58 protein-coding genes and 1 tRNA gene (2 of these 59 only partly in view) are annotated in these 54,593 nt (G+C 62.6%); 19 read left to right on the forward strand and 40 right to left on the reverse strand.

Going from position 1 to position 54,593, the window contains the following annotated elements; all coding sequences use genetic code 11:
* Positions 1-274, reverse strand: the 5' portion of a protein-coding gene (locus QEH68_RS21400; protein ID WP_280625041.1) for a hypothetical protein. Its footprint begins 458 nt before the window's first position; 274 of the gene's 732 nt are visible here — the first part of the coding sequence; it begins with the start codon at positions 272-274; its stop codon lies off the left edge, out of view.
* A gap of 95 nt (positions 275-369) precedes the next feature.
* Positions 370-1,758, reverse strand: a complete 1,389-nt coding sequence (dnaB, locus tag QEH68_RS21405) for a replicative DNA helicase (protein WP_089597011.1) — start codon at positions 1,756-1,758, stop codon at positions 370-372.
* Positions 1,759-2,352: 594 nt separating this feature from the next.
* Between dnaB and QEH68_RS21410 the strand changes: the two genes are divergently transcribed.
* Both QEH68_RS21410 and QEH68_RS21415 read left to right on the forward strand, forming a co-directional pair.
* The gene (locus tag QEH68_RS21410) at positions 2,353-2,826 is read left to right on the forward strand and encodes a hypothetical protein (protein ID WP_089597012.1); all 474 of its coding nucleotides are present in this window, start codon (positions 2,353-2,355) and stop codon (positions 2,824-2,826) included.
* A 7-nt stretch (positions 2,827-2,833) separates the two neighbouring features.
* Positions 2,834-3,409: a hypothetical protein gene (locus QEH68_RS21415; RefSeq protein WP_207595531.1), complete on the forward strand. Its 576-nt coding sequence runs from the start codon at positions 2,834-2,836 to the stop codon at positions 3,407-3,409.
* 6 nt (positions 3,410-3,415) lie between these two features.
* Here the strand turns inward: QEH68_RS21415 and QEH68_RS21420 are convergent, their stop codons facing one another.
* Positions 3,416-3,772 carry a zf-TFIIB domain-containing protein gene (locus QEH68_RS21420; RefSeq protein WP_242703451.1) on the reverse strand — a complete coding sequence of 119 codons (357 nt, stop codon included), beginning with the start codon at positions 3,770-3,772 and terminating at the stop codon, positions 3,416-3,418.
* Positions 3,773-3,875: 103 nt separating this feature from the next.
* On the opposite strand from QEH68_RS21420, the gene QEH68_RS21425 reads away from it, so the two are divergent.
* Entirely contained in the window at positions 3,876-4,358 is a 483-nt protein-coding gene (locus QEH68_RS21425; RefSeq protein WP_280625043.1) for a MepB family protein, read from the forward strand.
* Here QEH68_RS21425 and QEH68_RS21430 read toward each other — a convergent pair.
* The 4 genes from QEH68_RS21430 to QEH68_RS21445 form a co-directional block, all read right to left on the reverse strand.
* Complete coding sequence (locus QEH68_RS21430; protein ID WP_280628060.1) at positions 4,344-4,970, reverse strand: FMN reductase; 627 nt, start codon at positions 4,968-4,970, stop codon at positions 4,344-4,346. The two genes, QEH68_RS21425 and QEH68_RS21430, sit on opposite strands and share 15 nt — an antisense overlap.
* A gap of 91 nt (positions 4,971-5,061) precedes the next feature.
* On the reverse strand, positions 5,062-6,021 hold the full coding sequence (locus tag QEH68_RS21435) for an alpha/beta hydrolase (protein WP_280625045.1): 960 nt from the start codon (positions 6,019-6,021) through the stop codon (positions 5,062-5,064).
* 56 nt (positions 6,022-6,077) lie between these two features.
* Positions 6,078-7,154 (reverse strand): alpha/beta hydrolase, encoded by a 1,077-nt coding sequence (locus QEH68_RS21440; RefSeq protein ID WP_280625047.1) that lies wholly within the window; start codon positions 7,152-7,154, stop codon positions 6,078-6,080.
* Positions 7,155-7,217: 63 nt separating this feature from the next.
* Positions 7,218-7,730 (reverse strand): GNAT family N-acetyltransferase, encoded by a 513-nt coding sequence (locus QEH68_RS21445; protein ID WP_280625052.1) that lies wholly within the window; start codon positions 7,728-7,730, stop codon positions 7,218-7,220.
* An 86-nt stretch (positions 7,731-7,816) separates the two neighbouring features.
* On the opposite strand from QEH68_RS21445, the gene QEH68_RS21450 reads away from it, so the two are divergent.
* Both QEH68_RS21450 and QEH68_RS21455 read left to right on the forward strand, forming a co-directional pair.
* Positions 7,817-9,067 carry a CaiB/BaiF CoA-transferase family protein gene (locus tag QEH68_RS21450; RefSeq protein ID WP_280625055.1) on the forward strand — a complete coding sequence of 417 codons (1,251 nt, stop codon included), beginning with the start codon at positions 7,817-7,819 and terminating at the stop codon, positions 9,065-9,067.
* Positions 9,064-10,014: a hydroxymethylglutaryl-CoA lyase gene (locus QEH68_RS21455; RefSeq protein ID WP_280625057.1), complete on the forward strand. Its 951-nt coding sequence runs from the start codon at positions 9,064-9,066 to the stop codon at positions 10,012-10,014. The genes QEH68_RS21450 and QEH68_RS21455 overlap by 4 nt, the downstream gene beginning before the upstream one ends.
* Here the strand turns inward: QEH68_RS21455 and QEH68_RS21460 are convergent.
* A complete protein-coding gene (locus tag QEH68_RS21460; protein WP_207595539.1) occupies positions 10,011-10,460 on the reverse strand; it encodes an SRPBCC family protein in 450 nt (149 codons plus the stop codon). The two genes, QEH68_RS21455 and QEH68_RS21460, sit on opposite strands and share 4 nt — an antisense overlap.
* Positions 10,461-10,545: 85 nt before the next feature.
* Positions 10,546-10,839, reverse strand: a complete 294-nt coding sequence (locus tag QEH68_RS21465; RefSeq protein WP_207595540.1) for a DUF4287 domain-containing protein — start codon at positions 10,837-10,839, stop codon at positions 10,546-10,548.
* 210 nt (positions 10,840-11,049) lie between these two features.
* Between QEH68_RS21465 and QEH68_RS21470 the strand changes: the two genes are divergently transcribed.
* Positions 11,050-11,958, forward strand: a complete 909-nt coding sequence (locus QEH68_RS21470) for a hypothetical protein (RefSeq protein WP_280625059.1) — start codon at positions 11,050-11,052, stop codon at positions 11,956-11,958.
* 6 nt (positions 11,959-11,964) lie between these two features.
* On the opposite strand, the gene QEH68_RS21475 is transcribed toward QEH68_RS21470, so the two are convergent.
* Positions 11,965-12,864 (reverse strand): diacylglycerol kinase family protein, encoded by a 900-nt coding sequence (locus QEH68_RS21475; protein ID WP_207597692.1) that lies wholly within the window; start codon positions 12,862-12,864, stop codon positions 11,965-11,967.
* Positions 12,865-13,056: 192 nt separating this feature from the next.
* Here QEH68_RS21475 and QEH68_RS21480 point away from each other — a divergent pair, with 192 nt between their 5' ends.
* Positions 13,057-13,266, forward strand: a complete 210-nt coding sequence (locus tag QEH68_RS21480; RefSeq protein WP_089597024.1) for a hypothetical protein — start codon at positions 13,057-13,059, stop codon at positions 13,264-13,266.
* Between the two features lie 5 nt (positions 13,267-13,271).
* Here the strand turns inward: QEH68_RS21480 and QEH68_RS21485 are convergent, their stop codons facing one another.
* The 3 genes from QEH68_RS21485 to QEH68_RS21495 are packed head-to-tail and all read right to left on the reverse strand — an operon-like array spanning position 13,272 to position 15,229.
* On the reverse strand, positions 13,272-14,054 hold the full coding sequence (locus QEH68_RS21485) for a methyltransferase domain-containing protein (RefSeq protein WP_280625063.1): 783 nt from the start codon (positions 14,052-14,054) through the stop codon (positions 13,272-13,274).
* On the reverse strand, positions 14,054-14,413 hold the full coding sequence (locus QEH68_RS21490; protein WP_207595542.1) for a DUF1801 domain-containing protein: 360 nt from the start codon (positions 14,411-14,413) through the stop codon (positions 14,054-14,056). Before QEH68_RS21490 ends, QEH68_RS21485 begins: the two co-directional genes overlap by 1 nt.
* 24 nt (positions 14,414-14,437) lie before the next feature.
* Complete coding sequence (locus tag QEH68_RS21495; protein WP_280625065.1) at positions 14,438-15,229, reverse strand: IclR family transcriptional regulator; 792 nt, start codon at positions 15,227-15,229, stop codon at positions 14,438-14,440.
* A gap of 58 nt (positions 15,230-15,287) precedes the next feature.
* On the opposite strand from QEH68_RS21495, the gene QEH68_RS21500 reads away from it, so the two are divergent.
* Positions 15,288-15,965: an ABC transporter ATP-binding protein gene (locus tag QEH68_RS21500; protein WP_280625067.1), complete on the forward strand. Its 678-nt coding sequence runs from the start codon at positions 15,288-15,290 to the stop codon at positions 15,963-15,965.
* A gap of 1 nt (position 15,966) precedes the next feature.
* A complete protein-coding gene (locus tag QEH68_RS21505) occupies positions 15,967-17,499 on the forward strand; it encodes a DUF6297 family protein (protein ID WP_280625069.1) in 1,533 nt (510 codons plus the stop codon).
* A gap of 30 nt (positions 17,500-17,529) precedes the next feature.
* Here the strand turns inward: QEH68_RS21505 and QEH68_RS21510 are convergent, their stop codons facing one another.
* Positions 17,530-18,381, reverse strand: coding sequence for a PhzF family phenazine biosynthesis protein (locus tag QEH68_RS21510; RefSeq protein WP_280625071.1), 852 nt, complete (start codon positions 18,379-18,381; stop codon positions 17,530-17,532).
* A gap of 71 nt (positions 18,382-18,452) precedes the next feature.
* Between QEH68_RS21510 and QEH68_RS21515 the strand changes: the two genes are divergently transcribed.
* Positions 18,453-18,875, forward strand: a complete 423-nt coding sequence (locus QEH68_RS21515) for a DUF1801 domain-containing protein (RefSeq protein WP_207595546.1) — start codon at positions 18,453-18,455, stop codon at positions 18,873-18,875.
* An 88-nt stretch (positions 18,876-18,963) separates the two neighbouring features.
* On the opposite strand, the gene rplI is transcribed toward QEH68_RS21515, so the two are convergent.
* From rplI to rpsF, 4 genes are all read right to left on the reverse strand, one after another.
* The gene (rplI, locus tag QEH68_RS21520; RefSeq protein ID WP_024818808.1) at positions 18,964-19,416 is read right to left on the reverse strand and encodes a 50S ribosomal protein L9; all 453 of its coding nucleotides are present in this window, start codon (positions 19,414-19,416) and stop codon (positions 18,964-18,966) included.
* A gap of 18 nt (positions 19,417-19,434) precedes the next feature.
* A complete protein-coding gene (gene rpsR, locus QEH68_RS21525) occupies positions 19,435-19,674 on the reverse strand; it encodes a 30S ribosomal protein S18 (RefSeq protein ID WP_003800144.1) in 240 nt (79 codons plus the stop codon).
* 128 nt (positions 19,675-19,802) lie between these two features.
* Positions 19,803-20,384 carry a single-stranded DNA-binding protein gene (locus QEH68_RS21530; RefSeq protein WP_011776754.1) on the reverse strand — a complete coding sequence of 194 codons (582 nt, stop codon included), beginning with the start codon at positions 20,382-20,384 and terminating at the stop codon, positions 19,803-19,805.
* 50 nt (positions 20,385-20,434) lie between these two features.
* Positions 20,435-20,740, reverse strand: a complete 306-nt coding sequence (rpsF, locus tag QEH68_RS21535) for a 30S ribosomal protein S6 (protein WP_011776755.1) — start codon at positions 20,738-20,740, stop codon at positions 20,435-20,437.
* A gap of 232 nt (positions 20,741-20,972) precedes the next feature.
* On the opposite strand from rpsF, the gene QEH68_RS21540 reads away from it, so the two are divergent.
* Positions 20,973-21,311 (forward strand): YnfA family protein, encoded by a 339-nt coding sequence (locus QEH68_RS21540; protein ID WP_207595547.1) that lies wholly within the window; start codon positions 20,973-20,975, stop codon positions 21,309-21,311.
* 70 nt (positions 21,312-21,381) lie between these two features.
* On the opposite strand, the gene QEH68_RS21545 is transcribed toward QEH68_RS21540, so the two are convergent.
* A tRNA-Leu gene (locus tag QEH68_RS21545) sits at positions 21,382-21,464 on the reverse strand.
* A 120-nt stretch (positions 21,465-21,584) separates the two neighbouring features.
* On the opposite strand from QEH68_RS21545, the gene QEH68_RS21550 reads away from it, so the two are divergent.
* On the forward strand, positions 21,585-21,749 hold the full coding sequence (locus tag QEH68_RS21550; protein ID WP_207595548.1) for a hypothetical protein: 165 nt from the start codon (positions 21,585-21,587) through the stop codon (positions 21,747-21,749).
* 26 nt (positions 21,750-21,775) lie between these two features.
* Positions 21,776-22,435, forward strand: a complete 660-nt coding sequence (locus tag QEH68_RS21555) for a DUF1345 domain-containing protein (protein ID WP_242703455.1) — start codon at positions 21,776-21,778, stop codon at positions 22,433-22,435.
* Between the two features lie 87 nt (positions 22,436-22,522).
* Here QEH68_RS21555 and QEH68_RS21560 read toward each other — a convergent pair whose 3' ends face one another.
* The 3 genes from QEH68_RS21560 to QEH68_RS21570 all read right to left on the reverse strand — a co-directional run bounded on the left by QEH68_RS21560 (position 22,523) and on the right by QEH68_RS21570 (position 26,401).
* On the reverse strand, positions 22,523-23,938 hold the full coding sequence (locus QEH68_RS21560) for an amino acid permease (RefSeq protein WP_280625136.1): 1,416 nt from the start codon (positions 23,936-23,938) through the stop codon (positions 22,523-22,525).
* A gap of 224 nt (positions 23,939-24,162) precedes the next feature.
* Positions 24,163-25,470 (reverse strand): M18 family aminopeptidase, encoded by a 1,308-nt coding sequence (locus tag QEH68_RS21565; RefSeq protein WP_280625140.1) that lies wholly within the window; start codon positions 25,468-25,470, stop codon positions 24,163-24,165.
* A gap of 37 nt (positions 25,471-25,507) precedes the next feature.
* The gene (locus QEH68_RS21570; RefSeq protein ID WP_280625141.1) at positions 25,508-26,401 is read right to left on the reverse strand and encodes an intradiol ring-cleavage dioxygenase; all 894 of its coding nucleotides are present in this window, start codon (positions 26,399-26,401) and stop codon (positions 25,508-25,510) included.
* A 170-nt stretch (positions 26,402-26,571) separates the two neighbouring features.
* Here QEH68_RS21570 and QEH68_RS21575 point away from each other — a divergent pair, with 170 nt between their 5' ends.
* From QEH68_RS21575 to QEH68_RS21585, 3 genes are all read left to right on the forward strand, one after another.
* Complete coding sequence (locus tag QEH68_RS21575) at positions 26,572-27,018, forward strand: hypothetical protein (RefSeq protein WP_207595552.1); 447 nt, start codon at positions 26,572-26,574, stop codon at positions 27,016-27,018.
* Positions 27,015-27,755, forward strand: coding sequence for a cyclase family protein (locus QEH68_RS21580; protein ID WP_280625143.1), 741 nt, complete (start codon positions 27,015-27,017; stop codon positions 27,753-27,755). The genes QEH68_RS21575 and QEH68_RS21580 overlap by 4 nt, the downstream gene beginning before the upstream one ends.
* Positions 27,756-27,831: 76 nt before the next feature.
* Positions 27,832-28,608 carry an IclR family transcriptional regulator gene (locus tag QEH68_RS21585; RefSeq protein ID WP_280625145.1) on the forward strand — a complete coding sequence of 259 codons (777 nt, stop codon included), beginning with the start codon at positions 27,832-27,834 and terminating at the stop codon, positions 28,606-28,608.
* On the opposite strand, the gene QEH68_RS21590 is transcribed toward QEH68_RS21585, so the two are convergent.
* The 9 genes from QEH68_RS21590 to QEH68_RS21630 form a co-directional block, all read right to left on the reverse strand.
* Positions 28,605-29,375, reverse strand: a complete 771-nt coding sequence (locus QEH68_RS21590) for an IclR family transcriptional regulator C-terminal domain-containing protein (RefSeq protein ID WP_280625147.1) — start codon at positions 29,373-29,375, stop codon at positions 28,605-28,607. The genes QEH68_RS21585 and QEH68_RS21590 overlap by 4 nt on opposite strands.
* 35 nt (positions 29,376-29,410) lie before the next feature.
* Positions 29,411-30,565, reverse strand: coding sequence for an alanine racemase (gene alr / locus QEH68_RS21595; protein WP_280625149.1), 1,155 nt, complete (start codon positions 30,563-30,565; stop codon positions 29,411-29,413).
* Positions 30,566-30,634: 69 nt separating this feature from the next.
* Positions 30,635-32,077 (reverse strand): amino acid permease, encoded by a 1,443-nt coding sequence (locus tag QEH68_RS21600; RefSeq protein ID WP_280625151.1) that lies wholly within the window; start codon positions 32,075-32,077, stop codon positions 30,635-30,637.
* A 237-nt stretch (positions 32,078-32,314) separates the two neighbouring features.
* Positions 32,315-32,764, reverse strand: a complete 450-nt coding sequence (locus tag QEH68_RS21605) for an Lrp/AsnC family transcriptional regulator (protein ID WP_207595558.1) — start codon at positions 32,762-32,764, stop codon at positions 32,315-32,317.
* A gap of 103 nt (positions 32,765-32,867) precedes the next feature.
* Positions 32,868-33,560: a response regulator transcription factor gene (locus QEH68_RS21610; protein ID WP_207595559.1), complete on the reverse strand. Its 693-nt coding sequence runs from the start codon at positions 33,558-33,560 to the stop codon at positions 32,868-32,870.
* On the reverse strand, positions 33,557-34,846 hold the full coding sequence (locus tag QEH68_RS21615; protein ID WP_280625157.1) for a histidine kinase: 1,290 nt from the start codon (positions 34,844-34,846) through the stop codon (positions 33,557-33,559). The genes QEH68_RS21610 and QEH68_RS21615 overlap by 4 nt, the downstream gene beginning before the upstream one ends.
* Before the next feature lie 26 nt (positions 34,847-34,872).
* The gene (locus QEH68_RS21620) at positions 34,873-35,724 is read right to left on the reverse strand and encodes an ABC transporter permease subunit (protein WP_089597045.1); all 852 of its coding nucleotides are present in this window, start codon (positions 35,722-35,724) and stop codon (positions 34,873-34,875) included.
* 2 nt (positions 35,725-35,726) lie between these two features.
* Positions 35,727-36,671 (reverse strand): ATP-binding cassette domain-containing protein, encoded by a 945-nt coding sequence (locus QEH68_RS21625; RefSeq protein ID WP_280625159.1) that lies wholly within the window; start codon positions 36,669-36,671, stop codon positions 35,727-35,729.
* A gap of 147 nt (positions 36,672-36,818) precedes the next feature.
* The gene (locus QEH68_RS21630) at positions 36,819-38,321 is read right to left on the reverse strand and encodes a bifunctional phosphatase PAP2/diacylglycerol kinase family protein (protein ID WP_280625161.1); all 1,503 of its coding nucleotides are present in this window, start codon (positions 38,319-38,321) and stop codon (positions 36,819-36,821) included.
* 76 nt (positions 38,322-38,397) lie between these two features.
* Here QEH68_RS21630 and QEH68_RS21635 point away from each other — a divergent pair, with 76 nt between their 5' ends.
* A complete protein-coding gene (locus QEH68_RS21635; RefSeq protein ID WP_280625163.1) occupies positions 38,398-39,102 on the forward strand; it encodes a phosphatase PAP2 family protein in 705 nt (234 codons plus the stop codon).
* On the opposite strand, the gene QEH68_RS21640 is transcribed toward QEH68_RS21635, so the two are convergent.
* The 8 genes from QEH68_RS21640 to QEH68_RS21675 form a co-directional block, all read right to left on the reverse strand.
* On the reverse strand, positions 39,047-40,234 hold the full coding sequence (locus tag QEH68_RS21640; RefSeq protein WP_280625165.1) for an MFS transporter: 1,188 nt from the start codon (positions 40,232-40,234) through the stop codon (positions 39,047-39,049). The genes QEH68_RS21635 and QEH68_RS21640 overlap by 56 nt on opposite strands.
* Entirely contained in the window at positions 40,231-40,998 is a 768-nt protein-coding gene (locus tag QEH68_RS21645) for a DeoR/GlpR family DNA-binding transcription regulator (RefSeq protein ID WP_280625167.1), read from the reverse strand. The genes QEH68_RS21640 and QEH68_RS21645 overlap by 4 nt, the downstream gene beginning before the upstream one ends.
* Positions 40,999-41,142: 144 nt before the next feature.
* Complete coding sequence (locus tag QEH68_RS21650; RefSeq protein WP_089597051.1) at positions 41,143-42,825, reverse strand: ATP-binding cassette domain-containing protein; 1,683 nt, start codon at positions 42,823-42,825, stop codon at positions 41,143-41,145.
* 90 nt (positions 42,826-42,915) lie between these two features.
* Positions 42,916-44,172, reverse strand: coding sequence for an FAD-dependent oxidoreductase (locus QEH68_RS21655; protein WP_280625169.1), 1,257 nt, complete (start codon positions 44,170-44,172; stop codon positions 42,916-42,918).
* A gap of 14 nt (positions 44,173-44,186) precedes the next feature.
* Positions 44,187-46,175 (reverse strand): penicillin-binding transpeptidase domain-containing protein, encoded by a 1,989-nt coding sequence (locus QEH68_RS21660; RefSeq protein WP_280625171.1) that lies wholly within the window; start codon positions 46,173-46,175, stop codon positions 44,187-44,189.
* Positions 46,176-46,280: 105 nt separating this feature from the next.
* Complete coding sequence (locus QEH68_RS21665) at positions 46,281-50,132, reverse strand: NPCBM/NEW2 domain-containing protein (RefSeq protein ID WP_280625174.1); 3,852 nt, start codon at positions 50,130-50,132, stop codon at positions 46,281-46,283.
* Positions 50,133-50,281: 149 nt separating this feature from the next.
* Positions 50,282-50,938, reverse strand: a complete 657-nt coding sequence (locus QEH68_RS21670; RefSeq protein ID WP_280625176.1) for a response regulator transcription factor — start codon at positions 50,936-50,938, stop codon at positions 50,282-50,284.
* Positions 50,935-52,215 (reverse strand): sensor histidine kinase, encoded by a 1,281-nt coding sequence (locus QEH68_RS21675; protein ID WP_207595567.1) that lies wholly within the window; start codon positions 52,213-52,215, stop codon positions 50,935-50,937. The genes QEH68_RS21670 and QEH68_RS21675 overlap by 4 nt, the downstream gene beginning before the upstream one ends.
* A 195-nt stretch (positions 52,216-52,410) precedes the next feature.
* Between QEH68_RS21675 and QEH68_RS21680 the strand changes: the two genes are divergently transcribed.
* Positions 52,411-53,490 carry an ABC transporter permease gene (locus QEH68_RS21680; RefSeq protein WP_280625179.1) on the forward strand — a complete coding sequence of 360 codons (1,080 nt, stop codon included), beginning with the start codon at positions 52,411-52,413 and terminating at the stop codon, positions 53,488-53,490.
* A gap of 24 nt (positions 53,491-53,514) precedes the next feature.
* Positions 53,515-54,216 carry an ABC transporter ATP-binding protein gene (locus QEH68_RS21685; protein WP_280625181.1) on the forward strand — a complete coding sequence of 234 codons (702 nt, stop codon included), beginning with the start codon at positions 53,515-53,517 and terminating at the stop codon, positions 54,214-54,216.
* A gap of 11 nt (positions 54,217-54,227) precedes the next feature.
* Here QEH68_RS21685 and QEH68_RS21690 read toward each other — a convergent pair whose 3' ends face one another.
* On the reverse strand, positions 54,228-54,593 hold the 3' portion of the coding sequence (locus QEH68_RS21690; RefSeq protein WP_207595570.1) for a helix-turn-helix domain-containing protein. It continues 33 nt past the right edge of the window; 366 of the gene's 399 nt are visible here — the last part of the coding sequence; its start codon lies off the right edge, out of view; its stop codon occupies positions 54,228-54,230.

The following is a 54,593-nucleotide window of genomic DNA, read 5'->3' on the forward strand; positions in this document are numbered from 1 at the left end:
CTGCGAATCCCTTAACCATCGAGTCATACTGCGCCAGCAGCTCGTCGCCGGAGAGTACGGCGGGGCTGGTGCCATCCGCCAGTTTGACCTGCCCGACCAATCCGATGAGCTCTTCCTTGGTGTACTGCTTCACGGGCGTCGGCGTCGAAGTAGCAGCCTCGCTGGCCGGGGCCGACGTTGATTCCTGTGCGGCCGTGGTACCACCACCACACGCCGTGAGAGCCAAAATTACCAGTGCCGATGCCCCGAATCCGAGCAGCGAATTTTTCTTCATGTGTTTCCCCAATAATTCTTAGTGATGCGCCCGCAGTCACGGACTCCACTTAGACTACTGGCCCTCATTGGTCGCCCCGGACCATGCCGTGGAGGCTAGAAGCCGCCGCCGCCAGCGCCTGCATCGCCTGCCATATTGGCAAAACGCGAGTAGTGGCCCTGGAAAGCAACAACGATGTCCTTGGTGGGACCGTTACGGTGCTTGGCAATGAGGATGTCCGCTTCGCCGGCGCGGGGCGATTCTTTGTCGTAGACATCTTCACGGTGCAACAGGATGACCATGTCGGCGTCCTGCTCGATGGAGCCGGATTCACGGAGGTCGGACACCATGGGGCGCTTGTCCTGGCGCTGCTCGGAACCACGGTTCAGCTGTGACAGGGCGATGACGGGAACCTGGAGCTCCTTGGCAAGCAGCTTAAGCGCACGCGAGAACTCGGAAACTTCCTGCTGGCGGGATTCCACCTTTTTGCCGGAGCTCATGAGCTGGAGGTAGTCGAGAATCACCAGTTTGAGGTCGTGCTGCTGCTTCAGGCGGCGGCACTTGGCCCGGATCTCCATCAGGGACATGTTGGGGCTGTCATCGATGAACAGCGGAGCATCGTTCATGCGACCCATGGTGGTGGCGATCTTGGACCATTGCTCGTCCTTGATGGTGCCCTTACGGAGGTCTTGCAGACCAATAGTGGCCTCTGCGGACAGAAGACGCATGGCGATCTCGTTCCGGCCCATTTCCAAGGAGAACATGACTGTAGCCAGGTTGTTCTTGATGGCGGCAGAACGGGCGAAGTCCAGCGCGAACGTGGACTTACCCACGGCAGGACGCGCTGCAATGACGATCATCTGGCCGGGGTGGAGCCCGTGAGTCAGTTCGTCCAGCTCGTAGAAGCCAGTGGGAACACCCGTCATGCCTTCGCCGCGGTGACCGGAAGCTTCGATCTCGTCCACGGTGGATTCCATGACGTCCTTCAACGCCACATAGTCCTCTGCAGTGCGCTTTTCCGCCACAGCGTAGACCTCGGCCTGGGCCTGGTTGACAAGGTCTTCCACTTCGCCGTCCTGGCCGTAGCCCATCTGGACGATCTTGGTGCCGGCGTTAACAAGGCGGCGAAGGACAGCACGCTCGGCAACAATCTCGGCGTAGTAGCCAGCGTTTGCCGCGGTGGGCACTGTCTGGATGAGCTCGTGGAGGTAGGCGGGGCCGCCAATCCTGTTGATCTCACCGCGCTTGGTCAGTTCGTCCGAGACGGTGACGGCATCGGCCGGCTCGCCACGACCGTAGAGGTCAATGATGGACTCATAGATGGTCTCGTGGGCCGGACGGTAGAAATCATGCCCACGGACGATCTCGACGACATCCGCGATCGCATCCTTGGACAGCATCATGCCGCCAAGTACCGACTGTTCTGCAGGGATGTCCTGGGGAGGTTTCCGGCTCGAGTCCGAAGCGCGTGTGCCCTCGATTGAGTCCAAGTGCGTAACTGACAAAGCCGTCCTCCATTTGTGTACCGCTGCAGAGATTTACTCCCCGGCGGCCCGTAAAGCGCAGTGTGTGGTGACGAAGTCCGCCGGTGTCTCTGACGATGTCAGGCAGGGCCGACAAAATAGCATTCCGTATCCACAAGTTATCCACAGCCGATTCCCCAAGCCCGCTGCCAATGGTGGTTGGAGCAGCGTCCGGGGAACTCAACAAGGGATATTCGCATCCAAAATGGACACTCCAGACACGTTACAGCAGGCGCCTGACACCCCCTGTGGAAAACCTGTGGAATACCAGCCCCTCGTTGTGCACAGACTGTGCGTTACCCTGTGGATAGAGAAATTCTTTTACAGGAAAATAGCGTTTGACCTGCGGAAACAGTCATCACAAGCTGTGGACTAAAGAAAGATTTGGGGCAATTTCATCCACAGACGCTCCGTCACTCTGAGCCTCATGAAGGGCGGAAAGCACCCCAAACATGCCGCAAATGTGATGCATCTTACAAACCGGCCCTAAATTTGACACCACCGTCTCAGAAGCCTATGCCGGAAGTGGAATGTGCTGTGGATAACCAAGTTCTGGCATAAGCTCTAAGCATGGGGATGAACTTTGGTGACGTGTTGACGCTTGCCCTTCCGCTTCTAGTCCTCGTTGGCCTGTTGTGGGCACTCACGGCGGCCTTCAAACCGCGTGATACCGGCGTCTCGGACGCGGAGAGGTATCAACGTGAACTGGCAGCCCGTTCGGCTGCGCACCAAGCGTCCCAAGTGCAGGAGGCGCTGGCCCTGCGCGCCCGGATTGAAGCCACCACCAAGCCGAGCCAGAATGAGGCAAGCCACCGGGAACAGGCGGAGAACACCAGGTCCGCTATTCAGGCCCAGGCCGCCCGTTCACACGCTGCCGGCCAGACCGGACACCAGCCTGCCGTCCTTCCCAATGGCCAACTGAACCCGCAGCTGGCGCTCGAGCTCCAAAACCTGGTCCGCAGCGGCAAGAAAATCGAGGCCATCAAGGTTCTGCGCCAAGCCACCCACTCGGACCTGCTTACCGCCAAGAACTACGTAGATCGGCTCTGACAACGCCATGGATTCCATCCTCATCCCGCTCCTGATCCTCATTGCGGTCATTGCGGGCGTGCTCCTGCTCATTCGCTCTTTCACCAAGCGTTCTGCTGAAACCTCAGCGGATGTGGCAGCCGCGAACGCCCCGAAGGATCCCGTCGAGCTGGCCAGGGAATCTGCCGCCAAGCTCAACCAGGAGCAGCACCGCCAGCTCTACTCCCTGATCGCCCGAGGACAGGGTATGGCAGCGATCAAGCTCTACTTACAGGCCACTGGCGAAGGCCTGCGTGCCTCGCGTGAAGCGGTTGGCGCCTTGGCGGCCCACCCGCAGCCTTTCACGCCGGAGCCGGCCGCCAAGGACCTGCTGGCTGAGGACGATGACGAGCCCGAGCGCTTTCCTTACCGTTACAGGGCGATCGTCAGCAAAGGCGAGGTGACGCGGGAAGTGAGCAGCAACATGCTCAACGATGAGATCTACGGACGAATCCGGACGCTCGCCAAAAGTGGAGATGTTGAGGGCGCCGCCATCGCGTTGACGCGCCACTCAGACATCACCATCAAACAAGCCCGCGAGTTTATTGAGCTGTTGGACGACTAGGAAAACCTAGAAGTCGAAGAGGTCTCCAAGGAAGCCTTCTTTTTTCTTGCGCTTACGGCCGTACCCGTCGCGATCGTAGCCTTCGCGCCGATCGCCATCCCGTCGGTCGTAGTCGCGCCTGTCCCTGTCGTCATAGCGCGGCTGCTGCGGACGGGACTCAAACGGATTGTAGAGGGGCGGCGGCGCGACGGGGGGCTGGGACGGCGCGGCCGCAGGCCGGGCAGGGGCAGGGATGGTTTCTGCTGCGACGCGATCAATGATCTTGTCCAGCTCCCCACGGTCCAACCACACACCCCTGCATTGCGGGCAGTAGTCAATCTCCACGCCGCTTCGTTCACTCATCACCAGGTCAATGGAATCCACAGGACACTTCATGGTTGCCCCAACGATCAGCCGCGTGAAAAAGTTCGGGCCAACCAAGGGGTGGGATTCACCAAGCACCCAGCACCACGTGCATACTGATCGGATGGTTCATCCCGATGTCCTCCAAGCGCACCGGCTTATGAACCTCCTGGGGAAGACGTGCTCCCTCCCCGTTCCCGAGCCTGACAACTCTGAGTACGGCGCCGCAACGTCCACCTGTGGGCCTGCAGTGATCCGTTTCAGGGTGGGCAAGGTTACGCCGACCAAGGTGGGACTCTTCGTTGCGGTGTGGCGGCGGTCAGCTGCCGGAGGTACGGAACCGTTCCCGGCCGACCACCCGGATGCCAACGACGCCGACACTTTGGTGATCTCCGTCCGGGAAGGGGAAAACACCGGTCACTTCGTCTTTCCCCGGTCCGCCGTGGTCACTCACGGCATCAGTTCCCTCAGCGGAAGAGGCGGGAAGCGCGGGTTCCGTGTCTATCCTCCGTGGTCCGTCACTATCAACCCCCAGGCACGGAAGACCCAGGCGTGGCAGGTCGGGTACTTCCACTACTCCTCTGATGGCGGGCTACCGACCCGCTGAAATACCTGCCAACAGCTGTTCGAACGGCAGTGATTCAAGGGCGTCGGGCTTGCGGTTCGGCTGCGGGCCGCTGAGCAACTGCACCAGTTCTCCCGCAGCGCGGTCCACGCGCACCGAAAGGGGCGAGCCGCCGTCGTCGGTGTTTCCCCAGTCCTGGGGTCCCGCGAACACGCCCGTAGCGGCAATCCTGGTGCGCAGGTAGGTGAACAGTGGGCGCATAGCGTAATCGAGGACCATCTGGTGGCGATCGGTGCCACCTGTGGCGCCGAGCAGAACAGCCTTGCCATCCAGCGACTTCGGGTCCAGCACGTCGATGAACGACTTGAACAAACCACTGTAGGAGGCGCTGAAGACGGGGCTGACGGCGATGATGGCGTCGGAATCATCGACGCCGGCAATCACCTCAGCGAGGCGTGGCGCGGCATAGCCGGTGACGAAGTTGTTGGCGATATCCACGGCAAGGTCACGCAGTTCAACGGTGTCGATCTTCACGTCATACCCTGCAGCCCGCAACTGTCGCTCGGCGGAGGCGGCCAGCTGATCGGCCAGCAGGCGGCTCGACGACGGGACACCGAGTCCGGCGGAAAGGACGGTGATGCGGCGGGTTTCCATGGCATTCTCCTGTTGCTTGTTCATCCAGCTTACATGCGTTTGCATCTAAATCAATGAACAGGCGCATGCCCGAAACTATTCCCGGGAGGCCCTAGCCGCCCTCGATCCCCGTCAGGAACGCAACCGTGGCCGCCGTAATCTGCCCCTGGGCAACGTCGCGACCCACGCCGGGTTCGCCGTCGCCGGGCTGCGGCCCGTAGTCCCCGAAGAACGCATGGTTACCGCCCTGGACTTCCACAAAGGCGGCGTCACGGGGCAGCAGCTCGCGGGAGGCGTCGATCTTCCCAGGCGTACTGAGTCCGTCTTCGGAGCCCGAGATGGACAGGACCCTCAGCCCCGTGCGGTCGCGCATGGAGTCCAGCGGGTAGGAGGCGTACAGCAGCAGGCCGTCCACGTCCCGGTTGGACAGGGCAAATGAACCCGCGCTGACCCCGCCCAGCGAATGACCTCCAACAGTCCACGTGGAGATTTCCGGATGGGCAACCATGGCGCCACGGGCCTGGTTTCCGTCCAACAAGCTGAGATTGAGGGGCGTCTTGAGGATCACCACCAGGACCCCGGCATCCACTGCCGGCTTGAGGATGTCCACATACGCCCGAGCCTCTACGCGGGCGCCGGGGTAAAAGACGAGCCCCTTGGTTGCCGGCGCCCCTTCGGGCCTCATGACAATCGCGGTCAGCTCTTCAGCCACCGAGGCCTTGGGAGACGTTCCCGTCGCCACGGCGCCCTGCTGGTAGGCGAAGGGATTCAGCCAAACGAGCATGGCCACCAAGGCCAGCACAGCCACGCGCCCGGCCCACGCGCCTGCAGCCCTTAGTGCCGAACGCTTGCGGGACGCGCGGCGGCGGCGCCACAGCAGAACAGCCCAAAGAAGTCCGACGACGACGGCAGTCACCAACAGCGCGGGCAGCAACGGGTGTCCGCGCAGGACAGCGGGATTCCCGAGCAACATCCACAGGGGCACCAAAACCAAGGCGCCAACACACAGGACAGAGGCCCAAAAGAGCGCCGGCCTGCGGGTGGCGGGTGGGACTTTAAGGGAGGTGGTCATACTCCAATAATAGTTCCATCATGGAGATACTTTGAACTTTTCCAGGAACCGGATGATCAGCGCCGCGGGGCATGGGTGGACAGGAAAGCGAACGTCTTGTCCCGCGCCTCCCTCGCCTCATCGAAGTTCAGGTGGAACTGGTATTCATGCGGCAGCTCCGGCTCATGGGTGGCTGGCCAGAACAGCTCGGTCACCGGAACGCCGGCATCTTTGAGGCGGTTGCTGTAGGGCACGGACTGGAGCCATGTGAGCCCGTCACCGTTGCCCCCGCTGATGAACGTAGGCGGGAAGTCGTCGGTGACAAAGTCGATAGTGGACATGGTGGCCCCGGCGTAGGTCGCGGACCAGTCCTTGGTGCCTGTGTAGGCCCAAAGGGAGGTCTTGAACCCCCAGGCAACGATGCCGTTGAGGTCAGCCATGGCCCGGAGATCGTACACACCGCAATGGAGGATGGTGGCGGCCAACTCCGACTTCTGGAGGGCAGGTTGGATCCCCATCAGATTGGCGTACTCGGGGTTTACGGTGAGCGTGGTCATCTGGCTGGCAAGCTGGGCCCCGGCAGAGTCACCGGCGAGCACAATGCGGCTGGTGTCCACATTCAGTTCGGCCGCATGGGCCTTGATGTAGGCGAGGGCGTCGTTGATGTCACGCACGGCAGTGGGATAGGTGGCTTCGGGAGCGATCGGATAGCTCATGCCGATGGTGGTGTAACCCTCGGCGGCGATGATCTGGAGATACGGATTCACGTCGCGCTGCGCTCCGGAAATCCAGGCACCCCCATGAATCCACACCACGGTCGGCAGCGGCGCGGTGGTCCCTTCCGGGCTGAAAACATCAAAAGTGGACCCGGGCTTGTACACCACGCCGGCCTGGGATTGCAGAGGCGTATCCGGCACGTAAGGGGTCATCTCATCAATGGTCGCCTGCGCCCCACGCTCAAAAACACTGCGGATCAGCATCGCGGACGGCCACGGGGTAGCCGACAGTGCCAGAAGGACGATCAGGACCAGCAGAATCGCAACGTCCAGCTTCTTCAGCCGCGATGACCGTACCCGCGGAGGCCGCGACAGTGGTCCCGCTCCTGCTGATCGGCTCTCATCTGTACTTCTTTGGATCGATTCCAACGGTCCCATCACACACTCCCCCGGTCGGTGCACCTGTGGACCATGCTAAGGCCGCCGCGGCGTTTGCCGACGTCAGCCCTGCGGCCGTGCCGCCGACAGCAGCACTCCTTCGCCGCCGTCGAACGCTACGGTGTGAAAACGGGCGCCCCGCGCGACCTCCCAAAATCCCCATCTTCGGTGCAACGCCAGAGACGCCTCATTGCGCGCATTGACCACATACCAGGCGAACTCCGCCCGCTCCCACATCCAGTGGAGACGGGCCTCAGTCAGCTGCGCCGCCAGGCCCATCCGCCGGAATTCAGGCCGCACGGTGACGCCCCCCAGGTAATGCCCGGCCGGCGCGGGGCCGTCCGCGTAGTCCCAGTAATGCGTTTTCGCCCAACCCACGACGCCGGACCCACCTTCCGCGGTGGTGTCATCACGCGCTTCGGCCACCACGACGAGACGGGTGGGGTCTGCGACCGCGGCGCTGATGCCATCAGCGAATCGCTCAGCCTCACTGAAAGATGTCCGCCCAGCTGCAATGTCCGCGGCGAGGATGCCATGTACATCGGCTGGGCGGGCAGTCCGGATAGTGAAGTACACCGGCTTAGTCTATTTGAGCAAAAGACTTTCATTATGAGTTGCAGCCCATAATATGGGATAGGCGACGCCCCGCACTAAGGAAGCCCATGACACATCACACCATCGCACCACTGGACGGCGTCCGGGTCCTTGAACTCGGCAACTACATTGCCGCACCCACGGCAGGCCGGCTGCTGGCCGACTTCGGAGCTGAGGTCATCAAGGTGGAGCGGCCCGGCACCGGCGACGAGCTGCGTAACTGGCGCCTGCACAAGGGCACCACGTCCATGCTCTACCGCACACTGAACCGCAACAAGAAGTCCGTGGTCCTGGATCTCCGCACCGACGCGGGCAAGCAGGCCGTGCTGGAGCTGGTGGCCAAGTGCGACATTCTCCTGGAAAACTTCCGGCCCGGCACCTTGGAAAAGTGGGGCCTGGGACCGGAGGTCCTCAACCAGGCCAACCCGGAGCTGATCGTCACGCGCATTTCTGCCTTCGGGCAGACGGGGCCGCTGTCCGAGCGGCCCGGTTTTGCCGCCGTCGCCGAAGCGTACGGCGGGTTCCGCAACCTGGTGGGCGACCCGGACCGCGCTCCCGTTCGTGTTGGTGTCTCGATCGGCGACTCGATCGCGGGCCTGTACGCCGCCTTCGGCTCCGTGATGAGCCTGTACCAGCGTGAAGCACGACGCCGGGACTCGGCCGGTGGCGTTCCGCTCACCGAGCGCATCATCGACGTTGCGCTGAATGAGGCAATGTTCTCGATGATGGAATCGTTGATCCCTGACTATCAGGCTTACGGCGTGGACCGTCAGCGTGTGGGCGGCCGGATGGAGGGCATTGCTCCCTCCAACGCGTACGTGTGCAAGGACGGCGCGAGCATTGTGGTGGCAGGCAACGGTGACTCCATTTTTCAGCGGTATATGCAGACCATCGGTCGCCCTGATCTCGCCGAAGACCCTTCGCTGCAAACAAATGCCGGGCGCTGGGCCCAGCGAGAGGAGCTTGACCAGGCCATCGGCGAGTGGGCAGCTGCGCTTTCCGGTGCTGAGGCGCTGGCGGCCCTCGAGGCCGCAGGAGTTCCGGCCGGACCGATCTATACCGCCGCGGACATCAGCACGGACACCCAGTATGCGGCCCGCAACATGATCCAGAAGTTCGACGTGTCCACCGGCGAGGAAATTCTTCCGGGGGTGGGCTTCCCGGGCATCGTTCCGGTGATCGGGGACCAGTCCCTGCCCATCAGAAACCTCGGCCCGGACCTGGGCGAAAACACACAGGAAATCCTTGGTGGACTCCTGAAAATGGATGCCGCGCAGATCAGTGCGGCCTCCGGCCGCGAGGAGGCCCTCCGACCATGAACAACTTCGAAAGCCCCCTGGCCACCACGCTGGGCAACGCCATTCTTCGGGACGTCACGCTGCGCGACGGGCTCCAGCTTACCGGGAAGATCCTGCCCACCGAACGGAAGATCGAGACGGTGCGTGAACTGCTGCGGCTGGGAGTGCCCGCCATTGAGCTGGGTTCCATGGCACGCGCAGATTTGGTCCCCACCATGGCCAACACACTTGACGTGGTCCGGGCCCTCACCCCCGAGGAACTGGAGAAGTGCTGGATCTGGGTGGCCACCCCCGGTCACGTCGCTAAAGCATCAGCCGCCGGAGCAAGGAACTTCCAGTACTGCTTGTCGGCCTCCGACTCGCATAACAAGGCCAATATTGGGCGGACCACTGATGAGAGTTTGGCCGCCCTTCCCGAAGCCATTGAGTACGCGCGGGCGGTGGCTGGCCAGATCCAACTGTGCATTGCCACCTCCTTCACCTGCCCGTTCGAGGGTTACGTTCCCGAAGAGCGCGTTCTCTCCATCGCCAATGATCCGCGGGCTGAAGGCACCACGGACATCGTCATCTGCGACACCTTGGGGCAAGCCGTGCCCGCGCAGGTCTCCCGGCTCATCACCCGGGTTCGGGACGAGTCACCTGCACGCAGGATCGTCTATCACGGCCACGACACCTGGGGCTTGGGTGTAGCAAACACGCTTGCCGCTCTTCAGGCCGGAGCCGCCATGGTGGACGGCGCCCTTGGTGGACTGGGCGGCTGCCCTTTCGCACCCGGCGCCAGTGGCAATACGTCCAGTGAAGACATTCTCTTTGCGACCCGCCCTGAGTGGTTGGGTCCGGACGTCTTCGGGGAACTTGTGGTGCTTTCGGAGAAACTCCTAGCCGAGTTGGGTGAACCGAACCGCTCCAAGGCAGCCCAGGGAGCGCGGTCCAAGGCTGAGGCTTTTGACTGGGTCAGGCCGGCCTAGCTCTTCTTGCCCGCTCCGCCCGCAGCCATAAGTTCCAGACGCTTGAGCGTCTCGCGGTTCCGCACTCCTATCACGGGGTCCCGCAGTGCCTTGGGTATCAATTTTCCCGGGCCGCGGACGGCGTCTTCTGCAATGGACACCCGGCACTGGGAACCGCCAAGGTCTTCCAAGGTGATCAGGATTCTGGCTTCGCCCAGAGGCCATCCTCTCGCGAGGATTTCCAGCTTTCTGCCAGGTTCCACAGCAGTGACCCTGCTGCTGTCATCGATGAGGAAGGGCCAAGACCCAACGGAATGATGCAGCTTGGAACCCACCTGCGGCCACTGATCGTCGACGGCGCGGATCCGTGAAGCACCCACCACCCAGCCGGGATAGAGCCACCCGTCCTCGATGACGTCCCAGACGTCGGCGGCGGGGGATCTGAACAACTGCGTCACGGTGGACATATGGACCCTTTCTCAGCAGATACGGCCACGGCAATGACACTAAGCTAAGCATGCTTATGGATTGGCCGCCATAGGCCGCTCCCGGTCACGGCTGTGGCTTGCTGGCCTTGCCGTCCAGCCAGAGCATGTCCGACTCGTCCCGGTGCGTGCCGTCCGAACCCACATGCTTGCTGTCGATCTGTGGGCCCTTCTTAATGACGTGTACCAGCGCCATTCCATGGCCGCGGCCAAGATCATAATCAGCCTTGAGCCATTCGAGGATGGTCCCGGCCTTCACCGAAGGGTCACTGAATCCCTTGGATTCGGCGATTTCAACGAGCTTCCTCGGAGTGAGGCCGGTCTTGTCTTCAATGGCGTCGAGATAAGCCTGGAATGACATCGGCGTGGCCTTTCGTTCTAGATTTCAGGGACGTTACTGCGAAGTCTGCGTGAGCCATAGCGTACCGCCACCAGGGCGTGCCGAAATCCCAGCGCGGCCGGATCCATAAGAACCCGCCGTCCACGAATCAGAGCCAGACCAATTCAGCGGCGGGCCCCGCGGTTCCTGCGAGGGTACCGCGCTGCTTGGCGGCGCCCCTACACTGATCGCATGATGAGCCGAGGGTGGCGTTCCCTTGCGGCGGGTCTGGGCTTCGCCGCGACACTGCCGCTTGTGGGCGCGTGCGACTCCGGCGGAACTGGTGGCGGCGGCTCCGTTTCGGAACCCTCCAGCGGAAGCCCAGGACCCATCTACGTTGAGGTCAACCAGTCCCGGGACCAATACGGCAAGCAGGCCATCATGCTGCAGCTCACCAACACCACGGACGCTCCCCTGACGGTGACCGCCGCCCGGCTGCGATCCACGCTTTTTGACGGTGACATTTCCTGGGAACCATTGGGAGGCAGCTTGGAGCTGCCGCCCCGTCAGCCCAAAAGCCTTCCTGCTGCTTTGCCGGGGGCCGCCTGCGAAGCATCCGGCACAGCGTCACCGGAACTCAACGCCAGGATCACCTACGCAGCAACGGGCAAAGAACCCGTGGACGGGATCACTGACGCTTCCGATCCCTTTAACGTCCTCGCCAGAAACGCCGGCGAACTGTGCCTCGCAGCAGAAGCTGCCGCCGTCGTCTCAATGGTCCTGGACCCCGCACTTGAGGTGGCAGCGGACGGCCGCACCGCCGTCGTGCGCCTTGTCATGACGCCGGCCACGCCGGGTGGATCCGCGAAAAGCCTCACCATTGAATCGATCGACGGAACCACCCTTCTGGCGGAGACACCCTCTGATCCCTGGCCGCGGAACGTCACCATAGCACCCGGTGACGCCACACGCGTTTTGGCCTTGCACATGAGACCTGCGCGCTGCGACCCACATGCCGTCGCCGAGGACAAGGTGGGGACACTCTTGCCACTAAGGGTCACAGTGGATGAACGTCAGGGGTTGGTGAAGATCGCGGCGTCCAATGAACTCCGCGGCCGGATCTACGACTTCGTCACCGCCGCATGCGCCACTGCGGGCTAAGCGTGCCTAGCCGAGAGTGGCCAGGGCGCGGGGAGCGCACTCCACCGTGACCTTGACGTTCGCTTCAACGCTCTTCACCTCGCCATCCATTTGATACGGCAGGGGCTTGAGCGTGGTGAATTCATACTTGCTCATGCTCGGTTGGTCACCCAAGCCCTGCGTGGTGGCCTTGAGCGCAGTCAGGAGAACGCGCCACTTGGGCATATGCGGGAAAGTGATGACCTCAAACTTCCCGTCGGATGGGTGGTTTGCGGCTTCACTGAGCGTGGCGTACTTGGCCATTTCATTGATATTGGCGAAGACGAGGCTGTCGAATTTCCGGCGCTTCCCGTCAGCCAAGCGAATGCCAAACGGCTCGAACTTGGAAAACGTCTGGATCACGGTGACCATTTCCGTCAACGCACCTTTACTGCCCTTTTCGAGTTCGGTGGCCACCACAGGGGTCAAGCCGAATCCGATGTAGGAATGCGCATATTCGAGGGGCTCATTCTCGTTTTGGCCCGTGTGGATGCGGAGAAGGTCAATGTGGTGAACATGGCCTTCGGCAATGGCCTCTTCCAACGGTTTCGTCGACATGATCCTGCTGTGGTCGTTGGCGTTTCCGGCAGCCCTGACTGCACAAACAGCCTTGGGGTTCCCGGCCTGCATCACACCATTAACCACCTCGTTGTAGCCGCCATCGCCGCTGACGGACACCACCAGGACATCGCCGCCCTTGCTGGCCGCTTCCCTCGCCAGATCGACGGCGTGTCCGGCGTGTTCGGTGGGCTGGAGGGTGATCTCAGGCTGATAGGAGAGGAGCTCCTTCAGCCGGTCATGCAGCTGCTGCGCCAACTCAGGCGCATCCCCCGTGCTGTTGGGGTTAAAAATGATGACGATCGACTCAAAGGTCCGGGCAGAATCCACAGTGTGCTCCTGATTCATTGCGAGGTCCCTCTTCAGGCGGTAGTTTCCCTCGGAAGTTCCCATAGTATTCCCAAAGCCGCTGGGGTTTCGGATGGGCCCTGAACGTGCAAGCATGAAAATGCACCTTAAGAAGCAAGATCACGTCAATCAGCCTGATGCGGTTAGTGCCGTGTCAGGAGTCGGGAAAGGTTCATGGAAGACTCACGCCAGACGGCCCGGTCGCTGGTCATGGAGCATGAGATCACCCTGGACGATTTATGGGCTTGGTATTGGGCCAACGGCGGAAACGCCAGGCCGTGGGATTTCGACGCCTACCTCTTTGGCATCCAAGAGCGGGATCCCTTCGACCTGAAGATCCTCACGTGGGCCATGGAAGATCTTGAGGCGCGTTCACTGCTCTGATTCCCCTAGGGCATTGCTGCATGGGCCGGCTGCTTACGCTCTTTCCGGGCCTCTATCAGATGCCGTGTTGAGTGGGCAACGAACGGGCGCCCGGACCTCATCTGCTCATCCAATTCCCTCAGTCTGCCCAGATAGCGTTCTGCTGAAAAATCGGGAACCCACCACACACATTTGCGCAGGATCCACACCACGGCGCCCACGTCGAAGAACTCCATCCGGCACCGGGCGGTGCGGAGGTCCGTGATGGTGAGGCCGGAGGCTTCGGCAGCCGCTGCCTCGGCCTGGGGGTCCCGCCCCTTACGCTGTTCCGGTAAAGGCCCCAGAAAGTGTTCAATCAGTTCAAAGGCCGACGCCGGTCCCACATGCTGGGCGAAATAGCAGCCACCGGGGATCAGGACGCGGTGAATTTCTTTCCAGTCGGGCCTGACCGGGTGGCGTGCGGTCACGAGCTCGAAGGAACTGTCAGGGAAAGGCAGGCCGGAACCGGCTGTCGTCTCCAGGATGTCTACTCCGCGCGGCCCCAGTAACCCACGGGCGCGTTGGGCGTTGGGCGGCCAGCCCTCGGTGGCAGCCATCAGTTCAGGAAACTGGGTGGCCTCTGAGAGCACCTCGCCGCCACCAGTGTCCAGGTCCAAGGCACTCCGGACAGCGGCAAGGCGGCCCGCCAGCAACTTCGCATATCCCCACGGCGGACGTTCTTCGGTTGCCCGCCCGTCCAGCCAGGCGAATCCCCAGCCGTTCACGTCGGCTTCCCCGGCCTCCGCCACCAAAGTCTCAAAATCACGCATCAGTGTTTCCGTCGTCTTTCCGCCGCGAGCTGGCCAGCAACCCTGCTGATCAATTGGTACGGGATTGGCTTGGATAAAGGAAACTTCAAGGTTCCTTTCCCGGACAGATACTGCTCCAACTCGTTATTCAACGTTTCGTCTCCCCGAGGGACCGGATACACCGAAATGTGGTGTGCCCAGGCAGCGAAATACACCACATAGTGCCCATCGATGGTGACTGTGGGAATGTCATAACTGATCATCTCGCCGGCATCGGGAACTGCTGCGTGAATGCTCCTGCGGATCTCCTTGAGGATCAGCTGGGTAGCCTCAGGCTGGGCTGCGATGTAGGCGTCCACTGTGGAGTGTTTCCCGGCCATCGTCATTCTCCCTTACGTTGTTAATCAGCTCTCGCCGGGGAAACGTCCACCGATCAGCCTGGTCATGTGCTCAGCGGCAACCAGCAGGGGCTCCACCCAAGCCTCGCATCTCTCCCGCGGCATCCGAAGGGTTGGCCCGCTGATAGTGACGGCGCCCACCAAGCCGGCGGCCGAATCGAAAACCGGCGCGGATAGCCCTGATGCGCCGTCTTCCCGCTCACCCACAGTGATGGCGAACCCGTCAGCGTGGGTCTTCTTCACCGCCGCTTCGAGCTCCTCGGAACTGGTGATGGTGTGATCCGTGATGGACTCCAACGGATCCCGCAGCACGGCTTCCATCAATTCCGGCGACCAGGCCAGGAGCACCCTGCCTGCCGACCCTGCGTGAAGCGGCACAATCTTTCCCAAGTGCATCTCCCGGCGGAGTGCGTGATGCGTTTCTGCCATGGCCACGCAGACCCGGTAGTGCTGTTCTGCTTTGAAGAAGCACGCAGTCTCGCCGGTGGTGTCCCGAAGGGACTTGAGCAGCGGACCCAGGATGTCCACCACGTCCATACCGCGGGTTGCCGGCGCCGCCCAGTAGGCCATCCGCATGCCGATGCGGTACGCATCGCCTTCCCGGTCCAGGAAGCCCTGCGACGTGAGGTTCGTGACCAGTCGCTGCACCGTCGACGTGGGCATGCCGGTGGATTGGCGGATGTCTGCCAACTGCAGTACCGGCTTGGACAACGAGAAAGCATCCAGGATGGAGGTGATCTTGCCCAGGACAAGCAAAGGGTTGCCGTTGGCCTTCACGGAAGCATCGGATGCGGACATAAGACTCACGCTAAACGCTCCGGCAAGGTCGCGCCAATCCCGCCGGTAGGGTTGCATCATGGGGACAGTTTTGGAAGCCGAAGGCTTGCTGGTTGGGTACGCCGGGGCTCCGGTGTGCGGGGAAGTTTCTGCATCCGTGGATCCGGGTGAAGTCTTGGGAATCGTGGGTGTCAACGGCGCCGGGAAGTCCACGGTAGCCCGTACTCTTGCGGGACGGCAGGCGTCCTTGGCCGGCGACGTGAAAGTCCACGGCCTTCTCATCGACCCTGACGCCGTTCCCTTCCGCCGGCAAGTTTCGGCAGTGTTTGACGACGACCTCTTCTTCCCGTCCCTCACAGTTCGGGAGCACCTCCTCCTCATCGCCCGCGGCCATTCATTGGAGGACCCCGAAGCGCGTGTTGAGGAAGAGCTGGATTTCTTCGGGCTCCAGGGAAGGTCGCACGCCATCCCTGACGCCCTCTCTTCGGGCCAGCGGCGCCGGCTGCTGCTGGCAGCGGGGCTGATCCGTCCGTCGTCGCTCCTGATCCTTGATGAGCCGGAGCAACGGCTCGATCCGCGGATGCGGGTGGCCCTAGGTGAGCGCATCGCCGCCCACGCCAAAGAGGGTGGCGCAGTGGTTCTGGTGACCCATGATCCCCAGCTCCTGCTCGCTACCGCCTCATCCTGTTTGGTTATTGACGAGGAAGTCCAGGTATTCGATCCGGAACAGGGGGCCTCGATCATTGCCAGCTCCTGACATGATCACGCTTGAACCGTCCGGCCGGAACAGGGAGCTGGCTGCTGACATCGTCCGGTTTACCCGCAAGTCCGCCCGACGCTACAAACGCAGTCGGATCTCGTGGAGCGACAGGTTCGTCGATGCCTACAGTTGGGGCCTCGGCATCGGCGTGTCCCTGACCATCGCAGCCTCGTTCGTTCTCGCGCTGCGCAACGAAATCGCGGACCGCGCTTCCACCACCGGCAGCGTCATTGGCGAGCAATGGCTTGTTTTGCCGGAACCCGTGTTGTGGACGTCCGTGACCTTCGCGGTCCTTCTGTCCATCAGCAACCTGGCACGCAAGTTCGGACCCATGGCAGTGAGTGGCGCGGAGAGCACCTGGTGGCTGACTCTACCGGTGGATCGGCGCCCCATGGTCCTGCCGCCGTTCCTCGGCAAAGTCGCGCTTACCGCAGCCGGTTCGGCCATCATCTACCTTCCCTTCAGCATGGTGATCGCCATTGACCGCGCCCCCGTTGAACACGTTTTCGCTGCACTCACTTTTGGCGGTGCCGGCGCCATTGCGGTGGTTCTGGCGGCCGTGCAACAGCTCGGTCTACTGGGACCCCGGCTGGGTAAGGCGACCACTGCGGCGGCGACTTTGGGGTGCTCGTTCCTTCCCGCGCTGTCGTGGTCTCCGTGGCCAACAGCGCTGGTGGGCCTTGCCGCTGTCGGATTATTGGCGCTGGTTGTGCCGCGGTCCGGACGCGTGCGGGGTGAAGAGCTGGTTCGCGGCGGAGCCGTGGCCGGTCATGCCGGGGCTTCGCTGTTCATGATGGACGCCAATGAGGTGCTGCGCGCCTTGAGCGGCGGCCGTCAAAGGGTCGACGGCGGCAGGGCGGCCCGCTTTTACGCCCGGCACACGCACGGCCCCCTCAGGGCGCTGATCCGTGCTGATGCAGTTGCCTTCTTCAGACTCAATCCTCCGCTGATGCCACCCCTCCTGTGGCTTGTTGCCTGCATCGCCATGCTTTCGGTGGAAGGCGGGCTGCCGGAGTTCGTGCAGCTGGCGGTCATCGTGATCGCGGGGTGTGCCACGGCTTCCGGGATGGGAACCGTGGCCCGGAAGACCGCCCTGGTTCCTGAGCTCGACGCCATGCTTCCACTGCATCCGGCACTGGTCAGGACCAGTCGCGCACTCATGCCTTGCCTTGCCATGTCCCTGTGGATGGCGGTGCTCAGTGGGCTGTTGGTTCTCCTCGGCGCAGCGGATCCGTGGTTGATACTGGTCGGTGCCCTGGCAGGCGTGGGCATGGGCGCGGGAACTCTCCGCGCGGCCACCAGAACGCCACCGGACTGGACCGCCCCGCCGGTTGAGACTCCGTTTGGTCCTGTTCCCCGAGCGCAGCTGGGCTCCCTGCTGCGGGGGCTGGACGTGACCATTTTGGCGACCATCCCGCTGCTCGTGGCACTCTATCTGGGGTACGTCCCATCGACCGTCCTGATGGTGCAGGCCGTGTTCAGTTCAGGGATCTTCCTGGTGGTGGTGCTGTCGAGGCCCAAGCGCACGTGACAGCCGTGCGGGCAGTGCCGTGGGAAGCCTTTAGAGCAGCACCGTTCCTTCGATGCACGTGGCCGACGCTCCACCAACCCAAATCTCGCCGTCCTCCGCTGTGATATGGACCCTGCCTGCCCTGCCCAGCACGGTGCCCTGGGCTGCAATGTACTCTTCAGGCGCCCGGCCACTACCGATCAACCACTGCGCCGCGCCGGCATTGAAACTGCCCGTGACCGGGTCTTCCACCATGGCGTCGCCAGGAATGAACGTACGGACTTCAAAGTCGACGCCGGTACCCGGTTGATGCGGTCCGATCACACCGACCTTGAGGTCACCCATGGCAGCGAAATCCGGTTCGATGGCCAAAACTTGTTCCGCGGAACCGAGGAGCACACCGATCCATGTGGGTCCGTTGACCAGCCATGAGGCGTCCAACAGAGCTTCGTCCGGAAGACGCAGGCCGGCAGCGAGCTGGACCCTGATACTGTCATCAACCGGGCCAAAGCGCGTCAGCGGCGGCGCGGCGAAAGCCAACCGACCGGCGTCGTGCTTCACCCTCACCAAACCGGCGCCGCACTCCTGGACCAGGACGCCGTCAGCCTTGGGCACTCCCCCGGCCTGAAGCCAGGTGTGTGCTGAACCCAGCGTCGGATGCCCTGCGAAGGGGAACTCCTCGCTGCCTGTGAAGATCCGCACCTTGTAATCCGCCAGTGGGTCCGTGGGAGGCAGGAGGAACGTGGTCTCGGAAAGGTTGGTCCAGTTGGCGAAGTGCTGCATTGTGCCTGTGCTGAGGCCTTCAGCATCGACCACCACGGCAAGCGGGTTGCCTCGGTAAGGCTGGTCGGAGAAGACGTCCACCTGGTGGAACGGGCGGCTGCGCAGGGCTTCTGAAGTCACCGCTGCAGGCTATCACCGGTTGCTGGCCGGTTTTGCTGACGCACGTGCCCCGGGTCTGCAAAACTACCCCTATGGCAGAGAACAAGACCCAGCCCACGGACGTGTCCGTGGAAGAATTCCTGGCCGCCGTGGAGCACCCGACCCGGCGTGCGGACGGTTTCGAACTGCTGGAGATGATGCGTGACATCACCGGCAAGGAAGCCGTCATGTGGGGGCCGTCGATCGTTGGCTTCGGCAGCTATCACTACAAGTACGACAGCGGCCGCGAAGGCGACGCCGCCGCCGTCGGATTCTCACCGCGCAAGAGCAGCCTGGTGCTCTACGGCCTCACCGAAGGTCCCGACGCAGACCGGCTGCTTCCGGAACTCGGAAAGCACAAGACCAGTGCCGCGTGCCTGTATGTGAACAAACTGGACGACGTGGACCGGGACACCCTGGCCGAGATGATCCGCACCGGGTACAAGCACGTGATGGAGGAGATCCACACTCCCTGATTCCCCGCAAAAAGACCCCCACCACCGGAATCCGGTGGTGGGGGTCTTGGATGCAGTCAAAGACTACTTTGCGCTGCGTAACACTGCGTTACTTGCTTGCAACGACCTCGAGGTCGATGACAGCGGAAACGTCCTCGTGCAGGCGAACGTTGGCCGTGTACGAACCGACAGACTTGATGTGGTTCGGCAGTTCAACGTTGCGCTTGTCGATAGCGCCGAGGCCAGCGGCCTCAACAGCAGCAGCGACGTCAGCAGGCTTGACGGTGCCAAAGAGACGACCGGACTCGCCGGCCTTCACCTCGAGCTTGACCTTCTTGGAGGACAGAGCCTGGGCCTGGGCCTGTGCAGCTTCAACAGAAGCGTGCGCACGAGCGGCGCGGGCAGCCTTGATGGACTCAACCTGCTTCTCGCCACCCTTCGACCAGGTCAGAGCGAAGCCGCGGGGCAGCAGGAAGTTACGTGCGTAACCGTCCTTGACCTCCACAACGTCGCCAGCAGCACCGAGACCGGTTACTTCGTGGGTCAGAATGAGCTTTGCCATGTTAGTTAATCCCTTCCCTTAGCCGCGGCCAGCGCCGGAGTAAGGCAGCAGAGCAACTTCGCGGGCGTTCTTGATTGCCTGGGCGATCTTGCGCTGTTCCTGAACGGTAACGCCAGTAACGCGACGAGCACGGATCTTTCCGCGGTCGGAGATGAACTTGCGCAGCAGTGCTACGTCCTTGTAGTCGATGACAGTGATGTCAGCGGCCTTCAAGGGGTTGGACTTTGGTTTGGGCTTACGGAGTTCAGCCTTAGCCATCGTGGAGCTCCTTTTCTATGGAGCCCGTGGATATTGATCCACGGGATGGTGGTGTTCGACGGCGGTTGCCACCAAGGTGCCTCGCGGCAGTCCGGGTGAGCGTCCGGCGTCGGACGTTTATGTTTTGTTTAGAAGGGAGGTTCGGAATCCGGGCCGTTGCCCCAGCCGCCGGCATTGCTGACACCGGGCGTAGCCCAAGGATCATCCTGCTGCTGTGCGGGCTGGTTGCCGCCCCAGGTTCCACCGGAGTTGCCGCCGCCCTGGTTTCCACCAGGAGCGCCACCTCCAAAGCCACCGGAATTACCGGCGTTACCGCCACCGAAGCCGCCCTGCCCGCCGCCGGAGCGCTGGGTACGGTTGACCTTGGCGTTTGCGTAACGCAGGCTGGGGCCGATTTCGTCGACCTCAAGCTCGATAACGGTGCGCTTTTCGCCTTCTTTTGTTTCGTAGGAACGGCTCTTCAAACGGCCGGAAACGATGACGCGCATGCCCTTTGTGAGGGACTCGGCCACGTTCTCGGCTGCTTCGCGCCATACAGATGCGCGGAGGAACAGGGTTTCCCCGTCCTTCCACTCATTGGACTGGCGGTCAAAGGTCCGGGGAGTAGAAGCGATGGTGAAGTTCGCTACTGCTGAGCCAGACGGGGTGAACCGCAGCTCGGGGTCATTGGTGAGATTACCGATGACCGTAATAGTGGTTTCGCCTGCCATCTACTGCCTCCTTGTTCGTTCCTGCGGGATAAAGATCTGGAAGGGGCTGATTACTCAGCAACGACCTTCTGGTCTTCAGGACGGATGATCTTGGTGCGCATGATCGTCTCGTTAAGAGACAGCTGGCGATCAAGTTCCTTGGCGGTAGCCGGTGCTGCGGTGAAGTTCACCACGGCGTAGATACCTTCGGACTTCTTCTTGATGTCGTACGCCAGACGGCGACGGCCCCAGATGTCAACCTTCTCGATGGTTCCACCATCGGTGGTGATGACATTGAGGAACTTCTGAAGCGACGACTCTACGGTACGCTCTTCGACCTCGGGGTCGATGATTACCATCAATTCGTAAGGACGCATATGTGAACCCACCTCCTTTGGGCTAAGCGGTTACGGTATTTCCGTAACAGGAGGTTCATTTGCGATGCCGTGTACCCGCTCCCCCGCCGAAGACTCGGAAGGAGGGCGCAACACAGACTTCAATATCTTAGTGCATCTCCTGCACCCAAAGCTATTCGAGCGGATCCGTCGCCGGAACCGGTCACTTGGCATATGTGGATAACCCGGACAGCCAGCAGGGAATACTGGAGCAATGACCGCCCTGAAGTCCATCATTCTCTTCGTCCTGGCCGCCGTTGCAGAGATCGGCGGTGCGTGGCTGATCTGGCAGGCCGTCCGGGAGGGCAAGGCCTGGTGGTGGGCCGGCCTCGGCGTCGTCGCACTGGGCATCTACGGCTTCTTCGCAGCGTTTCAGCCCGACGCGCACTTCGGCAGGGTCCTGGCCGCCTACGGGGGCGTCTTCATCGCCGGCTCGCTGGCCTGGGGAATGCTGGTGGACGGCTTCCGCCCTGATCGCTGGGACGTGGTCGGGGCTGCAATCTGCATAGTGGGCGTGGGCGTCATCATGTTCGCACCCCGCCCGGGAGCGTAGGCCCGAACACGAGAGCCCCGGCCCAAACGCTGCAAAACCCCCGGAAGGCAACCTTCCGGGGGTTTCTTTGTGCGCGGAGGGGGACTTGAACCCCCACCCCCTTTCGAGGACTAGCACCTCAAGCTAGCGCGTCTGCCATTCCGCCACCCGCGCAAGGTGATCAGGAGAAACAATGTTTCGTTTTTCTCCTCGACAGCGACAAAGACAGTAACACGAACAGGGCCGATCCGTAGATTCCTGAGGTCTTGATGGAGCCTCGCTAGGGTGGTGGCCATGGATGCCACACCCCTGAATGCCTTGGTCCTGACTGTCGTCTTCGCCGGGATCGGACTCTACGCCCTGTACTTCGTGATCCGCTCAGGCGTCCGCGACGGCATCCTTCAGGCCGACAAGAAGCGCAGCGAGCAAACGGAGCCGTCAAGCCCAACCGACTTTTGAGCTCCCCCACTGGTTAGGGTGGGCACATGGATAACGTCAGGGTGAGGCGGAGCCGGCTGCGCTTTGTGGTCATGGTCCTGGCGGGCACAGCCGCGTTCGTCGCTTCCGGCATCTCAGGCAGCTGGGTGGATGCGCCCGCGGTTGGCTGGGCCGTGGCCGCCTTGGTCTACGTTGTCTGGGTTTGGCTGGTGATCGCACGGCTCGATCCTGCAGAAACGCAGCACCATGCAACGTCCGAGGACCCGTCGCGGGGAGTCACCGACCTGCTGATACTCGTGGCCAACCTGGCCAGCCTTGCTGCTGTGGCCGCCGTGATCGTCAATTCGCACACTGAGGGAACCGGCTCCCGCCTATCTTCTGCGGCACTCGCCCTGGCGTGTGTGGGACTGTCCTGGATGCTGGTCCAAACGCTTTTCACGCTGCGGTACGCCGAGCTGTATTACAGCCAGGACGCCCACGCCGGCGGTGCAGTGGGTGGCATCAGCTTCAACCAGGACCGGCCGCCGCAGTACACGGACTTCGCTTATCTGGCCACGAGCCTGGGCATGACGTACCAGGTATCGGACACCAATCTCGGCAACCACTCGATCCGGCTGGAGGCGCTGAAGCACAGCCTGCTGTCCTACCTGTTTGGAACAGTCATCCTTGCCGTCACCATCAACCTCGTCATCGGCCTGGCCCAGTAGCCACGAGGCCTACGGCGGTGACCTTAAAGCGAAACGGGGCAGCCGTCGTCGAACGCTGACGCTGGCTGCCCCGCTGCCGAAGGACGCTTACGACGCCGGTCCCCCACCGACCGTCGCCTGCTCGGCGTCCGCGGTGGTCGCCTCGGGTGAAGCGGCGCCACGCTTGCGGTAGCGCCAAATGCCGATGCCCACCACGATTGCGGCCAACGCCAGCGACAGGAAGAGCGACTCACGGGTGGATTCGATGATCACCATCCCAATAATGAGGGCCACGATGGCGCCGATGGCGATCCACGTGAGGTACGGGAAGAACCACATCTTGAGGTCGAGGTCCTTGGCTGCAGCCCCCATGCGTTTGCGCAGGATGAGTTGCGAGGCCGCAATGACCAGCCACACAAAGAGCGCGATGGCACCGGACGTGTTCACGAGGAACAGGAACACCGTGTCCGGGGCGATGTAGTTCAGGCCAACGGTAATGAACCCCACCACCGTGGAGGCCAGCACTGCTGCTGCCGGGACGCCACGCTTGGAGATCTTCATCCAGGACTTGGGGGCGTCTCCCCGCTGGGAGAGCGAGAAGAGCATGCGGCTGGCGGTGTAGAGGCCGGAGTTCAAGCAGGACAGCACCGAGGTGAGGACAACGATATCCATGATGGTGCCTGCGCCCGGGATTCCGTACAGCTCGATCACGGCAACGTACGGGCTCTTGGCAACGGAGGCGTCGTTCCACGGCAGAAGCGTGACAACAATGGCGATGGATCCGATGTAGAAGATCAGGATGCGCCACACGGTGGACTTCACAGCCTTCTTGACGGCGTCTACGGGGTTTTCCGATTCGCCGGCCGCGATGGTGGCGATTTCGGCGCCGAAGAACGAGAAGACCACCACGAGGATGCCCGCCAGGACTGCGCCCGGACCGTTCGGCATGAAGCCGCCCTGATCCAGGAGGTTGGCGACGCCCGGGGCGGAGACGCCCGGCATGAGGCCCAGGATGGCAGCGATGCCCGCGAGCAGGAAGATGACAATTGCGGCCACCTTGATGGACGCGAACCAGAACTCGAACTCGCCGTAGGACTTCACGGAACCCAGGTTGGTCAGCGTCAGGAGCACCATCAAGATCAGCGCCCAGATCCACTGGTCCACACCGGGAACCCAGCGGTGCATGATGGCGGCGCCCGCCGTTGCCTCGATGCCGAGGACGATGATCCAGAACCAAGCGTAGAGCCAGCCGATACTGAAGCCGGCCCACCGGCCAAGGGCCTTGTCAGCGTAGGTGGAGAACGAGCCGGTCTCCGGATTGGCCGCAGCCATCTCGCCCAGCATGCGCATGACCAGGATAACCACCAGGCCGGCAGCCAAGTACGCCACGAGGATGCCGGGACCGGCTTGCTGGATAGCAGCGCCGGACCCTACGAACAAGCCTGCGCCAATAACGCCGGCGATGGCGATCATGGAGAGGTGCCGGGGCTTCAAGGATTTTGAAAGTTGTTGGTCAGCGTGCATGGATCTGCGCCGTCCTTTAGGTTTTTGCGGGGTGGCCGGAGTGGTGTGCCACGGGCCACATGACTCAGTAACGCTAGCTTGCTGCACCATCGCACTACCTGTGCAGCTGAACATTTTGACGCCCCCAAAAAGGGGAGTCTGCACAAAATGTACACCTTGAGGCATCCAATGTTTCGTATTGAAAACTTTTGTAATGCCCCTGAAATGAGTGTTTGAGGCTTCCGTCAGACGAAGGTGCGGAAGAACAACTCAACAACAGTTGCCAGGTACCGTGGATCCTTAACGCCGCAGAGCTCGCGCGCGGAGTGCATGGACAACAGGGGAATGCCCACATCCACGGTCCGGATACCAAGGCGCGTAGCAGTCAGGGGTCCAATGGTGGATCCACACGGGAGATCGTTGTTGGACACATATTCCTGGTAGGGAACGCCGGATTCGTCGCACAACCGGGCCCAGAACGCAGCACCTGTGGCATCCGTGGCGTAACGCTGGTTGGCGTTGATCTTCAGCAGCGGCCCACCGTTCAGCACTGGCTTGTTGGCGGGATCATGCTTTTCCGCATAGTTCGGGTGTACAGCATGGCCGGCATCGGCGGAAACACAGAACGACGCCGCCAGCGCCTGCCGCCGCTGGCTCACCGAGGCGCCGAGGCCGTCCGAGATGCGGACCAGGATGTCTTCGAGGATGGGGCCGCACGCTCCGGAGCGCGAGTTGGAGCCGATCTCCTCGTGATCGAATGCGGCCAGGACGGCGATCGGACCCCCAACCCGAGCTGACGCCGCGTGACTGATCAGTGCCACCAGGCCCGCGTGGGTTGAGGAGAGGTTATCCATGCGGCCTGACGCGAAAAACTCGCTGTTGGCCCCGAAAACCGCGGGGGCCTGCGTGTCTGCCACCACGACGTCGTACCCGCCGATGTCCGCAGCATTAACAGCGGTGCCCTCCACGCGATCGGCGAGCAAGCCCAAAAGATCCTCACCCGCGGGGTCGCCTTGGCCGAAGACGGGGTTCATATGCTGCTGCTTGGAAAGGTGGAGGCCGTTGTCATTAACACCCCGGTCCAGGTGGATCGCCAACTGGGGGAAGCGCAGAAGAGGGCCCGTGGCTGTCAGATGCTGGGTGCCGTCACGCATGACCAAACGGCCCGCCAACTGCAGTTCCCGGTCCAGCCAGGAATTCAACAGGGGTCCGCCGTACACCTCAACGCCGGCCTGCAGCCAGCCGAATTTGCCCGTAGTGGGCTTCGGCTTGAGTTTGAAGGACGGCGAATCGGTGTGTGCACCGAGGATATTGAAGCCCGTGGTGGGGCCGGCATTTTCGGGCGTTACCCACGCAATCAGGGCGCCGTCGCGGATCACGTAGAACTTGCCCGCTCCGCCATCCCACGGCTTCAGTTCATCGAGTGCCGTGAAGCCTGCGGCATCCAGTCTGCGGGCGGCCTCGTGGACTGCATGGAAGCTCGACGGTGACGCAGAAACGTAGGCGCCGAGATCCTGGATGTGGTCAACTGCTACGGAAGCATTCGAAGGCATGACCCCGAGTCTAGCCGCGCTTTCGCCGCCGGCCGGGCTAAACGGTGACGTTCAGCGCGGCCGTATAACCGCCCGCAACCGAGCCGGATATAGTCGCGAGTTGGTATATACCCCCATCGTCGCCAAAGACATTGTCCGAGGTCAGCGTGGTGTTGGGGAAGTTTCGGGCGCTGGACTCGTAGCCCGCGGTTGCGTAGACCGTCTTGCACGCCGCCTCTGTGAGGGCGATCTGGGAGACAGCCAACACCTGCCCCGCAGCAGTGGTGTTGCTCATCGATTCGAATACCTCAAAGTGAATATGTGGCCAGCGGCCGTTGTACGCGCCTGGGTAGATGGTGCTGAAGGTCAACTGGCCGTTGGCGTCAGCCTCCTGTACACCCCTCAGATAGTTCTGGTTCTCCAAGCCCGAATCGTACAGGGAGTACTTGCCGTTCCGATCACAATGCCAGACGTACACTGCAGCACCAGCCAGCGGCGAGCAGCCATTGGCGTTGTCCAGGAGCGTCAGTGTCACCGTGAGGGGAACGCCCTCAGCTGTTGTGGTGGACGTTCCGAAACTGGACCTGATGTCCCGGCGGACCACCCCGGAGGCCTCCAGTACGTTGGGGCCATTGGAGCCATCTCCCGGGTAGGGCCCGAGCGTCTCCTCAGGGATCTCGACGCCGCATTCAGCAAATGCCCGGGTCACCGTACTGGTGGCGGACGCTGTTGGCGATGCGGCCGCCGTCGCACCTTCCGTGGCCGTTGCTGCGGCCGTGGCGCTGGAAGTGCTCGACGACGATGTGCCGCTGACATCCGAACCGGGCGTGCAGGCTGCGAGGGCGGCCGCAGTCCCGGCGCCGAGGAGCACACCCAAAGTGCGTCGCCGGCTCAGGAGTGTGGAGAGGTCGAATTCGAGTCCGCGATCGTGGTTGGGATGGGGAGTAGTCATGTCTCCATGTAACGCGTGCGTCCTGTGCCTTGTACATGGGAAGGCTGTGGGGGGACTGTGCAAATCCGACTTAGTGTGCAGTATAAACATTTCCATATGCTTGTAATGCCCGTCACATCGTGACACGATGGCTCAACGGACACACACATAATGACGGAAGGTCACTCGCTATGAACATTGAATTGAAACCAGTGCGAAAGCTTCGAATTCACTGGCCCATTCCCGTGGAAACCATGAAGCAAATGGCCGCTGGCGACCTTGGCGCCCTCGATTCCGATGAAGGCATTGCCTCCCTGCTGAACGAACTGCAATCGGCCCCCGAACTGGGCGGCTTCGGCAACTACCACCACGTCTTCGAGTCCTCCGCGGGTTTCGAGGGATTCACGGTAGCTGAGGGGGCCAAGCCCACTCTCGGCGCTGTAGGCCAGCGGACCATCTCGCCTACTTTTGTGTTCACCACCTACTTCGACGATTCCCTCGACTACCGGACTGTCCAGGAGTTGGTGCAACGGATTGTCGACATCCACCCGTGGGAAGTCCCTGTCATCGAGGTCTCGGGTCCGCTCAGTGTCTCCAGCAGCTCCGCCGTCCACGCCGAAGCGCGGGTGGCATCATGAGCTCGCCCCTTTGGCAGGAACTGGCACCCCTTCTCCGAAACAGGACATTTACGGACCTGACACACGCCTTTCATCGCGGCCAGCCGCATTTTCCGGCCTTTCCCGACGAAGACAGGGAAACCCTCTTCGATCTGGAAAAGGGAGACGGGTTTACAGCCCACAGATACTCGATTGTGGGCCAGTGGGGCACGCACGTTGATCCGCCGTCGCATTTTGTCCTGGGCGGCCGGACGCTCGACCAACTGCCCGTGGAGGACATGATCCTGCCGTTGGTTGTCCTGGACATCAGCGACCGCGTCGCGGCCGATCCGGATGCTACCCCCACTGTGGAGGACGTGCTGGGCTGGGAGGCGCGGAACGGGGACATCCCTGCCGGGTCGTTCGTGGCCCTGCGCACGGGCTGGAGCCGCCGCTGGCCGGACAGTACAGCCATGGCGAACGTCGACGAAGCCGGGGTCAGCCATACTCCCGGATGGTCGCGGGAAGTTTTGGAGTACCTGGTCGAAAAACGAGCCGTCAGCGCAATCGGCCATGAACAGACAGACACCGACCCCGGCATGGCCACGTCGCGGCAGGATTTCAGCCTGGAAACTTACATCCTGGCCCAGGACAAGTGGCAGATAGAGCTTCTTGCCGCCCTGGACCACCTTCCGGAGGCCGGTGCAGCCTTGGTGGCTACGTGGGCAAAGCCGCTCGAGGGCAGTGGTTTCCCGGCCAGGGTCTTCTCCATCCACTGACTCCGGCCGTCCTGTGATGCCGGCTGTGACGCCGGGCTGTAATGCCGACGCAAACCACGGTAGCTAGAATCGATCCATGTCAAAGACCTCCAGCATGGGCCGCGGCATGATGGCCCTTCTTGCGGTGGGGGCGCGTCATGCGGAAGGTTTCGACGGCGGTACGGTAGCCGACGTCGCAGCCCGCCTCGGCAAAGACCGCAGCCAGGTATCACGAAGCCTTAAGGGTGCGCAGCAGGAAGGCTTCCTGACACGTTCGGACCAACGCGAGTACAGCCTGGATTGGTCCATCCTGACGGACGCCCAACTTGTCACAGAACAACGGCTGAAGACCGATGGCCTCACGGCCTTGGAAGGATTGGCCACCGAAACCAACGAGGCCTGCTTTTTGGGCGTACTGAGTGGAAACAGTACGGTCACCATCGGCGAGCAAGTTCCCGAGAGCGCAAACCTTGTGGGCTCCTGGTTGGGCCGCCCCTACCCTGCCTACTGCAGTGACGCCGGCCAGGCGCTCCTGTGGGATGCCCCGGACACGGAAATCCGGAAAATCTTCAGCACAGTGGAGTTCGTGAGGCATGGCCCCAACACTCCGGTTTCCGTGGATGATTTCCTGGAACGGCTCAACAAAGCCCGTGTCCGCGGATACTCGATTGTTGATGAAGAAGCCGAACCCGGCCTCTACTCATTGTCTGCGCCCATCCGCGACTTCAAGGGAGATGTTGCCGCGGCCCTGCAAATCGTTGGGCCAAAACATCGCGTGGAGCCCCAGCGGGAAGCCTTCGCCGTGGCTCTCGGTTCCTGGCGGACATGGCTCGAGTCCAGGGTTGGCGGAGGCGTACGCCAGTTCGACGCCTAAGGTTCCAGGACCGGCCTGCCGCTGAGCCGTTGGGCGCTGGAGTGAAGGACAGCGGCGATCTCCGGGGCGGCGGACTCCACGGTGGACTGGCTTCCCAGCACGCTGAGGGCCGCGATGATCCGGCCATCCACAGTCCGAACGGGGACGGCGAGCTCCCAAACGCCATGTTCAAATTCTTCAGCAGCGAGAACAAAGCCCCGTGGCCTGTCGCGTTCCATCAACTCGGCGACCTCGGGGGCGGTGTGCGCGGCGGCGGGTCCGCCTACGCCGATGAAGTTAACATCCCTGAGTAGGACTCCGATGTCCTTGGGCGAGTGGTCCCACAGCAAGGCCCGCCCCGAACCCGTGCACCACACCGGGGTGACCATGCCGGGTTTGGCGAACCCACCAAGGACAGAGTTGTTGGTGGACGAACGCAGCAAAAGAACACGGACACCTTCCCGAACGGACAGCCGGGACCGCAGTCCGAACGCGGACACCAGTTCTTCAAGTTCCGCAGGTGACTTCTGAACCCACGTACTGTTCAGGGAGGCTGCGAGGCTGAAGAACCGCGGTCCTGTGCGGAAGGGGCCACGGTCCACCCGTTCCAGCAGTCCAAGATCACACAATTCCTGGGCCAGTCGGGAGACCCGGCTTTGCTCCATGTCCAGTCCGGCAGCCAGCTGCGAGACACCCAAAAGTTGGCGTCCCTGCTTTTCGCGGTCCGTGACCATACGGACAAGGCGAAGACCCTGGCCCAGGGATGACGCCTCCGGTGACACCTCCACGAATCCGCTCCTTCCACCAAGCGTTCACGCCATTCTCACACGGTGGCGTCCGCTGCAAGGACACGGGCCCTGTTGGCCCACACAGTGTAGAGGTCAGCGAGTATCGCGGCATTCGCCGCTTCAAGTTCCCCGACCGTGATTTTTCCGCCGTCCTGCCCACCGAAGAGGACCACCTCGTCCCCTGGCCGGACATCCCTCACCGAGGAGACGTCCACAACCATGGAGTTCATGGAGATGATGTCCACCACCGGCACCCGCTGTCCACGGACCAGCACATTTCCCCTCCGGCCAAGTGAGCGTCGATACCCATCGCCGTAGCCCACGGTGACTGTGGCGAGGCGCGAATCCGTGGCAAGAGTATGGGTGAGCCCGTATCCCACGCCGCTTCCAGCCGGGTAGCCGTTGACGGACCCGATCCTGGCTTTGAAGGTCATGCACCGTTGGAACATGGCGTGCCCAGGATCCGAATCACCGTAGAGTGCAGCACCTGTGCGCACCATGTCCAACCAGGCCGTGGGGACGTTCAGGGCCGCAAAGGAGTTGGCGGCATGCAGCAGGACATCGCGCCGGGGTATCCCCGCCTCGTGAAGGATTGCATGCGATTCGGATTTGAAGCGGCTCAGGGCGTGCTTCACATGGTCAACGTCGTCTTGTGGAAAGTGCGTCATGATGCCAGCGAGCTCCAACTGCGGATGACTGACGATTCCCACTGCGGAGGCCCGTCCCAATGGTGAGGACACATCGAGGCTGTGACGGCTGATTCCCGAGGAATTGATGTCCAAATGCACACGCAGCGTCCGCTCCTCCGCTGCGGCGATCCTGCTCATTTCCCACGCACTCTGTGGATCGGCAACAAGTTCCTCGATCCCGTGGGCCAGGCCGGCCCTGATCTCCTGCGGTGCCGCGGCCCGGACCCGTAACAGCCTCCCGTTGAACCCATGAGCCCGGGCAAGCCCTGCTTCTGCGTTGGTGCCAATCCCTATGTACGGAACTCCGGACGCCACCAGGAACGGCAGCAACAAGTCCGCACCGTGCCCGTAGGCGTCGGATTTGATCACGGCGCACAACAGAGCCTTGCCTTGGAGCATGGCCAGCATGGACCGGACATTTGCGTCGAAGGTGGTGCCGTCAATCTCAAGCCAACTGGATAGATTGTCCGTCGCAGCAGAAAGTTCTTCATTCGCGGTCATTGTGTTTCCCCCGGAAATGGCGACACGGCCGGGCATGAAGCCCAGCCGTGACGCATGGCCAACCTCGAATCAGACCAAACGCTTCGCCTTGGCCTTCGGGCCGTAGCGGAAGTGGAAGAACAGGTAGCACGCCGCAACGAACGGAACCCCAAAATACAGCGCAGCGATCTGGGTGGGGTCGAAGGCTATGCCAATCAGGGATACCACGCAGAGGGTGAAAGCCAGGATGGGCAGGACCGGGAAGAAGGGGGCTTTGTAGGCCAGATCAGCCACCTTTCCGCCATTCCGGATGAATGCCCTCCGGTGGAAGAAATGTGAGGCAGTGATGGACATCCAGACTCCCACCACCGCGAATCCGGCAATGGACACCAGGGCCAGGTAGACGGTCTCCGGTGCAGCCACACTGCTGACCAGGGACGCCAGCCCGCCCACCATGCTGACGGAAAGGGCGACCAGGGGTATTCCGCGACGGGTCAGCTTCTTGAGTGCCCTGGGGCCATGTCCTTCATCGGCCAGTGAATAGAGCATTCGTGCACAGGAGAACAATCCGCTGTTCCCCGCTGACAACAGCGCGGTGATGATGACAAAGTTCATGATGTCCGCCGCGAACGGGATGCCCACAGAGGAGAAAACCGTGACGAACGGGCTTTCATCCAAACCAACTTGCTCGTAGGGGACAGTCGCAGCGATGACGGCAATGGCGCCCACAAAGAAGATCAGGAGTCGGATGACCGTGCTGCGCATGGCCTTGGGGATGTTCTTTGCAGGGTCCTTGGTCTCTCCAGCTGCAACGCCGATCAGTTCCGAGCCGGAGAAGGCATAGAAGACGGCCAGGGCGGTGACCAGGACCCCGGTGAAACCGTTGGGGAAGAGGCCACCCGAGGTATTGAAGTTCTCAAAGAGGAAAGGGTGGTTGCCGGACTCTGCGAGGGGATGGAAGCCGAACAGTGCAGCCCCGCCGAAGACGATCAACGCGATGATCGCCCCCACTTTGACGATGGAGAACCAGAACTCGGATTCCCCGAAGAACTTGGAGGAGAAAGCGTTGAAGCCGAAGAGGATGGCAGCGAAGACGAGGCACCACACCCAGACCTCAACATCGGGGAACCATCGCTGCATGAGCAAGCCTGAGGCTGTGAACTCAGATCCGATGGCCACGGCCCACCAAAGCCAGTACAGCCAGGCCGTAGCAAAGCCGGTTGCCGGGCCGATCGAGCGGGACGCGTAGATGTGGAAGGCGCCGGAGACGGGGTAGGCAATGGCGAGTTCGCCAAGGCAGGCCATCACCAAATAGACCACGAACGCGCCCACCAAGTAGGCGATCACGGCCCCCAGCGGGCCCGCTTGCGAGATGGTGTAGCCCGAACTCAGGAAGAGACCTGAACCGATCACACCTCCCATCGCGATCATGATCAGGTGCCGTGGTCCCATGGAGCGGCGCAACCCGGGTTCCGGCGAAGCCAAGGGTGCATCGGCTGGATGATCCAGTTTCAGGGGTGTAGAAGATTCCATGTCTGTCTCCGTTAAGTGACAGGTGCGAACGATACGCCGAGGACTTCCGGGGCGGGGAGCCGTGGGGGCGCTTGTAGTGACGAAGGTAACACAGATCGTGTGACTTTAGTCATTAAAAACATTTGTGAATGCGAATAACGCACACTTTGCACCATAGGCATGACGATGTGACCGTTTACTGGTCAGAATGCCCCACCAAGGAGACAGCGCTTGAAACCCGCCGGAACCAGGTGATCCCTACTGCGAAGCCCGTCGGATGACGTTGGACAAGGTCATTGCCGTCACGGTGTCGCTTACTCCGGGGAGGGCAGCGATCTGCTCCCAGATCTCCTGGACGCGGCCGAGGGATCGCGCTTCGACACGGACGATGAGGTCAAAGTCGCCACTGAGAACATCGCACAGGACTACTTCCGGAATCGATCGGAGTTCGTTCAGGACGTCGGCCCCCCGCATCCTGTCCTTGCGGTAAACCATCAGGAAGGCCGAAACCAAGGATTCGGCATCCACTCCCGCTACCACTGTGTAGCCCTGGATATAGCCCTGCCGTTCCATGCGGTCGATCCGCTGCCGCACCGCATTCCTGGACAGAAGTACCTTGCCGGCGAGTTCGGCGTGAGGGACGCGGGCATTCTTGGTCAGTTCCGCGAGGATCCTTTGATCGATGCCGTCCAGACCAGCCCGCTCCATGCGTCCCTTTCCACCTACCCTGCAGGGACACCAGCCCCTGCCTCGGCCGAAAGGCCACGAAGGAAATGATACTTCCACAAGTCCCCGAGGCGTTTGCCCGCGCTCAGTAATCAGGGTTGCTCGGCACCACAAGCCCGGTCTCGTAGGCGTAAACCACCACCTGCACCCGGTCCCGCAACTGGAGCTTGCTCAGGATCCGGCGGACGTGGGTCTTGACGGTTGCCTCGGAGAGGAAAAACTTATGGGCGATCTCCGCGTTGGACAGGCCCTCGGCAATGGTGGTGAGAATCTCGGTTTCGCGTGGCGTGAGATCGTCGAGCAACGGGTCCCGGTGGGGAGTTGGAGTCTGCCCGGGGAGCGCGCCTCCACGAACATACGTTTCCAGGAGCCGTTGTGTCACTCGCGGAGCAACCACAGCATCGCCGCTGGCCACGAGGCGCACGGCGTGGACCAATTCCGAGGGTGCAACGTCCTTGAGCAGGAAGGCGGAGGCACCGGCCTGCAAACCGGTGAAGGCATACTCATCGAGGTCGAAGGTAGTAAGGATGATGACCCGCGCCTCCGACCCGGAGTCCGAGATTCGACGCGTTGCCTCAATCCCGTCCATGGCGGGCATCCGCACGTCCATCAGGATCACATCCGGCGCGAGTGCTTCTACTTGGCGCACGGCTTCGATGCCATCGGACGCCTCACCAACTACGTTGAAGTCGTCCTCGCCTTCCAGAATGAGCCGGAAGCCCATCCGAAGCAGTGGTTGATCATCCACGAGCAGCACTTTGATGATGTCTTCTGTCATGATTCCCCCTTGTCGCCGGCCCAGCGGAGCTCGGCGTGAACTGCCCAGCCTCCCCTTTTACTGGGCCCGGCAGTAACGATTCCAGCATAAATTCCGGCGCGTTCATTCATCCCCGCGATGCCTTGCCCGGTGCCCAGGCTGCCCACGGGTTCGCTGCCGCCCTCCACGGTTCCGCGGCCGTCGTCGTGCACGTCAATGGTGACCAGATCGGCGTCCCGCGCCACCTGGACGTCAACGCGGCTCAGTGAGCGGCCGTACCGCAGGACGTTGGTCAGCGACTCCTGCACAATCCGGTAGACGGTGAGTTCAAAGGCGGGATCGGCCGGTAATCCAGGGCCTGTGTGCGCATAATGCAGCGGCAGACCCGCGGTCCGGAAACCATCCAGGAGCTTCGAGAGGTTGTGCCCGGATTCCAGGGGCGTGAGCGGTGCCGGCCGCCCCGAGTCGTCGCGAAGGACGCCCAGCACGCGGCGCATGTCGGCCAAGGCCGTCCTGCCAGTCCGGGACAATTCGCCCAGGACCTCAGCGGCGCGCTCCGGATTCTTCCTGACCACCACGGCAGCGCCGTCCGACAGACTGACCATCACCGTCAGGGAGTGTGCCACGACGTCATGCATCTCGCGGGCGATCCTGTTCCGTTCGGTCACCTTGCCCAGATGGGTGGTGCGGGCTGCCCAGGCAGCGATCTCGGCCTCATGCTCCCGCCGCTGGCGTACGGAAATACCAATGCCGGTCGCCAAGAGGTTGGACAACATGATGGTCACCGCGGTGGCGATGTTGTTGATCAGGTGGAAGTTCTCCGGGACTTCCTGCAGGGTGTCCATGCCGCTGGGAATCGTCCACATGAACAGATAAAGCAGGCTCAGGGGCAGGCTCGCGGCAACAAACACCACCAAAGCGAGGCTGCGCTTCCTGATGGATGCCACGGCGTACAGCGCAAACCAAAGGCCCGCTGAGACGTTGGAACCCCACGGGTTCAAGATGGCGGCGGCAACCTCCAGAAGGACGACGGCGGCCACCACTTGAAGCGGGTACCGGCGCCTGAACATCAGTACGGCCGCGATCATCAGCAGCAGGGCCACCACCAGCCACTTGCCCTCGGCGATGGAAGTGATGATGGTGGGCAGGGCCAGGAGCACGTAGCAGAGGACCACCACGGCATCCATGGCGCGGGGGCGCTCGTAGAAGTAGCGCCGGATGCGGCCCCTGCGGCGCTGGGTGATTTCAGCGAAGGACGCGTCCACCGTAACGGTGGACGCGTCCTTCACCTGTGGAGCTTCAGTCATGGATTGAGCCTAGACGGCAACCCGCCCTAGACGTCCCGCTTCTTCAGCAGGAGCATGGCCAGCGCAACCGGTACAACAACCCAGGCACCCAGGACCAGCGCGGCCTGCCACGCTTCCAGCGTTTCAGGAACATGCTCGACGGCGGTCATCGGGGTGATGGTGCTGGTAGGGAGGTACTTGTTGGCTTCCTTGAAGAAATCACCGGGGATGAGCTGGAAGGCAATCGGCGCAACGAACAGCAGCCCCACCAGGCTCATGATGCCGCCGGCAGAGTTCCGGACGATGGTTCCAAGCGCCATGCCGATGGCTGCTACTGCTGCCACGTAAAGGCTGTTGACCAAGAGGAGCTTGACGGACTGCGAGCTGCCCAGGTCCAGCTTGAGGTCGTAGTTGTCCACGATCGGGAGGGACACCAGGCCGGCAATGTAGATGGACACGGCCGTCAGCAGGAAGGCGCTGACCATGACCACGATGAGCTTGGCCAGGAACGGTGAAAGCCTCTTGGGGACGGCGGCAAATGTGGAGCGTGCCATGCCGGTGGTGAATTCCGAGCTCATCAGCAGGACACCCAAGGAGCCGAGGATGAGCTGGGCGAATGAGATGCCGGAAGTCGGAATGCTGACGGCCAGGTCCCCACCCTGGGCGGCCATGGCAGCCGCGGCTTCGGGATCGTTGGCAACCTGCTCAGCAAACTGCCCGGTTCCCCAAGCCGAGAGGGCGGCGAAACCCACCATCACCAAGGCTGTGGATGCCAGGAGGATCAAGGTGGACATCAGCGTGCGGAACTTGATGAATTCCGAGTTCAGCACGCGGTGGAATGCCGGTCCCGGACCGACGGAGTTGCGGATGGACTTACGGTCCATAGTGGTGGTGCTCATGTCTATTTCCCTCCGGCCTGGGCGGGAACCGAAGCCCCGGTGGTGATGTGCGAGTGGTATTCCACCTCGTCCTTGGTCAGTTCCATGTACGCCTCTTCCAGGCTTGCCTGGAGCGGAGTGAGCTCGTACACCATGACCTGGTTTTCAAGGGCGGTCCTGGCGATGCCCCGGGGGTCCAGTCCGGACACCTCGAGGAGTTCACGCTCGTGGACTTCCACGGAAACGCCGGTTCCGGCCAGGAGCTGCATGAGGCGTTCCGGCTGGTCGGTGCGGACACGGGTCCGCGCCTGGCCTTTACCGGTAATGATCTCGGCGATTGGCGCATCGGCAATGATCCTGCCGCGGCCGATCACGATCAGGTGGTCTGCCGTCAGCGCCATCTCGCTCATGAGGTGGCTCGAAAGGAAGACTGTGCGGCCCTCGGAGGCCAGGTACTTCACGAGGTTGCGGACCCACACCACGCCTTCAGGGTCCAGACCGTTGACGGGCTCGTCCAGGATGATGGTTTGCGGATCACCCAACAGCGCGGCGGCAATGCCGAGGCGCTGGCCCATTCCGAGCGAGAATCCCTTGACCTTCTTCTTCGCTACATCGCCCAGTCCGGTCATTTCAATGACTTCGCGGACCCTGCTCTTGGGGATGCTGTGCGTCGCTGCCATGGCGAGCAGGTGGTTGTAGGCGGTGCGGCTCGTGTGGACTGCCTTGGCGTCCAGGAGGGCGCCGATTTCGCGGAGCGGTGCTTTGTGCTGGGCGAACGGTTCACCGTTCACTGTCACAGAGCCCGACGACGGAGCGTCCAGCCCCATGATCATGCGCATGGTGGTGGACTTGCCGGCACCGTTCGGACCCAGGAAGCCGGTCACCCGTCCAGCCTGGACAGTGAAACTGACACCGCCGACGGCGGTCTTCTCGCCGTAGACCTTGGTCAGGCCTTTTGCTTCGATCATGGAAGCGTTCCCTCCTCGGAGCACATGAGTGTGCGGATGAGTTTTGAATGTACTCACCACGCTACTCATGGAGGGAACGAAAATCGCCGGTCTCAGGGATGATTCAGGGTTCAGTCAGGGTAGTCCTCGCGGATGACCCGCGCCGCTTCAGCCGACCGGGAGCGGCGAGTACACGCGCAGCTCGCGCGGTTTCACGGTGAAGGTGGCACTGCGAACCCCGGGCTTCGGTTCGCCGTCCACCGCCAGGACCAGCGGCTGCCCGATCGCCTCCACGGTGATGGTGGTGGCCTCGGTCAAATGGGTGACTTTGGAGGCGGCCACCGTGCCGGTCACTACCGCCCACAACAGACGTGCACGGGCGAACGGCTCATCCGCTGTGATCATCCGCAGATCGAAAACACCGTCGTCCAGCACAGGCCGGCGAAGCGGTGCGTGGTCGCTGGGATAGAACCTTCCCCGTCCCATATATAGGATCCAGAGCTTGTGCTTAACCCCGTCCACGGTAAGCGTGGTGGGCGAATTCACTCCGAAGGTGCGCAGCGATGCCACCACGCTGGCCAGCGGCTTACCCATAGCCGGCTGCAGACGTTCCCGGCGACGAACCAGGTTCGGATACACGCCTACGCTGGCGGTGTTCAACATGGCCAGCTCCGTAGTTTCCGGGGCCTCGGGCAGGCCACGCTGCACCACTACATGCCCCAGGTCAACCGCGGCTGCCTGCCCCTTGGTTACCGCCTCGATGGCGTCGTCGATCGAGCTGGTGCCGAGGTCGCGGGCAAAGTGGTTGAGGGTTCCGCCGGGCAGCACAAGCAGCGGCAGTGAATATTCGACGGCGGCCGCGGCGGCGGTGCCAACGGTTCCGTCTCCACCCCACACGCCCAAGGCAACGGTGCCAGGCCGCGTGGCTGCGGCGTCAATTTCCGCGGCGACGTCGTCCCCCTCCGCGATTTCCCGTATATACGCTTTAGGGAATATAACCCTGAGAAGCTCCCCGGTTTCGGGGGAGTAGGACCCTCCAAGTACGTTGACCGCAATACTCAGCCCCTCGCCGTCGGCGATGGCGGGCGCCTCCGCAGGCGTTCGGCGGGGTGTTGGTTCTGCGGGCTTGGCAGGCCACCACCTGCGCGTCAGGAGCGCCGCGCCTGCTCCGAGGGCCGAACCGAAGACCACATCGGAAGGCCAATGGGCTCCCGTGTGAACACGGGAATAGGCCACACCTGCGGCCAGGGGCGCCAGCACTGCGCCGAGAGCCGGGGAAACCATCCCGGCACCCACTGCGAAAGCTACCGCAGAGGCAGAATGCCCGGAGGGCATCGAAGAGCTGGTTGGCTGCGGGTTCACGAAGCGAAACAGCGGCAGGTGCTCAGGAAGCGGGCGACGCCGGGGGAGTAAGCGCTTAAAGATGACGTTGGTGACGCCCGAAGCAACACCCAAGGCCAACACGCCATGAAGGGCCGCCCTGCGCGGCGTTCCCGGAAACGCGGACATGATTCCCGCAATCCCGAACCACAGCTTTCCCTTGGTGGCCGCGGACGAAAGCCTCCTGAAGAAGACATCGTGGTCACCTTGGGGCTGCCTGGAGACAGCCCTGACCAGAAAGTGGTCGAATCCTGCAACTCGTCTGGGGGCCTTGCCCACGAAGCCTCGCATTACTTCACAGTATCGCCTGCACACCCCCACCGGAGGGCTGCCCATGCCATCCGCCTGCCGTGGCTACGATGAATGGATGATTCGTGTCCTGCTTCCCCGTCAACAGCCCGGGTGGCAATTGGTTGTCCCGGCCGTGCTGCTTCTCTGTGCCTTCATGGTCCCGGGCATCATGATCCTGGCAGGACAGGGCGAGCCTGCATTCAATGGCGTTGACACCACGTGGCAGGCCTTCACCTTTACTCTGCAGTCACCCTTCTGGGACGGTGTGAACGCGGTGCTCAACTGGGCGGGTTACGCCGGGATCCTGGTGTTCCACGTGGTGCTCGCCCTTTCGCTCCTTGTCTGGCAACGCCCCATGGGGGCAGTCTTTGCCGCCACCTCCGGCATTACCGCACTGGCCCTCACCCAGCTGGCCAAAGCGGTGGTGGGTCGGGACAGGCCCCAGGGCGCCCAGGTCCTCACGGATACCGGTTCATACCCCTCAGGGCATGTATCGACCACCACCACGTTCCTTATGGTGCTGGCCATCCTCGTGGGCCGCTGGTGGATGACCTTGCTGGCGGCCATGGGTGTCATCGCCATGATGGTCAGCCGCACGTACCTCTCGGCACATTGGCTCAGCGATGTCCTTGGCGGCGCCTGCCTTGCGGCCGGCGTCGTCCTCATTATGTGGTGGCGCTTCAGGGAAATATGCGTCAAAGAGAATGAACTGGCAGATGGCCGGACTATTTGGGCGGCAAAGGCTTCGCGACGCCGGCAAGCAGGAGAGCGACCAGAATAGGCGCTCCGATGGCCAGCAATGCCAAGTGGATTCCGGTGTGGTCGCCCAAGTAACCCAAGAGGGGTGGACCAGCCAGGAAGGCGACATAGCCGATGGTGGAAACCACGGAAACCCGTGCAGCGGCATGCTTGGGGTCGTCCGCAGCGGCTGACATGCCCATGGGGAAGGCCAGCGCCGCACCGATGCCCCACAAAGCCGCACCAACGCCGGCCAGGATGACGTTGCCGGCGAAGACAAACAGCGCCAGGCCCACGGCCGCTGCCGCCATGCTGGCCCGCAGGACGCTCACGCGGCCAAACGTGTCGATCGCTTTGCCACCGAAGAACCGCATGATGGTCATCGCCAGGACGAAGAGTGCGAACAGCAGCGCACCCGTGGATTCCGAAGCACCAAGCCCGTCCACGGCAGCCTTCGCGATCCAGTCGTTGCCCGCGCCTTCGGTCAAGGTGGCACCCAGGACTACGACGCCGATCAGCAGCGTCCTGCCATCCCGCCAAGCCGAAGGTCCCTTCGCAACTGGACCGCCGTCGTCGTGAACTTCTGCGGCTTCATGCGGAAGGAAGTACTTAGGGACCGTCAGCGCCAAGGCAACGGCAATGGCTGCGATAACCAGCAGGTGTTGGGGGAGACCGACGCCAAGCTGTGAGAGGCCAGCGCCAATCAGTGCGCCAAGGAAAGCACCGCCGGAGAAGGCAGCGTGGAACTGGGGCATGATGGTGCGCTTGAGCCGGTGCTCAACGTCGGCGCCTTCAATGTTCTGGGCAACGTCCCACAAACCGATGCCGATACCGAAGAAGAACAGGGCAATTGCCGTGGCCGGCACTGAGGCGGCCATCAGGGAGAAAGCAATTCCTGCGCCCGCAGCTCCCGCCACGATGCCCGCCACACGAACCGTATTCGCCGTGCCGATCCTGCCCACAACCCAGCCGGCCGACGGCAGCGCCAGCAAGGATCCGACGGCGGTGCAGAGCAGCAGGGTGCCCATCTGGCCGGACGTCAGGCTGAGCGCCTCCGTCACTGCCGGAATGCGTGCAGCCCAGCTGGCAAATACCAACCCGTTCATGCCGAAGATCAGGAACGTCGCCACCGCCGCGGCATTGACGTTGGTGCTGCTTCTGGTGTTGGTGGTCATGCAATCACAACTTCCACGGAGAGTTTATTGAGCCGGGCGAGATCTTCTGGGGAGGGTTTTTGGTCGGTCACGATCACGTCCACGGCGTCCATGGCTGCGACCAAAGCTACTGCACTGGCATTCCATTTGCTGCCTGCGGAGGCCACGATCACGCGCGCTGCGGATTCAAGGCCGGCGCGTTTCACGGCCGCATCATCAAGGTCGTGGGCCAGCAGTCCGTCCTTGAGGTTGAGGGCACACGGGGTCACGACGGCGGTGTCGAACCTGAGCGAGCGGATGTTGGCTTCGGCCATGGGTCCCCGGAAAGACTGCTCGCCCGGGATCAGGCTGCCGCCGGGAAGGATGAGCTGCGGCGTCCGGCCGGAATGGGGCCCTGTCATGGCCTCGACGCCGTGGAGGGACATGGGCATCACCGTCAGTTCCCGCTTGCCCAACCGGCGCGCGATCTCCGTGGCAGTGGATCCACTGTCCAGCCACACATGCTCGCGGTCGTTGATGAGTCCGTCAACAGCCTCAGCAATGCGCGTCTTGGCTTGGTGGTCTTCCAATTCACGTTGGCCGTAGCCGGGGTTGTCTCCGCGTGCCAGCAAGCTGCGGGCGCCACCGTGGATGCGTTTCAGCACTCCGTTGGCAGCAAGGATCTCCAGGTCACGGCGGATCGTGGCGCCCGATGCTCCCGTGGCGTCCACGAGCTCATCCACGGTGGCTTGTTCGCGCGTGCGCAGCAGCTCGCCAATGAGCCGGTGGCGGTCAGCAGTTCCCATGCTTCAACGGTAGCAATGATTGCTCACTTAATCATCATTGCTGATCATTTGCTCACCGACGCTCTCTCACATCCCATGGCTGAAAGCGGAACGCTCCTGCAGCAAGTGCAAGAGCGTTCGCATAAAACAGGCGGCAGGTGAGAGTTACCGGGCGCGCTCCACGCGCTTCTCATCCCAGACGGGTTCTTCGGATTCGTAGACCTTTCCATCGGACCCAAAGATCATGAACCGGTCAAAGGACTTGGCGAACCAGCGGTCGTGCGTGACCGCAAGGACGGTGCCTTCGAAAGAGTCGATGGCACGCTCCAAGGCCTCACCGGAGTGCAGGTCAAGGTTGTCGGTGGGCTCGTCCAGCAACAACAGGGTGGCGCCGGAAAGCTGCAGAAGCAGAATCTGGAAGCGTGCCTGTTGGCCACCGGACAAGGATTCGTACTTCTGCTCAGACTGGCCAGCCAAGCCGTACGAATCCAGGGCGCCGGCCGCGGCCTCGCGGGCGAGTCCGGAACGGTGCTCGTCACCACGGTGCAGGATCTCCAGCAAGGTGCGCCCCAGGAGATCCGGACGAACATGTGTCTGTGCAAAGAATCCGGGGCGGATGCGGGCGCCCAGCTTCACGGTTCCTTCGTGCGGCACTTCCGCAATCACGACGTCGGACACCGGCAGGTGCTCACGCTCCGGATCGGTGCCGCCGGTGGCAAGGAGCCGCAGGAAGTGGCTCTTGCCGGAACCGTTGGAGCCGAGCACGCCCACACGGTCACCGAACCAGATCTCCGTGGAAAACGGCTTCATGAGTCCGGTCAGTTCGAGCTTCTCAGCTACTACGGCACGCTTGGCCGTTCGCCCACCTTTGAGGCGCATCTTGACGTTCTGCTCGATCGGCAAGGCCTCGGGGGGCCCGGCTTCCAGGAACTTTGCGAGGCGGGTTTGCGCAGCTTGGTATCGGTTGGCCATGTCGGAGCGGAAAGCGGCCTTGTTCTTGTACATGTTGACGAGTTCTTTGAGCTTCACGTGCTCCTCGTCCCAGCGTTTGCGGAGTTCCTCGAACCGGGCGTTACGGTCCGCACGTGCCTCCACGTAGGATCCGAAACCGCCGCCGTGGATCCACGCCGAGGCACCGTTGATGCCCGGCTCGAGCGTCACGATGCGACCTGCCGCATTATTCAGCAGTTCACGGTCGTGGCTGATGAACAGCACGGTCTTCTTGGACTCATTGAGCTTGCCCTCCAGCCAACGCTTGCCGGGCACATCCAAGTAGTTGTCCGGTTCGTCGAGGAGCAGCAGCTCATCCGGGCCGGCAAACAGGGCTTCGAGCACCAAACGCTTCTGCTCGCCACCCGAGAGCGTCGAGGCGCGGCGGAACTGCGCCTTGTCGAAGGAAATCCCCAACGCAGCCATGCACACTTCATCCCAGACGGTCTCTACGTCGTACCCACCGGCATCTCCCCAGTCCACTATCGCCTGGGCGTACTTCATCTGGGTGGGCTCGTCGTCGTGCTCCATCATGGCCAGCTCGGCGTCCTCAACCGCCTTGGCAGCAGCTGCGAGGCCAGCCTGGGCAGTGGAGACGAGGAGGTCGCGAACTGTAGATTCGTCACGGACCTGGCCCACGAACTGCCGCATGATTCCCATGTTGCCTGACCGGCCCACAACACCTTCGTCCGGCGTGAGGTCGCCGGAGATGATCTTGAACAGCGTCGTCTTGCCGGTTCCGTTGGGTCCGATCAGGGCAGTCTTGGTGCCGTCGGGGACCTTGAAGGTCACCCCGTTGAGCAGCTGGGTGCCGTCGGAGAGGAAGTAGTCGATGCCGGAAACGTCAATATGGGCCACGTTTCAATCCTCCCACGGCACGGTATTAACGCTCGACGGCGACAGTGGGCAATGCTCGATGACGGCAGTTGGGCGGGTCGAGCCACCCGGCTAGGGCTTCCGCCGGGCAAACTCCGGCGCATGCTCGGGGCGCGGACCGAAGGCGATCATCCGAGCGGGCAGCTTCCCGAACCCCGGGAAATTCCGCGCAACAAAGAGCAACGGTTTGGGAGGCTTCGGCTGCTTACCGGCCATGACCTGCGCGAACACCACACGATGCAGCACCCTCTGGAAGGACTGGATCACGACCGTGGGAAGCCAACGCCGCTTCTGGACGGCGGCGAGGTGGCCGTCGTCGAGCGTTTCCCTCAGCAACGGCGCGGCGAGCACACGCGCGGCTGCCACAGCGTCCTGCACTGCGAGGTTGATGCCCACTCCGCCGGCGGGCGACATCGCATGGGCGGCATCCCCAATCAGCAACAACCCAGGCTTGTGCCACCGGGACAGCTTGTTGAGTTTTACGTCCAGGAGGTGGAGGTCGTCCATGGAGGCAATGGTGTCCACACGGTCCGCAAGGTCCGGTCGCAAACTGGCTATCTTAGAGCGGAAAGCCTCCACGCCTTCAGCCCTCAACTGAGGATCCGAGCCCTTGGCCGCCAAGTACGCTATCTGGTGATAATCCTTGCGGGTCAGGGTCAGCAGGACAGCTGAACTGCCAAAGCGCGGCGCAATGGAGGCCACCGGCTGGTCCTCGTTTGCGGTTCGCGGGAGCCGGAACCACCAGGTATCAAACGGCACCGGAAATTCGCGGGGGACCAGTCCGGCCTTCTTCCGGAGAATCGAGCCGCGGCCATCACAGGCCACCGTCAAAGGAGCCCGTAGTTCGCCGCTCCCCACAACAGAACCAGTCCGCGGATCACGGGTTCCGTACGTCACTCCGACCACAGTGCCCGAAGCGTCAGTCAGCAGGTCCGTCGCCTCCGTATTCATCAGCAGCGTAAAGGTGGGTTCCTGCCGGGCCGCTTCCACCAGGAAGTTCAGAAAATCCCATTGCGGGACCATGGCCACGTAGTTGTAGGGGTCCTTAAGTCGTTCGAAATCCGCGAGGACCACGGAATCACCGGATCCTGCGGGTAGCCGGAAATTGCCCAGTCTACTTTGGGGGAGGGCCCGGAAGCCCTCACCGAGCCCCAGCTCGTCCAAGAGCCGGATCGTCGAGGCGTGCACCGTATCGCCCCTGAAATCACGCAGGAAATCGGCGTGTTTCTCAAGCACAGTCACCTTCACGCCGGCGCGGGCAAGCAGCAGTCCCAGCACGATTCCGGCCGGCCCTCCGCCCGCCACCACACACTGGGTTTCTGCTGCCATGATCAGCCTCCGGTTCAGCCCGCCGCGGTCAGGAACGACTTCAACAACGGCCCGCTGGTGGTGGCACCCAGCCCGCCGTCTTCAACAAAAACTGAGACGGCCAGGTCCCCGTGAGTCGCCACGATCCAGGCGTGGGTCTTGGGCGGGTTGTCGTTGCCGAATTCCGCGGTTCCGGTCTTTGCTCCCACGGGCGCGCCGGGCACCTCGGCCAGGAACCCAGCGTGCCCGGACGTGACCACGGCGCGCATCATGTCGGCCAGGGACGCGGCCTCTTCCTTGGTAATCGGCTGGGTGGATGCCGGTGCAGCGCTTGCCGCAGCGGAAGCGGACGACGTCGGGGCGGAGCCGCCTTCCGTGGGGGCAGGAGTGGCGCCGGGGTCCTGCGCGGCGTCGGCATTCAGCACGAGCTGAGGTGAAACCGGGGCCCCGTTGGCGACGGAAGCGGCCATAACAGCGGCCGAAAGTGGCGAGAAGAGGACCTTGCCCTGGCCGATCATGGAGGCGGCGTGCTCGGTTCCTTCTGCAGCCCCGGGCACCGAGCCAAGGAAGGCATCCGCGCCCAGCTTGGGAGCTTCAACGGCCACGCCCAAAGCCTGGGCAGCCGATTCAAGTTGACCTTGGCTGACGGTTTCCCGGGCGTTGATGAACGCAGTGTTGCAGGAGTGCGCAAACGCGTCCCTGAGGGCGACCGAGCCCAGTGATGTTTCGGGGTAGCCCTCAGCGTTCTTGAAGGTGCGGCCGTCGACAACCAGCGTTGAGGGGCACTCCACCTTGGAATCCGGGGTGGCACCATTCCGGAACATCGCCAGCGAATCAACCATCTTGAAGGTGGATCCGGGTGCGTACTGTCCCAGGAGCGCAGTGTTGTAGCCGTTGCTGCCCGGACCGGAGGCCGCGGCAAGAACGGCTCCTGTGGAGGGCCTGATGGCCACGATGGCGGAAGCCGGTTCGATTCCTGCCAACGTTGCTTCAGCCAACTGCTGAAGCTTCAGGTCCAGGGTGGTCTTGAGAGAAGTGCCCGGCGCAGGAAGGGACGAGAAGAACACCTTGGTGCCGGGGGTCTCGCCGTCGGTCTTCTCAGCCGGGGTGGCCACCACTTCCACGCCATCCTTGCCGCGCAACAGGGAGTCGTACTTTTGCTGCAGGCCACCCGTCCCCGTGGTGTCTCCGGCGCGCAGTGCGCCATTGGATTTCTCGATCTGCTCTGCGTTGGCTTGGCCTACGCTCCCCAACAGGGCTCGGGCAAAGGTGCGTGTGGGTGCCAGCGCCATGGAGTCCAGGATGCTGACGCCCCCGGGTATCGCCTCGATTTTGGCCTCGGTAATGTCTGCTGTGTACGCACGGAGGACGAGGCCCTCCACGAAAGCCTGTGGCCCGGAGGCAGCAACCTGCTTGGCATACTCTTCGGCATCCAGGCCGAGCAGCGCCGCCATGGCACGGGCCGATGCGTCGGCCTGCTCAGCAGGAACCTTGGTCTTGTCGATGCCCACCCGGAAAACCGGGCGGTCCTCAACAATCGGAGCGTCCCCAGCGCCAAGGATCTGCCCGCGCTGGGCGGCAACGGTCTTGACCGACAACGTCTCGCCCTCGGAGAGTTGCGGCGCCAGCAGGGCCGGGCTCCACTGAACCGCCCATTTGTCGCCGGACTTCTTCAGCGTGGCATCGGAGGTGTACTCCCATTGTGCCGAGCCAATGTTCCAACTGTAGTTAAGGGGGAAGGTTGCGGTGTCACCGTCGAGCTTGACGTCGCCGGAAGCAACCGAGGGCTTAGCGCCCAAGCCCTCAAAGACGGCTTTAAGTTCATCGTTGGCCGTGGCAGAGTCCTTGCCCTCCACGGCGAGCGAGCCGACGTCGAGCGCCGCCAACGAGGACGCGAGCTGCTTGGCTGCTCCCTCAGCGCCGGCGCGGCCATCGTCACAGGCCGTCAATGAACCAACCATCACGAGCGTTGCGAGACCAAGGACAAAACCCTGCTGCATTTTCAGTTTCCCCATTTGGCACATTATGCCCCGTTCCCCTGACAGTTTCTTGTTGTGCCCGGGAAGCGGACAGCCGCCGCCTGCCAGCCCTGGAAAGAGCGGCAAGCGACGGCTGCCTGGAACATCCAACTACGGAGCACAGGTGAACTTGGCATCACCCCAGACACCGTGCGCACCGTTGATGGAGCCGGACGGGTCCACCACGAGTTCCACGTACGCCACTCCTGTCAGGTCAACAGACACCGATTCCGGAGCGAATCCGGGAGTGTAGGTGCGCGACTGGTACTTGTTCACGCCGTCGGCATTGACCTTGAAGATGATGTTGCCACCGAAGCCGCTCTCGAGCCCCACCTGCGAGGTAAACGAGGTGCACTTGCCGCCAAGGTAATACGTGATCTTCGAGGCAGCGTGGACCCCAAGACCCTTGGTGAACACGGGCTGCTGCCCGGTTGCGGGGTCGGTGTAGTTGATGGCCAGCGGTTTGTCCGGGGAGGATGCCGAGTCCTTGTTGGCCACGTTCTTGCCGATCACGCCGTAACCGTTCAAGGCCTGCACCCACGGGGTTTCGGAGGCGTAAACGGAGCCCACCGGAACAGCCGGCAAGGGCTGTGTGGTCACCTTCCAGTCGAAGAACTTCACCCGGGTGTCTGTCGGCAACGTGACAGATGCCAGCTCTTTGGTGGGGTTCAAGCGGACGGTATTGGAGAACGCCTGATACTTGTACTGCGTGTACTCCGGCGAGGGACCGTTGGCGTTGTTGCGACCCTGTTCGGACACTGCCAGGACAGCCCCGTTGAGGACCGACGGCTGCAGCCAGTTGGGGAAGAAGATGGATTGCTTTTCCATGCTCCCATCGGCATATTTCAGGGTCAGAGTTGGGCTGGTGCCGTTGCCCACCGCGGCGGATCCGAGGACGGCCAAGTGCGTTCCCTTGCCCTTGACGGCGATCGTCTGTGCGGACAGCGCCACCGAGTTGGGGACGTCCGGTCCGACTGCGGGCCAGGTGTAGTCGACCTGGGTCGGCTTTCCGGCATCCACCGTTACTGTGCTCCCCGGACGGACGCCACCCGCAGGAACCGTCGCGGCCGCCAGCTGCTCGGCAGCGAAGGTGGCCCCGCCGCCGTCGAAGTTTCCGAGCGCCTTGCCCGCAACGGTGGTGACCGAAACGGTGTTGTACGCGGCGGCAAGCGATCCGTACGCGACGTAGATTTGGTTGCCGCCCGTCACCGTTTGCGTGCTGGAGTCAGAAGCAGCGTACGACGCCGACACCCGCACGGTCTGTTGGCCCGCCTTGGCGCTGGAGCCGGGTTTGATGACGAACGTTGCCGTGGTTGTCGCGCCACCTTCGACCTTGGCGGCAGTGGCACCGGAGGAAGAGACCACGGTCCAACCTTCCGGGAGCACCGGCGTCAGGACCACATTGGTCTTGGCCTTGGTTCCGGTGTTCACGAACGCCGCCGTGACAGTGGTTTCCTGATCCTGGAAGACCTGTTCGCCGGTGGTCACCCGGACCTCAGCGGCACTGTCTTCCTGGCTCTTGCCGCCCAATGGTCCGGCCTGCTGGAGTTGCACGGTGGCCGACTGGTTGGAGGCAAGTGAGCCCGTCTTTACCCAGATGATGCCGTTGTTGGCTTCATCGAAGTACCACCCTGTGGTTGCTGCAGCATAGGCAGCCTGGGTGGAGTGTTGGGCAAGCTTGGTGCCGCCGATCTTCACATCCTTGGGTGCTGCGCCCGCGTGGACCTTGAGCTCGTACGGGCGGGCCGCTGCCTTGCCGGTGTAGTCTCCCTTCCGCTCTCCGATGGAGACCTTCACGCTGCTGTTGCCCGTACCCGGAGCGTCCACGGTGAAGACCTGGCTGGAGGATTTCCCATCCTTGAATTCGCGGGTGACCTTGTCGTCTTCGTAGAGGGTAAACGTGTCCTGGCCCTTGGCGTAGACATCCAAAGTGATCATGGAATCTTCGGGAACCAAGGAAGCATTACGGGCCACGATGCCTTGCGGGATCACCGCTCCTGCACGAACGAAGACCGGAAGCCTATCCAGCGGCGCGTTGTAGCCGTTGAGGATCTGGCCGCCCTGGTAGAGCTTGCCGGTCCAATAATCCACCCACTGCTGGCCTTCGGGAAGGAAGATTCCGTTGCGGACATCGGTCTGGGTAAAGACCGGAGCCACCAGGAAATCGGAGCCGAGCATGAACTGGTTGTTGGCCTCGGCTCCGTAGGACCACTGCTGGTCAGGGAACTCGAGGGCCATGGAGCGCATCATCGAAACGCCTGTGGTGGAGGATTCCTGGGCCAGCGTGTAGATGAAGGGCATCAACTGCTGGCGGAGCTGCAGGTACTGGCGGTTGATGGCCGTGGCCTCGTCGCCGTAGAGCCATGGACGCTTGTCCGTAGCGGCCCAGCCGGACATGGAGTAGAGCGCGGGGGCAAAAGCCTTCCACTGAAGGTCACGCACATAGGACTCTGCGGATCCGCCAAAGATGCCGTCAACGTCGCCCGTGGTGAACGCCAGACCCGAGTTGCCGGCGCCGGTGAGGGCGGAGACCTGCCAGCGGACGGCGTCGAGGTTTCCTGAATGGTCACCCGTCCACTGCATGCCGCAACGCTGGGAGCCGGCCCAGCCCTCAACCATCAGCGAGGTGCCGCGTGCGTTGGAGTACTGCTCGATTCCGCCATGCGCAGCTTCGCACCCGGTGAGCGCTTGGCGGTAGCCTTGGCCCACCCAGGCGACATCGAGCTTCCGGAGCCGAACCCCGGCTTCGCCCACTTCGTATTCCTGGTTGGTCAGGGAACGCTGGGTCCACAGGCCAACTTTGAGATCTGTTTCTTCCTCGATGTTGCTGACGGTTTCCGGGAGCTGCTGGTACTCGCAGCCGTAGCCGTCGTTGACCAGCATCCAGCCGGCGGGCATGTCGTTCTCAACGAACTTCCGCGCAGTCTTGATGGCGTCCGGGGTGCGCTGCTTGGCGCCGTCGGGATCGCCGTAGCCAGAGGAGGAATAGCCGGGATTGGACCGGTTGTAGCAGTCAGCATCGCCGTATTCCAGAGCGTAGACCGGAGGCATCATCGGCTTGCCGGTCAGCGTGGTGTACGCACCCAACGACTGCTTGTAGTCGCCCACGAAGTAGTAGGCGTCAAATCGCCTTTCCTCATGCGTGGTGGTGGGCTGGCCGCCGAAGTTGTAGGAGCCGCGGGCAAAGGTGTCACGCAGGACGCCGTAGCCGTTGGAGGACATGTAGTACGGCACGGCGTTGGGGTAGCCGTCGTCGTCCCAGTCGAAGTTCTTGGCGATGTTGATCAGGGCGCCGGTGTGCACGGAGCGGCCGTTCTGCATACCGCCACCGATGAACTGCTCCCCATCCTGCTGGGCGAGGTGCTGGGTGGCGGAGTTGGAGCCGAAGGTGATGGGTGCGGATTCTTCAAGGACCAGTGAGCCGTCAGCCCGGACGACGCGGAGTTGGGTGGTGGCTTTGTTGATCCCGACGCTGATCTGTGCGGTCTTCAGGACCAGCCAATCACCGTCAGTGACAGCAGGCGTGACGCCTGGGAACTTGTCTTTGCCCACCACGATGTTGGCGGTCCTGGCCGGGTCGCCTTGGTCCGTGTTGGCGGGGTCCGTGAACGTCCCACTGGGGTCAGCTTCCAAGCGGAAGTTGCCGTCGTCCAGGAACGTGACGCGAATGGCGCCCTTCTCGGTGGAAAGGTCTACGACGTTGCCGGCTTGGGTAAAGCCCGTCACCGCGCCGAGAGGTACTCCGGCGGCGTCGACTGGTACTTCGGGAGTGACGGATTTGATGGCAGCGGGATCGCCGGGAGCGGCATTGGCAGCAGTGGCGAAGGACAGTGCGGGAATGGCTCCCGCGAGGAGTAACGATGCGAGGCCGAGTGCAGCGGCCTTCCTGGTTAGCGAACCTTTGGTGGTGCGTCCGGAGCTGTTGGGGACAGCTCCGGACAGACCCAAGGAGGGTGCGGACATGTGGGGCCAACTTTCGACGAGTGACTTTTTGTGATCTAACTCATAGCGAAACGTGCACTAATCGTCACTGCAAAAAGCACAAAGGTCAACCGTTTCACCAAAAGTGCCCACCCAACCAGGTCAGGGAGGGCCCGGCAGGGCGGCGGGACTCAGTGCCCGCGGATGATCCTGCGCTGCGTCGCAACGGCGATGGCAGCCGTGCGGTTATCCACCCCGAGCTTGGAGTAGATGTGCACCAAATGTGTCTTCACAGTGGCCTCGGAAATGAAGAGTTGCTTGGCCATAGCCCTGTTGCTCATGCCGGTCGCCAGCAGTTCCAGTAATTGGACTTCTCTGCCGCTGAGCGCCGGCGACGGGTTCCGGATACGCCCCATGAGCCGCGCCGCAACCTCCGGTGCCAGCGCGGTCTGCCCGGCAGCCGCGGACAGGACGGCCTGCCGGATCTGCTCCGGCGGGGCATCCTTCAGCATGTAACCGCTGGCGCCGGCTTCCACCGCGGCCAGGATGTCCGCGTCGGTGTCGTAAGTCGTCAGAATCAGAACGGGAGGCGGGGGACTCCCGGCCTCACCCGCCTTGATCTTCTCCGTGGCCGTCACGCCATCCATGCCGCTGCCCATCTGCAGGTCCATGAGCACCAGGTCTACAGGCTTTCCGAGGGTGTTGAGCTTGCTGAGTTCCACCAGGGCAGCATCACCGTCGGATGCCTCCGCAACCACCGTCACTCCCGGGAAATCCGCCAGCATGGCGCGGAGGCCGGCCCTGACCACGGGATGGTCGTCCACCAAGAGGATGCGGATGTCACTCATGAAACACCTTCGTCTGCCGGAAGCGGCACCCGAACGGCCACTACAGTCCCCTCGCCAGGCGCCGACTCAATCTCCAGTCTGCCGTTCAGCGCGGCCAGTCTCTCGCGCAAACTTTGAAGCCCGACGCCGGTGCCGTCGCCACGCACTGTACCGGCCGCCGTCGACGGTTCGAAACCTTTGCCGTCGTCGAAAACGTCCAAGGTCACCTCAGCGCCAAGAAAGGACAGAGTCACGACGGCGGCACGTGCGTGGGCGTGTGCCCACACGTTCGCGAGGGAAGCCTGGGCGGCCCGGAGCAGGGTGGTCTGGTAGGTGTTGGGCAGCTCCACAGGCGTACCCACCAGCTCGAAGCGGCAGCGCAACGCCGTACCCCGGGCAGCGGCCTCGGTCTCGGTCTTGTCGCAGAGCCGGCGCAGGGTGTCCACCAAGCCGGACTGCTCCAGATCGGGCGACCGCAGGCCGCGGACAAAACTCCGTGCTTCGGCAAGGTTGGTGGACGCTGTGTCCTGGACAATCCTCAACCGTTCCTTGGCTGCCTGCGGATCCCCGTCATCAAGGGCTTTCTCCGCGGACCTGCCCATCAGGATGATGCTGGAAAATCCCTGGGCCAGGGTGTCGTGTATTTCGCGGGCCAGCCGTTCACGTTCAGCAAGCATGCCGGCGTCGTGCTGGGTTTGCGCGAGTTCAGCGCGTGTACGGCGAAGGTCGTCGGCAACAGTGCGCTGGTTCTCGGCTTCCAGGAACAACGCACGGTACGCCAGCCCGGTGACCACGGCGAAGCCAGCCCCGAACACCGGCCCCAGAACCATCGCCAGCTGCAGGCCACCGTCAACCGACCCCCGGCTATGGAACCACAATGCTCCGATCAGCAGGATGGTGCTGAGCGCAATCGCCGGGAGTGCCAGCCGCCGGGGGAGAAGGTGGAGTTGGACGAAGAACAGGGGAAAGGCTACCCAGGCGAAGTCACCGCTGACCAAAAGGAGCAGCAGCCACAGGATCATCACAGCGCCTAGCCACCACCGCGCATACGGCGTGGGGTTGAAGCGGGAGGCATCGCTGGCGTAGCGCTTCTCAAGGATTGTGCCAGCCAGATACACCGCGGCCAGTAGTGCCGAGAGTCCCAGACCCGCTGCCATGGCCACGGGTGTTGGAGGCGACCCGGCAACTCCTACACCTGTCAGCAAACGTACGACGGCCACCAGCAGCAGCACCGCGAAGCCGACGTGCAGGCACACCCGCAGCACGCGGAGGATGGTGGCGGCGCCGGTGGACTGCATGCCTCCCAGCGTATCCCCGGCGATGTGCGAACCGGGCCGGATTCCGTGTCCCCGCGGCTGAATCAACCATTTGGATGATCGCCCTTTCAGCCCCTTGGCGTGAACGAATCCATCCGGTTCCCGATGTCTTCGCGAGGCATCGCGGGAAGAGTTGATTGTGCCGGGACCAAGCCCGCACCGAACCGAAGGAATCCGATGTTTCTCGCCATCCGCGACATCCGTTTCGCCAAGGGCCGCTTCGCGCTCATGGGCAGCGTGGTCGCGCTGATCACCTTACTGCTCGTCATGCTTTCCGGGCTGACGGCAGGCCTGGGTAACCAATCAACGTCGGCCATTGCCGCGCTGCCCGTGCAGCAGATCGTCTTCGGCGCTCCTGCCGGAGGTGAGCCCAAGGCCTCATATACGGAGTCGGAAGTCTCCAGCCAGCAGCTCGAGGCTTGGCGGGAACAGCCGGGCGTTACGTCGGTGCAGGCACTGGGAATCAGCCAGACGCGGTTCCAGTCACTTGGTGATGGCGGCACACCGAGCGGAACGGCGAACGTCGCAGTTTTCGGCGGCTCCGTGGCTCCCTCAGCAGTGGAGGACGGAACGGTTGTGATCGGTGAATCCTTGGCAAAGGACCTGTCGCTGCAGGCCGGAAGCCGGGTCCGGGTTGGCGGAAAAGATCTCACCGTCTCGGCGGTTGTTGAGGACCAGTGGTATTCACACACTGGAGTGGTCTGGACGACGCTGGAAACCTGGAGGTCCGTCGCACACGCGACGACAGGCACTGCCACAATCCTGGCGGTAACGCACGACGCCGGAACCTCCTTGGACATCGATGCCGCCAATGCGGCGGCCGGCACAGTGAGCGCGGATCCCGTTGGGTCCTTCCAGGCGTTGGCCTCATACAAGAGTGAGAACGGATCACTCATGCTGATGCAGGCATTTCTCTATGGGATCTCCGCGTTGGTGATTGTGGCATTCCTGACCGTCTGGACCGTGCAACGTACCCGCGATATTGCCGTGCTCAAGGCGCTGGGTGCGTCCTCAGGCTACGTGTTGCGGGATGCGTTGGCGCAGGCAGCTTTGGTACTGCTGGCCGGAGCAGCCGTGGGCGGCTCGTTGGGACTTGCCGGCGGATTGCTCGCGGCCCAGGCCGCGCCGTTCCTCATCACTCCCTTGACCACGCTGGTACCCATTGCCGGAATCGTCATCCTTGGCCTGGGCGGTGCCGTCCTCGCAGTCCGCAAAGTCACCAAGGTCGATCCATTGCTTGCCCTCGGCGGCAACTAAAACATACCGCGAAAGGTATACATCGTGACTACATCATTGAACCTCGTCAACGTCTCCCTCGAATACCCTGATGGCGGCACAACCCTCAAAGCACTCGACGCCGTCAACCTCAGCGTTCGCAGGGGTGAATTTCTCTCACTCGTAGGTCCTTCAGGATCCGGCAAGTCCTCGCTGCTCGCCGTCGCCGCTACTCTCGTGACACCCACCGCCGGGCTGGTCGTCATCGATGGGCAGGACGTCTCCGCCCTCAAGGAGGCCGACCGCACGGAGCTTCGCCGGGACAAGGTGGGCATCATCTTCCAGCAACCAAACCTGCTTCCCTCGCTGACCGCCGTCGAGCAATTGCTGATCCGCGAGCACTTGCGGGGCAATCCGCTGAAGGAAGCCCGCCGCACGGCCGTGGGGCTGCTGGACGTTGTGGGCCTGTCCACAGCGGCACACAAAAGGCCCCATCAGTTGTCAGGGGGACAGCGTCAGCGGGTGAACATTGCCCGGGCGCTCATGGGCAACCCCACCGTCCTGCTGGTGGATGAACCAACTGCTGCATTGGATCACGAGCGCAGCGAATCCATCGTCCGGCTGCTGCGACGGGTGACGGATGAGTTCTCCACGGCCACTGTCATGGTCACCCACGACACGGAGTTCCTGCCCCTCACCGACGCCGTCGCCACCATGCGCGACGGGCGAATCAGCCCCGCACTGGTCCCCGCCGCGCAGCCCAAGTAAGTAGCAGTTGATCAGTTGGGTGAACGGAGGAGGGCCTCGTCCTGGGCGTCGTCATAGGCGTCGCGGGCTTCGAGGATGGTGGGCACATGGGTCTCGGCCCAATGGCGCAACATCGTCAGCGGGGGCAGCAGGGACTCGCCCAAGGCCGTCAGTTCGTAGTCAACCCGAGGCGGTACCTGCGCGTAGACGGTCCGCGTAATGAGGCCGTCGCGCTCCAAGGCGCGCAGGGTTTGCGTCAAGACCTTTGGAGTCACGACGTTCACCATTTTGCGCAGTTCCGAAAAACGGACCGGCCCGTCGCCAAGCACTTGAATCACCAATGAGGCCCACTTATCGCCGATGCGCTGGAAAACCACCCGCGACGGACAGTTGGGATC

This window comes from Paenarthrobacter sp. OM7, from assembly GCF_029873575.1.
Classification (GTDB): Bacteria; Actinomycetota; Actinomycetes; order Actinomycetales; family Micrococcaceae; genus Arthrobacter.

Bases quoted from the DNA above. Each gene is read 5' to 3' on its own strand.
- QEH68_RS21410 (WP_089597012.1), top strand. From the start codon at position 2,353: ATGAACTTTGGTGACGTGTTGACGCTTGCCCTTCCGCTTCTAGTCCTC.
- QEH68_RS21415 (WP_207595531.1), top strand. From the start codon at position 2,834: ATGGATTCCATCCTCATCCCGCTCCTGATCCTCATTGCGGTCATTGCG.
- QEH68_RS21425 (WP_280625043.1), top strand. From the start codon at position 3,876: ATGGTTCATCCCGATGTCCTCCAAGCGCACCGGCTTATGAACCTCCTG.
- QEH68_RS21430 (WP_280628060.1), bottom strand. From the start codon at position 4,970: ATGGAAACCCGCCGCATCACCGTCCTTTCCGCCGGACTCGGTGTCCCG.
- QEH68_RS21435 (WP_280625045.1), bottom strand. From the start codon at position 6,021: ATGACCACCTCCCTTAAAGTCCCACCCGCCACCCGCAGGCCGGCGCTC.
- QEH68_RS21440 (WP_280625047.1), bottom strand. From the start codon at position 7,154: ATGGGACCGTTGGAATCGATCCAAAGAAGTACAGATGAGAGCCGATCA.
- QEH68_RS21450 (WP_280625055.1), top strand. From the start codon at position 7,817: ATGACACATCACACCATCGCACCACTGGACGGCGTCCGGGTCCTTGAA.
- QEH68_RS21455 (WP_280625057.1), top strand. From the start codon at position 9,064: ATGAACAACTTCGAAAGCCCCCTGGCCACCACGCTGGGCAACGCCATT.
- QEH68_RS21460 (WP_207595539.1), bottom strand. From the start codon at position 10,460: ATGTCCACCGTGACGCAGTTGTTCAGATCCCCCGCCGCCGACGTCTGG.
- QEH68_RS21465 (WP_207595540.1), bottom strand. From the start codon at position 10,839: ATGTCATTCCAGGCTTATCTCGACGCCATTGAAGACAAGACCGGCCTC.
- QEH68_RS21470 (WP_280625059.1), top strand. From the start codon at position 11,050: ATGATGAGCCGAGGGTGGCGTTCCCTTGCGGCGGGTCTGGGCTTCGCC.
- QEH68_RS21480 (WP_089597024.1), top strand. From the start codon at position 13,057: ATGGAAGACTCACGCCAGACGGCCCGGTCGCTGGTCATGGAGCATGAG.
- QEH68_RS21485 (WP_280625063.1), bottom strand. From the start codon at position 14,054: ATGCGTGATTTTGAGACTTTGGTGGCGGAGGCCGGGGAAGCCGACGTG.
- QEH68_RS21490 (WP_207595542.1), bottom strand. From the start codon at position 14,413: ATGGCCGGGAAACACTCCACAGTGGACGCCTACATCGCAGCCCAGCCT.
- QEH68_RS21495 (WP_280625065.1), bottom strand. From the start codon at position 15,229: ATGTCCGCATCCGATGCTTCCGTGAAGGCCAACGGCAACCCTTTGCTT.
- QEH68_RS21500 (WP_280625067.1), top strand. From the start codon at position 15,288: ATGGGGACAGTTTTGGAAGCCGAAGGCTTGCTGGTTGGGTACGCCGGG.
- QEH68_RS21505 (WP_280625069.1), top strand. From the start codon at position 15,967: ATGATCACGCTTGAACCGTCCGGCCGGAACAGGGAGCTGGCTGCTGAC.
- QEH68_RS21515 (WP_207595546.1), top strand. From the start codon at position 18,453: ATGGCAGAGAACAAGACCCAGCCCACGGACGTGTCCGTGGAAGAATTC.
- rplI (WP_024818808.1), bottom strand. From the start codon at position 19,416: ATGGCAAAGCTCATTCTGACCCACGAAGTAACCGGTCTCGGTGCTGCT.
- rpsR (WP_003800144.1), bottom strand. From the start codon at position 19,674: ATGGCTAAGGCTGAACTCCGTAAGCCCAAACCAAAGTCCAACCCCTTG.
- QEH68_RS21530 (WP_011776754.1), bottom strand. From the start codon at position 20,384: ATGGCAGGCGAAACCACTATTACGGTCATCGGTAATCTCACCAATGAC.
- rpsF (WP_011776755.1), bottom strand. From the start codon at position 20,740: ATGCGTCCTTACGAATTGATGGTAATCATCGACCCCGAGGTCGAAGAG.
- QEH68_RS21540 (WP_207595547.1), top strand. From the start codon at position 20,973: ATGACCGCCCTGAAGTCCATCATTCTCTTCGTCCTGGCCGCCGTTGCA.
- QEH68_RS21550 (WP_207595548.1), top strand. From the start codon at position 21,585: ATGGATGCCACACCCCTGAATGCCTTGGTCCTGACTGTCGTCTTCGCC.
- QEH68_RS21555 (WP_242703455.1), top strand. From the start codon at position 21,776: ATGGATAACGTCAGGGTGAGGCGGAGCCGGCTGCGCTTTGTGGTCATG.
- QEH68_RS21560 (WP_280625136.1), bottom strand. From the start codon at position 23,938: ATGCACGCTGACCAACAACTTTCAAAATCCTTGAAGCCCCGGCACCTC.
- QEH68_RS21565 (WP_280625140.1), bottom strand. From the start codon at position 25,470: ATGCCTTCGAATGCTTCCGTAGCAGTTGACCACATCCAGGATCTCGGC.
- QEH68_RS21570 (WP_280625141.1), bottom strand. From the start codon at position 26,401: ATGACTACTCCCCATCCCAACCACGATCGCGGACTCGAATTCGACCTC.
- QEH68_RS21575 (WP_207595552.1), top strand. From the start codon at position 26,572: ATGAACATTGAATTGAAACCAGTGCGAAAGCTTCGAATTCACTGGCCC.
- QEH68_RS21580 (WP_280625143.1), top strand. From the start codon at position 27,015: ATGAGCTCGCCCCTTTGGCAGGAACTGGCACCCCTTCTCCGAAACAGG.
- QEH68_RS21585 (WP_280625145.1), top strand. From the start codon at position 27,832: ATGTCAAAGACCTCCAGCATGGGCCGCGGCATGATGGCCCTTCTTGCG.
- alr (WP_280625149.1), bottom strand. From the start codon at position 30,565: ATGACCGCGAATGAAGAACTTTCTGCTGCGACGGACAATCTATCCAGT.
- QEH68_RS21600 (WP_280625151.1), bottom strand. From the start codon at position 32,077: ATGGAATCTTCTACACCCCTGAAACTGGATCATCCAGCCGATGCACCC.
- QEH68_RS21605 (WP_207595558.1), bottom strand. From the start codon at position 32,764: ATGGAGCGGGCTGGTCTGGACGGCATCGATCAAAGGATCCTCGCGGAA.
- QEH68_RS21610 (WP_207595559.1), bottom strand. From the start codon at position 33,560: ATGACAGAAGACATCATCAAAGTGCTGCTCGTGGATGATCAACCACTG.
- QEH68_RS21615 (WP_280625157.1), bottom strand. From the start codon at position 34,846: ATGACTGAAGCTCCACAGGTGAAGGACGCGTCCACCGTTACGGTGGAC.
- QEH68_RS21620 (WP_089597045.1), bottom strand. From the start codon at position 35,724: ATGAGCACCACCACTATGGACCGTAAGTCCATCCGCAACTCCGTCGGT.
- QEH68_RS21625 (WP_280625159.1), bottom strand. From the start codon at position 36,671: ATGATCGAAGCAAAAGGCCTGACCAAGGTCTACGGCGAGAAGACCGCC.
- QEH68_RS21630 (WP_280625161.1), bottom strand. From the start codon at position 38,321: ATGCGAGGCTTCGTGGGCAAGGCCCCCAGACGAGTTGCAGGATTCGAC.
- QEH68_RS21635 (WP_280625163.1), top strand. From the start codon at position 38,398: ATGATTCGTGTCCTGCTTCCCCGTCAACAGCCCGGGTGGCAATTGGTT.
- QEH68_RS21640 (WP_280625165.1), bottom strand. From the start codon at position 40,234: ATGACCACCAACACCAGAAGCAGCACCAACGTCAATGCCGCGGCGGTG.
- QEH68_RS21645 (WP_280625167.1), bottom strand. From the start codon at position 40,998: ATGGGAACTGCTGACCGCCACCGGCTCATTGGCGAGCTGCTGCGCACG.
- QEH68_RS21655 (WP_280625169.1), bottom strand. From the start codon at position 44,172: ATGGCAGCAGAAACCCAGTGTGTGGTGGCGGGCGGAGGGCCGGCCGGA.
- QEH68_RS21660 (WP_280625171.1), bottom strand. From the start codon at position 46,175: ATGTGCCAAATGGGGAAACTGAAAATGCAGCAGGGTTTTGTCCTTGGT.
- QEH68_RS21665 (WP_280625174.1), bottom strand. From the start codon at position 50,132: ATGTCCGCACCCTCCTTGGGTCTGTCCGGAGCTGTCCCCAACAGCTCC.
- QEH68_RS21670 (WP_280625176.1), bottom strand. From the start codon at position 50,938: ATGAGTGACATCCGCATCCTCTTGGTGGACGACCATCCCGTGGTCAGG.
- QEH68_RS21675 (WP_207595567.1), bottom strand. From the start codon at position 52,215: ATGCAGTCCACCGGCGCCGCCACCATCCTCCGCGTGCTGCGGGTGTGC.
- QEH68_RS21680 (WP_280625179.1), top strand. From the start codon at position 52,411: ATGTTTCTCGCCATCCGCGACATCCGTTTCGCCAAGGGCCGCTTCGCG.